Annotated in this window: 47 protein-coding genes (1 of these 47 running past the window's edge); 11 read left to right on the forward strand and 36 right to left on the reverse strand. The window is 64.9% G+C overall.

Going from position 1 to position 57671, the window contains the following annotated elements; all coding sequences use genetic code 11:
- Positions 1-121: 121 nt before the first annotated feature.
- The 5 genes from ABE456_RS09145 to ABE456_RS09165 all read right to left on the reverse strand — a co-directional run bounded on the left by ABE456_RS09145 (position 122) and on the right by ABE456_RS09165 (position 6942).
- Positions 122-1351 carry an NADH:flavin oxidoreductase gene (locus ABE456_RS09145; protein ID WP_346643607.1) on the reverse strand — a complete coding sequence of 410 codons (1230 nt, stop codon included), beginning with the start codon at positions 1349-1351 and terminating at the stop codon, positions 122-124.
- Between the two features lie 29 nt (positions 1352-1380).
- Positions 1381-3021, reverse strand: coding sequence for a DUF1302 family protein (locus ABE456_RS09150; RefSeq protein WP_346643608.1), 1641 nt, complete (start codon positions 3019-3021; stop codon positions 1381-1383).
- A 71-nt stretch (positions 3022-3092) separates the two neighbouring features.
- The gene (locus ABE456_RS09155; RefSeq protein ID WP_346643609.1) at positions 3093-4685 is read right to left on the reverse strand and encodes a FadD3 family acyl-CoA ligase; all 1593 of its coding nucleotides are present in this window, start codon (positions 4683-4685) and stop codon (positions 3093-3095) included.
- Between the two features lie 20 nt (positions 4686-4705).
- Entirely contained in the window at positions 4706-5728 is a 1023-nt protein-coding gene (locus tag ABE456_RS09160) for a ferredoxin--NADP reductase (protein WP_346643610.1), read from the reverse strand.
- A gap of 26 nt (positions 5729-5754) precedes the next feature.
- Positions 5755-6942 carry an acyl-CoA dehydrogenase family protein gene (locus ABE456_RS09165; protein WP_346643611.1) on the reverse strand — a complete coding sequence of 396 codons (1188 nt, stop codon included), beginning with the start codon at positions 6940-6942 and terminating at the stop codon, positions 5755-5757.
- A 207-nt stretch (positions 6943-7149) separates the two neighbouring features.
- On the opposite strand from ABE456_RS09165, the gene ABE456_RS09170 reads away from it, so the two are divergent.
- The 4 genes from ABE456_RS09170 (at position 7150) to dmpG (ending at position 10771) form a co-directional block, all read left to right on the forward strand.
- Positions 7150-7923 carry a glucose 1-dehydrogenase gene (locus ABE456_RS09170; RefSeq protein WP_346643612.1) on the forward strand — a complete coding sequence of 258 codons (774 nt, stop codon included), beginning with the start codon at positions 7150-7152 and terminating at the stop codon, positions 7921-7923.
- A 77-nt stretch (positions 7924-8000) separates the two neighbouring features.
- Positions 8001-8792, forward strand: a complete 792-nt coding sequence (locus ABE456_RS09175) for a fumarylacetoacetate hydrolase family protein (protein ID WP_346643613.1) — start codon at positions 8001-8003, stop codon at positions 8790-8792.
- A gap of 22 nt (positions 8793-8814) precedes the next feature.
- On the forward strand, positions 8815-9738 hold the full coding sequence (locus ABE456_RS09180; protein WP_346643614.1) for an acetaldehyde dehydrogenase (acetylating): 924 nt from the start codon (positions 8815-8817) through the stop codon (positions 9736-9738).
- Between the two features lie 10 nt (positions 9739-9748).
- A complete protein-coding gene (dmpG, locus tag ABE456_RS09185; protein WP_346643615.1) occupies positions 9749-10771 on the forward strand; it encodes a 4-hydroxy-2-oxovalerate aldolase in 1023 nt (340 codons plus the stop codon).
- Between the two features lie 316 nt (positions 10772-11087).
- Here dmpG and ABE456_RS09190 read toward each other — a convergent pair whose 3' ends face one another.
- The 11 genes from ABE456_RS09190 to ABE456_RS09240 form a co-directional block, all read right to left on the reverse strand.
- The gene (locus ABE456_RS09190; RefSeq protein ID WP_346643616.1) at positions 11088-11921 is read right to left on the reverse strand and encodes an SDR family oxidoreductase; all 834 of its coding nucleotides are present in this window, start codon (positions 11919-11921) and stop codon (positions 11088-11090) included.
- Positions 11922-11933: 12 nt separating this feature from the next.
- Positions 11934-12701: an SDR family oxidoreductase gene (locus ABE456_RS09195; RefSeq protein WP_346643617.1), complete on the reverse strand. Its 768-nt coding sequence runs from the start codon at positions 12699-12701 to the stop codon at positions 11934-11936.
- Between the two features lie 93 nt (positions 12702-12794).
- A complete protein-coding gene (locus ABE456_RS09200; RefSeq protein WP_346643618.1) occupies positions 12795-14030 on the reverse strand; it encodes a helix-turn-helix transcriptional regulator in 1236 nt (411 codons plus the stop codon).
- Positions 14031-14186: 156 nt separating this feature from the next.
- Positions 14187-16532 (reverse strand): MMPL family transporter, encoded by a 2346-nt coding sequence (locus ABE456_RS09205; protein WP_346643673.1) that lies wholly within the window; start codon positions 16530-16532, stop codon positions 14187-14189.
- 67 nt (positions 16533-16599) lie between these two features.
- Positions 16600-17568, reverse strand: coding sequence for a YCF48-related protein (locus ABE456_RS09210; protein ID WP_346643619.1), 969 nt, complete (start codon positions 17566-17568; stop codon positions 16600-16602).
- A 310-nt stretch (positions 17569-17878) separates the two neighbouring features.
- The gene (locus ABE456_RS09215) at positions 17879-18823 is read right to left on the reverse strand and encodes an OB-fold domain-containing protein (RefSeq protein ID WP_346643620.1); all 945 of its coding nucleotides are present in this window, start codon (positions 18821-18823) and stop codon (positions 17879-17881) included.
- A 5-nt stretch (positions 18824-18828) separates the two neighbouring features.
- A complete protein-coding gene (locus ABE456_RS09220; protein ID WP_346643621.1) occupies positions 18829-20040 on the reverse strand; it encodes a thiolase family protein in 1212 nt (403 codons plus the stop codon).
- 49 nt (positions 20041-20089) lie between these two features.
- On the reverse strand, positions 20090-21757 hold the full coding sequence (locus ABE456_RS09225; protein WP_346643622.1) for a DUF1302 family protein: 1668 nt from the start codon (positions 21755-21757) through the stop codon (positions 20090-20092).
- Positions 21735-22889, reverse strand: coding sequence for an MBL fold metallo-hydrolase (locus ABE456_RS09230; RefSeq protein ID WP_346643623.1), 1155 nt, complete (start codon positions 22887-22889; stop codon positions 21735-21737). The genes ABE456_RS09225 and ABE456_RS09230 overlap by 23 nt, the downstream gene beginning before the upstream one ends.
- Positions 22882-24735 (reverse strand): long-chain-acyl-CoA synthetase, encoded by a 1854-nt coding sequence (locus tag ABE456_RS09235; RefSeq protein ID WP_346643624.1) that lies wholly within the window; start codon positions 24733-24735, stop codon positions 22882-22884. The genes ABE456_RS09230 and ABE456_RS09235 overlap by 8 nt, the downstream gene beginning before the upstream one ends.
- Positions 24732-25814, reverse strand: a complete 1083-nt coding sequence (locus ABE456_RS09240) for an alkene reductase (RefSeq protein WP_346643625.1) — start codon at positions 25812-25814, stop codon at positions 24732-24734. Before ABE456_RS09240 ends, ABE456_RS09235 begins: the two co-directional genes overlap by 4 nt.
- 239 nt (positions 25815-26053) lie before the next feature.
- Between ABE456_RS09240 and ABE456_RS09245 the strand changes: the two genes are divergently transcribed.
- Positions 26054-27379 (forward strand): MFS transporter, encoded by a 1326-nt coding sequence (locus ABE456_RS09245; protein WP_346643626.1) that lies wholly within the window; start codon positions 26054-26056, stop codon positions 27377-27379.
- A gap of 348 nt (positions 27380-27727) precedes the next feature.
- Here ABE456_RS09245 and ABE456_RS09250 read toward each other — a convergent pair whose 3' ends face one another.
- From ABE456_RS09250 to ABE456_RS09295, 10 genes are all read right to left on the reverse strand, one after another.
- The gene (locus tag ABE456_RS09250) at positions 27728-29107 is read right to left on the reverse strand and encodes a DUF1329 domain-containing protein (RefSeq protein ID WP_346643627.1); all 1380 of its coding nucleotides are present in this window, start codon (positions 29105-29107) and stop codon (positions 27728-27730) included.
- Between the two features lie 87 nt (positions 29108-29194).
- Entirely contained in the window at positions 29195-30883 is a 1689-nt protein-coding gene (locus ABE456_RS09255) for a class I adenylate-forming enzyme family protein (protein WP_346643628.1), read from the reverse strand.
- Positions 30884-30905: 22 nt separating this feature from the next.
- Positions 30906-32060, reverse strand: a complete 1155-nt coding sequence (locus ABE456_RS09260; protein WP_346643629.1) for an acyl-CoA dehydrogenase family protein — start codon at positions 32058-32060, stop codon at positions 30906-30908.
- Positions 32057-33262, reverse strand: coding sequence for an acyl-CoA dehydrogenase family protein (locus ABE456_RS09265; protein WP_346643630.1), 1206 nt, complete (start codon positions 33260-33262; stop codon positions 32057-32059). The genes ABE456_RS09260 and ABE456_RS09265 overlap by 4 nt, the downstream gene beginning before the upstream one ends.
- An 86-nt stretch (positions 33263-33348) precedes the next feature.
- A complete protein-coding gene (locus ABE456_RS09270) occupies positions 33349-34518 on the reverse strand; it encodes an acyl-CoA dehydrogenase family protein (RefSeq protein WP_346643631.1) in 1170 nt (389 codons plus the stop codon).
- Between the two features lie 10 nt (positions 34519-34528).
- Entirely contained in the window at positions 34529-35707 is a 1179-nt protein-coding gene (locus tag ABE456_RS09275; RefSeq protein ID WP_346643632.1) for a lipid-transfer protein, read from the reverse strand.
- 14 nt (positions 35708-35721) lie between these two features.
- A complete protein-coding gene (locus ABE456_RS09280) occupies positions 35722-36141 on the reverse strand; it encodes a MaoC family dehydratase (protein WP_346643633.1) in 420 nt (139 codons plus the stop codon).
- Complete coding sequence (locus tag ABE456_RS09285; protein ID WP_346643634.1) at positions 36113-37246, reverse strand: acyl-CoA dehydrogenase family protein; 1134 nt, start codon at positions 37244-37246, stop codon at positions 36113-36115. The genes ABE456_RS09280 and ABE456_RS09285 overlap by 29 nt, the downstream gene beginning before the upstream one ends.
- A gap of 12 nt (positions 37247-37258) precedes the next feature.
- The gene (locus ABE456_RS09290; RefSeq protein ID WP_346643635.1) at positions 37259-38227 is read right to left on the reverse strand and encodes an OB-fold domain-containing protein; all 969 of its coding nucleotides are present in this window, start codon (positions 38225-38227) and stop codon (positions 37259-37261) included.
- A 57-nt stretch (positions 38228-38284) separates the two neighbouring features.
- Complete coding sequence (locus tag ABE456_RS09295; RefSeq protein ID WP_346643636.1) at positions 38285-39058, reverse strand: SDR family oxidoreductase; 774 nt, start codon at positions 39056-39058, stop codon at positions 38285-38287.
- A gap of 138 nt (positions 39059-39196) precedes the next feature.
- Between ABE456_RS09295 and ABE456_RS09300 the strand changes: the two genes are divergently transcribed.
- The gene (locus ABE456_RS09300) at positions 39197-39982 is read left to right on the forward strand and encodes an enoyl-CoA hydratase (protein ID WP_346643637.1); all 786 of its coding nucleotides are present in this window, start codon (positions 39197-39199) and stop codon (positions 39980-39982) included.
- Between the two features lie 115 nt (positions 39983-40097).
- Here ABE456_RS09300 and ABE456_RS09305 read toward each other — a convergent pair whose 3' ends face one another.
- The 5 genes from ABE456_RS09305 to ABE456_RS09325 form a co-directional block, all read right to left on the reverse strand.
- Positions 40098-40865 carry an SDR family oxidoreductase gene (locus ABE456_RS09305; RefSeq protein WP_346643638.1) on the reverse strand — a complete coding sequence of 256 codons (768 nt, stop codon included), beginning with the start codon at positions 40863-40865 and terminating at the stop codon, positions 40098-40100.
- Entirely contained in the window at positions 40862-42538 is a 1677-nt protein-coding gene (locus ABE456_RS09310) for an FAD-binding protein (protein WP_346643639.1), read from the reverse strand. Before ABE456_RS09310 ends, ABE456_RS09305 begins: the two co-directional genes overlap by 4 nt.
- The gene (locus ABE456_RS09315) at positions 42535-44256 is read right to left on the reverse strand and encodes an FAD-binding protein (RefSeq protein WP_346643640.1); all 1722 of its coding nucleotides are present in this window, start codon (positions 44254-44256) and stop codon (positions 42535-42537) included. The genes ABE456_RS09310 and ABE456_RS09315 overlap by 4 nt, the downstream gene beginning before the upstream one ends.
- 140 nt (positions 44257-44396) lie before the next feature.
- Entirely contained in the window at positions 44397-45977 is a 1581-nt protein-coding gene (locus tag ABE456_RS09320) for an amidase family protein (RefSeq protein ID WP_346643641.1), read from the reverse strand.
- Between the two features lie 32 nt (positions 45978-46009).
- Positions 46010-47446 (reverse strand): coniferyl aldehyde dehydrogenase, encoded by a 1437-nt coding sequence (locus tag ABE456_RS09325; protein ID WP_346643642.1) that lies wholly within the window; start codon positions 47444-47446, stop codon positions 46010-46012.
- 184 nt (positions 47447-47630) lie between these two features.
- Between ABE456_RS09325 and ABE456_RS09330 the strand changes: the two genes are divergently transcribed.
- Both ABE456_RS09330 and ABE456_RS09335 read left to right on the forward strand, forming a co-directional pair.
- A complete protein-coding gene (locus ABE456_RS09330) occupies positions 47631-48614 on the forward strand; it encodes a flavin reductase family protein (protein ID WP_346643643.1) in 984 nt (327 codons plus the stop codon).
- Positions 48611-49945: an MFS transporter gene (locus ABE456_RS09335; protein WP_346643644.1), complete on the forward strand. Its 1335-nt coding sequence runs from the start codon at positions 48611-48613 to the stop codon at positions 49943-49945. Before ABE456_RS09330 ends, ABE456_RS09335 begins: the two co-directional genes overlap by 4 nt.
- Positions 49946-49953: 8 nt before the next feature.
- Here ABE456_RS09335 and ABE456_RS09340 read toward each other — a convergent pair whose 3' ends face one another.
- The 3 genes from ABE456_RS09340 to ABE456_RS09350 form a co-directional block, all read right to left on the reverse strand.
- Positions 49954-50700 (reverse strand): enoyl-CoA hydratase, encoded by a 747-nt coding sequence (locus tag ABE456_RS09340; protein ID WP_346643645.1) that lies wholly within the window; start codon positions 50698-50700, stop codon positions 49954-49956.
- Between the two features lie 273 nt (positions 50701-50973).
- Positions 50974-51675, reverse strand: a complete 702-nt coding sequence (locus ABE456_RS09345; protein WP_346643646.1) for a type 1 glutamine amidotransferase domain-containing protein — start codon at positions 51673-51675, stop codon at positions 50974-50976.
- A gap of 94 nt (positions 51676-51769) precedes the next feature.
- Positions 51770-52390, reverse strand: a complete 621-nt coding sequence (locus ABE456_RS09350; protein ID WP_054884450.1) for a TetR/AcrR family transcriptional regulator — start codon at positions 52388-52390, stop codon at positions 51770-51772.
- A 102-nt stretch (positions 52391-52492) separates the two neighbouring features.
- Between ABE456_RS09350 and ABE456_RS09355 the strand changes: the two genes are divergently transcribed.
- Both ABE456_RS09355 and ABE456_RS09360 read left to right on the forward strand, forming a co-directional pair.
- Positions 52493-53929 carry a coniferyl aldehyde dehydrogenase gene (locus ABE456_RS09355; RefSeq protein ID WP_346643647.1) on the forward strand — a complete coding sequence of 479 codons (1437 nt, stop codon included), beginning with the start codon at positions 52493-52495 and terminating at the stop codon, positions 53927-53929.
- Positions 53930-54151: 222 nt separating this feature from the next.
- Positions 54152-55096 (forward strand): acetoacetate decarboxylase (ADC), encoded by a 945-nt coding sequence (locus tag ABE456_RS09360; protein ID WP_346643674.1) that lies wholly within the window; start codon positions 54152-54154, stop codon positions 55094-55096.
- 61 nt (positions 55097-55157) lie between these two features.
- Here the strand turns inward: ABE456_RS09360 and ABE456_RS09365 are convergent, their stop codons facing one another.
- Positions 55158-55598 carry a MerR family transcriptional regulator gene (locus tag ABE456_RS09365; RefSeq protein ID WP_224458716.1) on the reverse strand — a complete coding sequence of 147 codons (441 nt, stop codon included), beginning with the start codon at positions 55596-55598 and terminating at the stop codon, positions 55158-55160.
- 325 nt (positions 55599-55923) lie between these two features.
- Between ABE456_RS09365 and ABE456_RS09370 the strand changes: the two genes are divergently transcribed.
- On the forward strand, positions 55924-56856 hold the full coding sequence (locus ABE456_RS09370) for an NAD-dependent epimerase/dehydratase family protein (protein ID WP_346643648.1): 933 nt from the start codon (positions 55924-55926) through the stop codon (positions 56854-56856).
- Positions 56857-56894: 38 nt separating this feature from the next.
- On the opposite strand, the gene ABE456_RS09375 is transcribed toward ABE456_RS09370, so the two are convergent.
- Positions 56895-57671, reverse strand: partial view of a saccharopine dehydrogenase NADP-binding domain-containing protein gene (locus ABE456_RS09375; RefSeq protein WP_346643649.1) — the 3' portion only. 303 nt of this gene lie beyond the right edge of the window; only the last 777 of its 1080 coding nucleotides appear in the window; its start codon lies off the right edge, out of view; it ends in the stop codon at positions 56895-56897.

Below are 57671 nucleotides of genomic sequence, written 5' to 3' on the forward strand. Positions count from 1 at the left end.
TCGCGAAAGGGCCGCGAAGCAGCCCCAGGGTTTCAGCACAGATGCACAAATTGCTGGGGCTGCTTTGCAGCCCTTTCGCGACGCAAGGCCGCTCCCACACAAGCGATGCGGCGCTTTTCAGTCAGCCAGCAGCGCGCTGGCTATTGAGCTTCGCATCCCCCGGCTGCCCCAGTACACACGAGGTGCCACCCGGGGTATACATCATCGCCACGCAGCGGTTGCACGCGGTGCAGATCGAATTGCGGCTCGCGCCGCTGGCCAGCTTGTTCACGTAGTCGGGCTCGGCGATCAACACCCGCCCCATGGCCACCAGGTCAAAGCCCTCGGCCATCACCTGCTCGATACTCGCCAGGCTCTTGGCCCCGCCCAGGTACGCCAGTGGCATTTTCACCGCTGCACGCACCTTGCGCGCATGTTCCAGCAGGTACAGCTCGCGAAACTCCACCACCGGGTCCATGCGCCGCTGCAGCGCCATTGCCAGGGCAATCACCGGGTTTTTCTGCTGCACGCGGTTCTCCTTGGGGAACGACGAGCCGAACATGGTGGTGATCGACTCGGCGTTCATCCCGGCGCTGAGCACCAGCAGGTGCGCGCCCTCCTGCTCCAGCATGCGCGCGATCTGCGCGCCGTCCTCGGCGCTGTTACCCGCGCGCACGCCCTCGGTAATGCTGTACTTGCACACCACCGCCAGGTCCTGGCCAACCGCATCCAGCACGGCGCGCAGCACCCGGCGCGGGAAGCGCAGGCGGTTCTCCAGGCTACCGCCGTACTGGTCGCGGCGCTTGTTGTACAGCGGCGAGATGAACTGGCTGAGCAAATAGCCATGGCCCATGTGGATTTCCACCGCATCGAAACCGGCCTCGCGGGCCAGGCGCGCGCCCTGGGCAAAGTCGCGCACCACCTGCTGCATGTCGGCCTCGTTCATGGCCTGCTTGAGGAACATGCCGCTCATCATGCCGATCTTGTTGAAGCCGCCACTGGCCGACAGCGGCCTGGGGGTGGAACGCTCGCGAATGAAGGTAAAACAACCGCCGTGGGTGATCTGCGCACTGGCCAGGCCGCCTTCGCGGTGTACTGCGTCGGTCAGCGCCTTGAAATGCGGCAGGCTGTCGCGCTCCAGGATCAGCTGGTTGGGCAGCGTGCGGCCGTCGCGGCTGACCGCGCAGTAGGCCACCGTGGTCAGCGCCACGCCACCGCTGGCAAGGCCCGCATGCAGCTTGGCCAGTTGCCGGGAGGGTACGCCCTGGGCGCTCATGCCCTCGTTGGTGGCGGCCTTGATGAAGCGGTTTTTCAGGGTCAGCGGGCCGATGCTGACCGGGCTGAACGGCGATCGGTTGGAGGTGTGGTTCATGGCAGGCCTTGTCCTCGGTGCAATAGGGCTCAGAAGGTGTACTTGGCGTTGAACGACAGGTAGTCGCGGTCCGCCAGCAGGCGGCCCTGGGCAATGTCCGGCGAGCTCAGGTAGGCGACGTAGGTCAGGCCAACCTGGAAATTGCCCAGGTACTTGAAATCGCCACCCACGGTCAGGCGCTTCTCGTCACGGCCCAGGCCCTGGTAGGCGCTGCCGTCGACGTTCTGCTGCCAGATCACGCGGGTGGTCAGGTCCAGGCCATCGGCGATGGACGGGTAATCCATGTAGGCGCCAACGCCGAGCAAGGTTGAGCCACGGGTCTGGATGCTGGATTGGAATTCGTCAAAGCGGCCATCAACACCGGCACCGCCGCCGCTGATGACCAGGGTGTCGACCCCCTCGATGTACTGATGCACCACTTCGCCCATGAAGGTGGTCTGCTGGGCCAGCCAGCTCGGGCCGAGGATGTACGAGGCGTTGAGGTTGCCCTGCCAGATCTGCCCGGTGGTCGGCGCACCATTGTTCAAATACACCGAGGCACCGTCGCGGTAGCTGAGGTCGCCGGCGTACTGCACCGAATCACCCACCTTGGAACTGAAGCTGACCCCGGTCAGCTCGACATCCTCGAAATAACCCAGGCGATAGGCCGGCGCTGCGCCGGTATTGGCGCGCTGGCTGATGCGCGAATTCGACGAATAGTGGGTTTGCCCGGTGAAGTCGAAGTACAGCGAGCCAACCCGCTCGTGATAGCGGTAGTGGAACAGCCCCACCTCGGTGTTCTCGGTAACCCGGTTGCGCACGCCCATGCCCCATTGGCCGCTGTCGCGTGGCTTGACCTCGCCGGCATAGTTGACGCCGGTGAAGGTCTTGTCCGGCAGGCTGTTTATCACCCCCGCACCGAGCCGGAAGAACTCAGCGCCCGGGCCAAAGTAGTCGCTGCCGAAATAGTCGCCGACCGGGTTGAGCTCGGTTTTCTCCCACTCGTACTGGTAGAAGCCGACCAGCGCCAGGTCCTCGTTCAACGACCAGGAGGCCGAAACCTGGCCTACCGGCAAGTAGGCGTCCTTGGCCTCGGTGCCCGGCACGTTGAACTTGGTCGCGTCCACTGGCGCCTGGCCCTGGCTGATGTTGGCCCAGAACAGGCTCTCGCCCCAGGCCACCAGGTGGCGGCCAGCTTTCACCGACAGGTACTGGGTTTCGCCCAGCTCGTAGTTGCCATACACGTAGGCATCGAGCAACCGCGCCTTGCTGCCGCTCAGGCGCCGGGTGTCTTCGACAAAGCCATCCGGCCGGCCAACCTTGTTCACCGTCAGCGGCGAGTCGTTGGCGTTGCGCTCGTGGTAGACGTCGTCGTAGAAGTGGCTGCCGCGCACCACCGCACCCACGTTGTCATGACGCAGGCGCAGTTCACCGAACAGGCTGAGCCGGTTGGTAATCAACGACCCGCGCTTGAAATTGCGCGTGCCGTCGTCGTTGTTGATGTCGTCGAGGTACTGGTTGGCCTGTTTGGCGGTACGCATCGACGCGGTGTAGTTGACCGTGAGCGATGAGTCCAGGGTGGTGTCCTCCCCCAGTTCCAGGGTTGGCCCGGCGCTCGCGCCGCCACTGGCCAGGCCGATGGCCACGGCCAGCCAGCGGCGCCGGGCCAGGCCCGTGTTCGACGTAGACATGCTGCTCTCCTTTGTTGTTATTGTTTTGTTCGTCCGTTTGCTGCAGGTTCAGGCTTGGCCCACCGCGGCGCTCATGCCTGGGCCACGACGGCCCTCAAATCGTTCTTGGCGACCTTGTTCGACGGGTTCAGCGGCAGCGCCGGGAAGAACCGCACCTGGCGCGGCACCTTGTAGTTGGCCATGCGCTCGCGGCTCCAGCCGATCAGCGCCTGCTCGTCCAGTTGCTGCCCCTCGCGCAGCACCACGCAGGCACAACCGACTTCGCCCATGCGCGCATCGGCAATGCCGATTACCGCTACCTGGGCGATAGCCGGGTGCGCCAGCAGCGCGGCTTCGATCTCTGCCGGGTAGCAGTTGAAGCCACCGACGATGTACATGTCCTTGAGGCGGTCGGTGATTGCCAGGTTGCCCTGCGGGTCCAGGCGCCCGACGTCGCCGGTGTGCAACCAGCCCTCGGCATCGATGGCCTCGGCGGTGGCGGCCGGGTCCTGGAAGTACCCCTGCATGATGTGGAAGCCGCGCAGGCAGATTTCCCCGGTCTCGCCCCGGGGCAAGGCGCGGTTGGCCGCGTCGCGGATGCTCACTTCGGTGCCCGGCAACGGCTGTCCGCTGGTGCCGGCAATGACTTCGGCCGGTGCCTGCGGGTCGCACAGGGTGGCCAGGCCACCGCATTCGGTCAGGCCATAGGCAGTGGTGACCACGCTGAAACCCAGCTCGTTGCGCATGCGCTCGATCAGGCTGGGCGGGATGCTCGCCGAGCCGGTCACGGCAATGCGCAGGCTCGACAAATCGGTTTGCGCCAGGCGTGGGTGGGCCAGCAGCGACAGGTACAAGGTCGGCGCCCCCGGCAGTACGCTGATGCGCTCGCGGGCAATGCGCTGGAACACCGCCTCGGCATCGAACACCGCGTGCGGCAGGATGGTTGCCCCGGCAATCAGGCAGGTCAGCCAGCCGGCCTTGTAGCCAAAGGCATGGAAGAACGGGTTGACGATCAGGTAGCGGTCACCGGGCACCAGCCCCAGCACCCTCACGTACTCGGAGAATGCGCGCAGGTTCTGGCCATGGGCGCTCATCACCCCCTTGGGTTTGCCGGTGGTGCCCGAGGTGAACAGCAAGTCGCAGATGGCCTCGGGCTGGATGCTCAGGGCCCTGCGCTGGGCCGTGAGTTTTTCGATGGTCGCGGCGCCGACAAGAAACTGCGCGTAGCTCAGGTCCTGCGTGGTTGCCAGCTGCTCGCAGGCGAAGATCACCTGATGCTCCAGGGTGGCTGGGCGATGTGGCGCGAGCAATGCCGGGTAATCGACCTCCAGGAAGCGCTGCTGCACGAACAGTACCCGGCAACCACTGCGGCCCAGCACATCAGCGGCCTCGGCGCCCTTCATGCGGGTATTGACCGGCACCAGCACGGCGCCGGCGCAATGGATGCCCAGCGCCGCCAGGATCCACTCGCGGCCGTTGGGGGCCCACAGGCCGACCCGGTCACCCGGCTGGATGCCCAGCGCCATCAGGCCGCGGGTAACTTGCAGCACCTGTGCTGGCAGGTCGGCATAGTCCAGGCGCTCGCCATTCTCTTCGATGGCGGCATGGCCGGCAAAGCGTTGCGCGCTGGCAAACAGCAGTTGGGCAATGGTGGCAGGCGCAGCGGTGTTCAGGATCGGATTCATGCGAAATTCGCTCATCGGCATCACTCGGGAAAGCGGATACGCAGCACGGGGCTGGTGGGGACCGCCTGGCAGGCCAGGATCCAGCCTTCGGCCAGTTCGCCGGCATCCAGGGCATCGTTGTGCAGCAACTCGACTTCGCCGCTCTCCAGGGTGCACATGCACGAGGCGCAACCACCCACGCGGCAGGCACTGGGCGGGTTGAGGCCGGCGCGTTGCATGGCATCGAGCAGCGTCTCGCCACTGGCGCAGTCCAGGCTGTGGTCGGCGCCGTCCAGGCGTACGGCCAGCTGCGCGGCCATCGCTGCCTCGCTCTGGCTGGCCTGGGGCAGCTCGCCTTCACCCGGCAGCGACACGAAGCGTTCCACATGCACCCGGCCAGCGGGCATGCCGAGGCTGGCCAGCGCCTGCACGGCGGCATCCATGAACGGTGCCGGGCCGCAGATGAAGGCCTGGGCGTCCAGCATTGGCCGGGCCAGCTCGGCCAGTTGTGCCACGCTCGGTACGCCTTGCAGCGAGTCCAGCCAATGCACCACCTGCAGCCGCTGTGGGTGGACGGCGGCAAGCATGCGCAGCTCATCGCGGAAGATCACCGAGTGTTCGTCGCGGTTGGCATAGATCAGCAGCACCCGCCCCTGCCCGGCCAGCAGCGCCGAACGCAGGATCGACAGCACCGGCGTCACCCCGCTGCCGCCACCGAACAGCAGCAAGTCGCCTTGCAGGTCGCGCGGCACGAACACCCCGGCCGGCGGCAGGACCTCCAGGGTCTGGCCTTCCTGCAGTTGCTCACACAGCCAGTTCGAGGCGCGCCCGTCACGCACCCGCTTGATGGTCACCCGCAGTGGTTCATCGAGCAGCGGCGTGCTCGACAGCGAATAGCAGCGCGGCAGCCAGCCGCCGTCGAACGGTACGCGCAGGGTCAGGAACTGCCCCGGTTTGTAGTGAAAGCGCTCGGCCAGCGACGCGGGCACGTCGAACACCAGCGAACGGGCGTCGGCGGTTTCCTCGATCACCCGCGCCACGCGCAAGGCAAGATAGTCATTCATGGTTCAGGTACTCGCTGTCACCCGGCTCAGACGAATGGATCGGGGTTGGGCAGGCCCAGCTGCACCGCGCCGAAGCTGCGCCCGTAGGCCATGAAGTTGTTGGCGATATGCCCGCGCGCCTGGTGCAGGTCGCGGAACAGCCGCGCCACCGGGTTGCTGTTGTACAGCCCCGAAGCGGCCATGCTGCGCAGCAGGTCGCTGGCCCGCTCGGCACAAATGTTGGTGACGTAGGACGACTGGTAGCGGTACAGCAGGCGGGTTTCGGTGTCCGGGTACTCGCCGGCACGCGCCAGTTGCATCAGGTGCTCGTAGTTGCGTTCCAGTACCAGCTTGAGGCTGTCGACGGTAATCACGGCTTCGGCCACTGCCGTTTGCGCGACCGGGTCGTCGGCGGTGCGCGCGCCGTGCTTGCCGATGTGCTGGGCGGCGTTCTCGCGGAAGGTATTGATTGCCCCTTGCAAGGCGCCGATGGCCGACGTCGAGACCGCGCGGGAGAACACCTGGGCGAACGGGATGGCATAGATCGGGTTGGTGTTGACCAGGCGCCCCGGCGTCGCTTCGATCTGCCAGTTGTTGGTGCGTTGCACGCGGTGGGCAGGGACGAAGGCATCCTCGACCACGATGTCGTGGCTACCGGTGCCGCGCAGGCCCAGCACGTCCCAGTTGGGTTCGATACGGTAGTCGGCGCGTGGCAGCAGGAAGGTGCCATGCTCGCTGGCAAAGTCGCCATCGGCCGGCAGGATGCCGCCCAGCAACACCCATTGGCAATGTTCACTGCCGCTGGAGAAGCCCCAGCGCCCGCTGATGCGGTAGCCACCCGGCACCACGCTGACCTTGGCCGCCGGCATGTAGGTGGAGGAAATCAGCGCGCCATGGTCCTGCTCCCAGACCTCGCGCTGCGCCTCGATCGGGTAGCGCGCCACCTGCCAGGGGTGCACGCCCATCACGCCATAGACCCAGGCGGTCGACATGCAGCCTTCGGCAAGGATCATCTGGATTTCGAAGAAGGTCCGCGGGTCGACTTCGTAACCGCCGAAGGCGCGCGGCTGCAGGGCGCGCAGCAAGCCCGCCGCCTGCAGCTCGTCGATGGTCTGGTCGGGAATGCGCAGGTCGCGCTCGGCCTGTGCCGCGCGGGCCTTGAGCTGCGGCAGCAAGCGCCGCGCTCGTTCGATCAGTTCGACTTCTTCCTGGGTCTTTTCTCGCAAGCTGTGCATCACTGGTCTCTCCCGGTCTCGCTGCGCCACTGCGCGAGCTGGGATCGATCATCAGGGCGGCCAGGCGATCGTTCATCGTCAAAGCGGACTAGTGCTGGCGCGCCCTGGGCGCTAGTCCGTTGAGACGATGTACGCCCTCGCTGGCATGACCATAGTCAGCCCCATCCAGAGCCCTGAGACCCTGAGACCCTGAAAGGAGAAACCGCCATGAGCATCCTGCAACGATTCCGTATCGACGGCGGCGTCGCCATCGTCACCGGCAGTGGCCGTGGCATCGGCCGCGCCATTGCCCTGGCCTATGCCGAAGCCGGCGCCGATGTGGTATGCGCCGCGCGCTCGCTGGATGATGTCCAGGCAGTGGCCGAGGAAATCCGCGCGCTGGGCCGCAATGCACTGGCGTTCGCCTGTGATGTCAACGACAGCGAGCAGCGCCAGGCCCTGGTGCGCCAGAGCCATGAGCACCTCGGCCGCATCACCCACCTGGTCAACAATGTCGGCGGTGGCGGCCCCAACGACCCACTCAGCCTTAGCCCGGAGCTGTTCGACGAGATCCTGCGCTTCAACGTTTCCAGCGCCTACGCGTTCTGCCAGCTGTGCGTACCGCTGATGCGCGACGCCGGTGGCGGCAACATCGTCAACATCAGCTCGGTGGCGGCGCGTTACTCGCAGCGCCACTTCAGCGCCTACGGTACGGCCAAGGCGGCGCTCAGCCACCTGACCCGCCTGCTGGCCCAGGACTTCGCGCCACAGGTGCGGGTCAATGCAGTGGCCCCCGGCCCTACCCTGACGGCCGCGCTGAACAGCGTGATGCCGGCCGCCATGCGCCAGACCATGGAGGCCAACACCCCGCTGCAGTGCCTGGGCAGCCCGGAAGATATCGCCGCCGCTGCGCTGTACCTGGCCTCGCCTGCTTCCGCCTGGGTCACCGGCAAGATCATCGATGTCGACGGTGGCGCCGATTCCAGCGTCTGGGTTGGCTGATATCCCCGTTTTCTCAAGCCGGCCTCCCTTTTGCTCGGGCCGGCTTTTTTTATTCCCTCAAACAGAGAGCCCCCGCCATGGACGCCCATCTGATCCAAGCGCTCGGCGACGAGCTGTTCAACGCCCTGCGCGGCCGCCAGACCTTGCAACCGCTGACCCGCCGCTACCCGGCCCTGACCCTCGACCAGGCCTACCGCATCTCGCTGGCCTTCCTGCAGCGGCGCGAAGCCCTGGGCGAGCGCGTGGTTGGCAAGAAAATCGGGGTAACCAGCCGCGCCGTGCAGGAAATGCTCGACGTGCACCAGCCGGATTTCGGTTTTCTCACCGACGCCATGCAAGTGGAGGATGGCAGCGAGGTCAGCCTGGCCCGGCACCAGTTGATCCAGCCACGCGCCGAAGGTGAGATCGCCTTCATGCTCGGCGAAGACCTGCACGGCCCAGGCATTACCGCCGAGGACGTACTGGCCGCGACGCAGTGGGTGATGCCTTGCTTCGAGATCGTCGACTCGCGCATTGACAACTGGCAGATCCGCATCCAGGACACCGTGGCCGACAACGCCTCGTGCGGCGTGTTCGCCCTCGGCAAGCAACGCCTCGACCCACGCACGCTGGACCTGGCCAAGGTGCAGATGCAACTGCTGAAAAACGGCCAGCCGGCCGGCAGCGGCCTGGGCTCGGCAGTACAAGGCCACCCCTGCGCGGCGGTGGCCTGGCTGGCCAACACCCTCGGCGAACTGGGCATCCCGTTCCGCCGAGGCGAAATCATCCTTTCCGGCGCCTTGGCGCCGTTGGTGCCGGTCACTGCCGGCGACCGTATCAGCCTGAGCATGAGCGGGCTGGGCCAGTCCAGCCTGCGCTTCGTGCCCTGAACTTTTCCCTGGAGCCATGAACATGAGCAAGAAGATCCGATGTGCATTGATCGGGCCGGGCAATATCGGCACCGACCTGCTGTACAAACTCAAGCGCAGCGAGGTACTGGAGCCGGTCTGGATGGTGGGTATCGATGCCAGCTCCGAAGGCCTGGCACGCGCCCGCGAAATGGGCCTGAAAACCACCGCAGAGGGCGTCGACGGCCTGCTGCCGCATGTGCTCGAAGACAACATCCAGATCGCCTTCGATGCCACCTCGGCCTACGTGCATGCGCAGAACAGCCACAAGCTCAATGCCCTTGGCGTACTGATGATCGACCTCACGCCAGCGGCCATCGGCCCCTATTGCGTGCCACCGGTCAACCTCAAGGCCAACCTCGGCCTGGGGGTGATGAACGTGAACATGGTCACCTGCGGCGGCCAGGCGACCATCCCGCTGGTGGCGGCGGTATCCAGCGTGCAGCCGGTGGCCTATGCCGAGATCATCGCCACCGCCGCCTCGAAATCGGTAGGCCCGGGTACGCGCAAGAACATCGACGAGTTCACCCGCACCACCGCCAGCGCAGTGGAACAGGTGGGCGGTGCCAGGCAGGGCAAGGCAATCATCATCATCAACCCGGCCGAGCCGCCGCTGATCATGCGTGACACCGTGCACTGCCTGACCGACGACGAACCCGACCAGGACGCGATCCGCGCCGCCATCGAGGCAATGATCACGCAGGTGCAGCGCTATGTCCCGGGCTACCGGCTGGTCAACGGCCCGGTGTTCGACGGCAAGCGCGTGTCGATCTTCATGGAGGTGGAAGGCCTGGGCGACTACCTGCCGCGCTACGCCGGCAACCTCGACATCATGACGGCGGCAGCGGCGCGTACCGCCGAGCTGTTCGCCGAGGAAATCCTCAAGGGCGAGCTGGTGCTGCGCCCTGCCCCCACTGCCCTGGCCTAAGGAGCTCAGCATGGACCTCAACGGCAAACGCATTACCGTACATGACATGTGCCTGCGCGACGGCATGCACCCCAAGCGGCACCAGATCAGCCTCGACGAAATGCAGCGCATCGCCTGCGGCCTGGATGCCGCCGGGGTGCCGCTGATCGAGGTGACCCATGGCGATGGCCTGGGCGGCAGCTCGGTCAACTATGGCTTCCCGGCGCACAGTGACGAGGCCTACCTGTCGGCGGTGATCCCGCTGATGAAGCAGGCCAAGGTGTCGGCGTTGCTGCTGCCGGGCATCGGCACGGTGGAACACCTGAAAATGGCCCATGGCCTGGGCGTGAGCACCTTACGGGTGGCCACCCACTGTACCGAGGCCGATGTTAGCGAGCAGCACATCGCCCATGCCCGGCACCTGGGCATGGACACCGTGGGTTTCTTGATGATGGCGCACATGAACAGCCCCGAAGGCCTGGCCACCCAGGGCAAGCTGATGGAGAGCTACGGCGCCAACTGTATCTACCTGACCGATTCGGCGGGCTATCTGCTGCCGCACCAGGTCAGCGAGCGGGTGGCGGCAATGCGCGCCGCGCTGCGCCCGGAAACCGAGATCGGTTTCCATGGCCACCACAACCTGTCGATGGGCGTGGCCAACTCGATTGCCGCGATCGCGGCCGGTGCCAGCCGTATCGATGCGGCCTGCGCAGGGCTGGGCGCCGGGGCCGGGAACACGCCAATGGAAGTGCTGGTGGCGGTGTGCAAGCGCATGGGCATCGAAACCGGGGTGGATGTATTCGCCATCCAGGACGTGGCCGAGGACTTGGTGGTGCCGATCATGGACTTCCCCATCCGCAGTGACCGCGATGCACTGACCATGGGCTATGCCGGGGTGTATGGCTCGTTCCTGCTGTTCGCCAAGCGTGCCGAGCAGAAGTATGGCGTATCGGCGCGGGAAATCCTGGTGGAGATGGGCCGACGCGGGATGGTAGGTGGCCAGGAGGACATGATCGAAGATACGGCGATGACCCTGGCCAAGCGCCGGGCCTGAGGGCCCATTGGCGGCAGCGGCGTAGATGGCACCGGCTTTGCCGGTGTTCGCGGCTAAAGCCGCTCCCACAGGGCTGCATGGGCCTTGCGCAGTACCGGTGGGGGGCAACTGTCTTGCATTAATCTAGTGGCCTTGCGCTGCCCCTTGTAGGAGCGGCCTTGTGTAGCGAAAGGGCTGCAAAGCAGCCCCAGCAATTTGTGCATCTGTGCTGAAACCCTGGGGCTGCTTCGCAGCCCTTTCGCTACACAAGGCCGCTCCCACAGGGATCGCGCAAGATCTTGGATTTTGAGCAAGACCTGTGGGTGCTGCTTGCCCTTCAACGCCAGTCGGCGACTATCCCATGCTCCAGGGCCAACGCCTGCGCCGCCAAGGTGCGCCGCTGATACTGCTCAGCCTGGGGGTCCGTGGCCAGCCACAACATCACTGCCGCCGGCACCTCGGGCGGGGCACTGCCAGCTCGCAAGGCGATGACGCCGCGCTCGCCGATGGTCACCTTCAACGCCTCGGTGGTCACCACGCCTGGGTTCAAGGTATAGGCACGGATGCCCCGCTCGCCCAGCTCCGTCGACAAAATCCCCGACAACCGCGATACCGCCGCCTTGCCGGCACCGTAGGCATAGCCCCAGCCACCTTTGTCCGCTGCCACCGGCGGGTCGCTCTCGCCGGCACCGGAGGTGACGTTGATCACCACGCCACTGCCCTGCCCCAGCATCCGCTGCACCACCGCCTGGGTCAGCAGGAACGGCGTAAGGATATACCCCGTGAACATCCGCTCCAGGGTCTGCGGCTGCAGCGCCAGGAAGGTCGAATTGAGGTCGTTGCCCTGGTAAATGGCGTTGTTCACCAGCACATCGATACGCCCGTACTCCGCCAGCACCGCTGCACAGGCGTGCTCGGCCGAGCTGCTGTCCAGCAGGTCCATCGGCACTACCAGCACCCGCCCGCCCAGCGCGCGGATTGCCTCGGCCGTGCCGTTGAGGCTGCCCGACAACGGCGCCCCCGTGGCGTCGCGCAAGGCATGCGGGTGCTGTTCGCCTTCTTCGAGCGTGCGTGCGCTGATCGCCAGGTCGTAACCGGCACGGGCAAACGCCAGCGCCGCCGCCCGGCCGATGCCACGGCTGGCACCGGTAATGAAAGCCACTTTATTCATGCTCGATCCTTGTCAGAAACGCGGCGCACGCACCATCGCGTCCATGCCGCCATCGATGAAAACCACGCTACCATGCACGAACGAAGCCTGCTCGGACTGCAGGAACGCCACCAGTGCAGCGATTTCCTCCGGGCGCCCGGCACGCCCCAGCGGCGCGACAAACTCACGTACGGCCTTGCCAAAACGCGCATCATCCAGCGACGCCTGGTGCAACGGCGTTTGCACCGCACCAGGCGCCACCACATTCAAGCGGATGCCCTGTTGGCCCCAGGTTTTTGCCAGGCGCCGGGCGTAATGGGCAATGGCGTATTTGGAGCAGGCATAGGCCACGTGCGGCTGGCCCAGGCCGTTGGCCAGGTCCAGCGCGCGGGCCTCGGCGCCTTCGAGCATCGCCGCAGTCATCGCCTGCTGCTCAGCCCCCGGCTGGGTGGCGGCCACCGAGCCGATCACCAGTGCAGCCGGGTTGCGCCCCTGCGCCAGGGCGCCTTGCAAGCCTTCGAGCAACTGGCTCACGCCAAAGTAGTTGACCGCCAGGATCAAGCCGCAGGACGGTGCCGTCACACCAATCCCGGCGCAGCACACCAGGCCATCGAGCACCCCGCCGCTGCGCTCAAGCACCTCGGCAATGGCCGCCGCACGCCCTTGCGCGGTAGACAGGTCGGCCACCACCTCGGCATTGGCGCGGTCGATGCCGATCACTTCATGGCCTGCCGCACGCAGCGCGGCAGCAACCGCCGCGCCAATGCCCGAGGCACTGCCACTGATAGCTGTAACAGACATAATCAATCTCCAGGATAGGTCTGCCCAGTATCGGCAGAAGCAAAACGCGCCGGCATCGTCCTTGCGGACTAAAACCGGCGCCTCGGCTGCGCCTCAGGCGCTGCGCGCATTGGCCACGGCCAGCTGTGGTGGCGGCACCTTGAGGCGTTCGACCGCCTTCAGTGCAACCTTGGGCTTGCCCAGGGCGACCACACTGTTGAGCAGGATGCGCACCAGTTCGGTCTGCCGGCGCACCCCGGTCTTGGAGAAAATCGAGCGCAAATGCGCACGCGCCGTGTTGCGGCGAATATTCAACTCTTCGGCAGCTTCTTCCAGCGACAAGCCGTTGGCCAGCTCCATGGCCAGTGCGGTTTCGGCACGGGTCAGGTTGAACAGCTGCTTGGTTACCACCTCACTGGCCAGCGACTTGCTCGCGGCATCCCGGATGTACACCAGCGCTGCCGGTTTGCCGCGTTCATCGGCCCAGTCCAGCGACGGGATCGATTCCACCACCAGGCCCAGGTTGACCAACCCCGACGGGCGGGTCACCGACATGGCTTCGGCGCCCTTTGGCGCATCGGCGGAAAACGCCGCTTTGATCAAGCGCTGCAGTTCGCGGTTGTCGCTCGGGTAAGTCGCCTCCAGGCGCCCGCCCACCAGCTTCAGCCCGTCGGCACTGGCCAGGATCTCCTGGGCCACCGGGTTGACCTGCAGCACGCTGCCGCTCTCATCCAGCACCAGCGTGGCCACCGAAAGGCGGCTGATGGCCTGGGAATAGAGTTCGCTGAGCGACTCGCTGCGGTCGAGCAGATTGTGCATCTGCAAGGCCCGGCGCAAGTGCGGCAGGAACATGCCGCACAGGGCGCGCTCATCGGCCGAGAAGTTGGGTTCGCGCTTGGGCCGGGTGATGCGAAAACGCAGTTTGCCGCCATCGGGCGTGGAGATGTCAGCCCCCATCACGTGGTACACGTCCTGTTGGCTGCAGAACATCTTGAAGTAGGCGCTGCGCTCCCACTCGGGGTAGGTCATGACGTCGTCGACCGCGAACACCTGGTCCGGCGGCTGGTTGGCAAAGGGGGTGTTGGTTTGCGGGTAGGTCATGTAGGTAACATCACCAGCCCCTTCAATGTCGCCGGAAATGATCATCACGCCCATGTCCGGCTGGTCTGGCACGCGCAAGATCAAGGTCACGTAGTTGGCGGCGTAGAGGGTGCGGAAGCTGGTCAGCGCGCCGGCCATCAGCTTAGGGTCGAGGGCGCCTTCGTAGACTTCACCAACCAGGCGATCGAAGGTCGCCAGGTCGCAGCCAAGCCTGGCCAGTGCATCATGGGTCAAGACAGCTTTTTCCACAGTCTTCTCCTCGCTCGGGTAAGGCGTGGGCCTTCCCTTGTTATTTTTATAATTTCGGCGCCGGGGCATTGGCCCCATGCAGCTGTCGATGCTCGCGGCACAGTCTCGCCGCCCCGCCCTGGCGCCGACAATAGGGGCGCCAGGGTTTATTTTGTATTACCGGTTATGTCCTCCCGCGCCGCCCACCAACACCGCGTGCTGCGCCGTTTGTCGGGCCACCAATGGGCGCCCGCGGTTGAACCAGGCCGCCAGTGCCGGCAGCAGGAAAATCGCCCCGAGCACGTTGACCAGGAACATGAACGACAGCAGCACGCCCATGTCGGCCTGGAACTTGAGCGGCGCGAACGCCCAGGTGCAAACGCCGATGGACATGGTCAAGGCGGTGAACACGGCGGCGGTACCGCGCTGACACATGGCCAGGTAGAACGCCTCGCGCAGCGCGGCGCCCGCGGCCATCTCGTGCTGAATGCGCTCGTACAGGTAGATGCCGTAGTCCACACCGACCCCGACCCCGAGGGCCATTACCGGCAAGGTGGCAACCTTCAGGCCGATGCCGAGCATGGCCATCAGCGCATTGCACAGGATGGCGACGATGGCCAGCGGTACCAGGATGCACAGCACCGCACGCAGCGACATGAAGGTCAGCCAGCAGAACAGCGCCACCGAGCCGAACAGCGCCGCCAGCATGGTCACTTCGGCGCGCTTGACCGCTTCGTTGGAGGCGGCCATGACGCCGACGTTGCCGCCGGCAAGCAGGAAGTCCACCTTCGGGGTGCGCACGTCGGCAATGATGCGCCGTGCCTCGCCGATGGCATGGCTGATGGTGGCGCCCTCATGGTCGGCAAGGAACACCAGGATCTGCATCTGCTGGCAGCCCTCGGTGACCAGGCCGTCGTCCGGCATGTAGGCCCGTGCGCCTTGGCTCAGGCCACGGGCCGAGCCGGGGATGGCAGCCCAGCGCGGGTTGCCTTCGTTATTGCCGGCGATGACCCGCTTGCCCATGCCGGCCACGCTCTGCACCGACTGCACGCCACTGACTGCACGCATGCGGAAGTCGAAGGCCTCGACCGCGCGCATGACCTCGGGCGACAGGCACCCCTCTTCGATCCCCTTGACCTCGACGAATACCGACAGCACGTCGAGGCCGATCGAGTAGCTGCCGATGATCCGTGCATTGTCCTGGTTGTAGCGCGAATCGCTGCGCAGCTCCGGTGCCCCGGCGCCGATATCGCCCACCGCCAGCTCGCGTGCCTTCCAGGCACCGGCCACCAGCAGCGCCAGGCTCACAGCGAACACCGCCAGCGCCGGGCCCGGCTCGGCCAGCGCCGACAGCCGCCACCACAGGCGGTGGCGCCCGGCTTCACGGGCCTGGGCGCGTTGCAGCGTAGCGGGCTCCAGGTGCAGCCAGGAGAGGATGATCGGCAGCATCAGCTTGTTGGTGATGATCATCAGCATCACACCGATGCAGGCAGTCACCCCCAACTCATGCACGATCGGGATGTCGATCAGCATGATCACGGCAAAACCCAGGGCGTTCATCAGCAACGCCAGCGAGCCGGGGATGAAGATTTTGCAGAAGGCCGAGCGCGCCGCCTGCTGGGCGCTGGCCCCGGCCACCACGTCCTGCTTCCAGGCATTGGTCATCTGTACCGCGTGGGACACGCCAATGGAGAAGATCAGGAACGGCACCAGGATCGACATCGGGTCGATGCCCAGCCCCAGCAGCGGCAACAGGCCCAGCAACCACACCACTGGCAGCAGCGCCACCACCAGGGCGACCAGGGTCAGGCGCCAGGAGCGTGCATACAGCCACAGCAGCAGCGCGGTGATGACGAAGGCGATCACGAAGAAGCCGATCACCGTGTTCAGCCCCTCGACCACATCGCCCACCAGCTTGGCGAAGCCGACGATGCTGATTTCGATGTCGGCGCTGGCGTACTTGTCGCGCAGCGCCTCCAGGCGCTTGGCGACTTCGACATAGTCCACCGGTTTGCCGGTCTGCGGGTCGGTATCCTGCAGGTCGGCACGTACCATCGCCGACTTCAGGTCGTTGGCGACCAACCGGCCGATCTGCCCGGATGCCGCGGCGTTGCTGCGCACCTGGGCGAGGTCGGCAGCACTGCCGTTGAAGCGTGGTGGCACTACCACGTCGCCATAGAAACCTTCCTCGGTGATTTCGATGTAGCGCACGTTGGCGGTGAACAGCGAGGTGACACTGGCGCGATTGACCCCGGAAATGAAGAACACGTCGTCAGTGACCTTGCGCAGGGTGTCGAGGAACTCTGGGTTGTACAGATCGCCCTCGCCTTTCCAGCGCACGCTGACAAGGAAGCGGTTGGCACCGGTGAAGTACTGGCTGAAGCGCAGGAAGTTCACCATGTAGTCATGGCGCACCGGGATCTGCTTGTTGAAACCTGGGTCCAGCTGGGTATGGGTGGCGCTGTAGCCCAGGCCCAAGGTCAGCAGCACGAACAGCAACAGCAGGCCTTTGCGCCCTTTCATCAAGGCGCTGGCAGTGGCCTGGACGCAGCGCGCGGCACGAGTGTCTGGTTTTTTCATGGTATGCCTCTCATTGGCTCAGCGCGGCAAGGCTGCCCGCACTGGCGTCGAAAACCCCTTGTTCACCGCCCAACAACAGCCGTGAACCCACCATTGCCGCCGAGGTCAAGGTACCGTGCCCGACCAGGCGCGTAGCGCTCTGCAACTCACCGCGCGGGCCCAGGCGCACCAACGAGCCGCCCGCACCGACGATCACCAGCCCACCGCCTGGCAAGCGGGTGTGCCCATAAAGCGGCAGCGTGTTGCCGACTTCGACCTGGCGCCAGTGCTCGCCGAAATCATGACTGACGAACACATGCCCGCGCATGCCGTAGGCCACCCAGTCGTCTTGGCTCAGGCGCACGATGCCGAACAGCGAGCCGCTGTAGAACGCCGGCAGCGTCTGCCACTGCATGCCGCCGTCATGGCTGCGCAGTACCAGGCCCTGCTCGCCGACCAGCATGCGCCGGCCATCGGCGCCACCGTCCATGCCGTTGAGATGGGCGCTGTCGATATCTAGCGTCAAGGCCTGCCAGGTCGCCCCGGCGTTGTCGGACTGGTAGAACTTGCCAAAGCTGCCATAGGCCAGGACGCGCTCACCGCCGGCCGCCCACACGCCCAGCAGCGGTTCGCCTAGCTTGTTGTCGTGGCGCACCTCACGCCAATGCCGGCCGCCATCGTCGGAGCGCAGGATCCAGCCGTCATGGCCGACCGCCAGCAGGCGCTGTGCGTCGAGCGCCACCACGGCGGTCAGGGCCACCTGACGTTGCGGTTCGACCACCGCCTGTTGCCAGCTGATGCCTTGGTCATCGCTGAACAGAATGCTGCCGCGCTCGCCTACCGCCAGCACGCGCGGGCCAAGGTCGAGCAAGGCGTTGACCTGCACCCGGTCGGCACGCAGCGGTTCATCGGCGGGTGCGGCCTCAGGGCGAGGCAGGAAGGTAAAGACGATGGTCAGCCCGACGATCAGGCAGACCAGGTAGCCGATCACCGAGCGCATGGGCGTCGCTCCTGATCGAGGTGCACGTACAACGCAGCCATGGAGCCATTCCTCTTGTTCTTGTCAGGCGGGGGGGCATAGGGATAGTCCGTCGCGGGCGATCGGGAAACATCGTCCAAATGGCTTAAGGTTTGTCTGAATCAGCCTGTCGCTTGCAGGCGCGGGCAAGCCCTCTCCCACAGGTTCTATGCAGCCTTCAAGCCTTGCGCAGTACCTGTGGGAGCGGCTTCAGCCGCGAACACCGGCGCAGCCGGTGCCATACACCGCGTTGAATGCTGCGCGGGTGTGCCCGCCCCCACAGTTACGCCCCTCAACGCTGGTACAGGATCACCAGGTCATTGATCACCGACGGCCGTTCCTGGCCGACCACATGGGTGTTTATCTCCAGGGTCAGCTGAGTACCGCGCTGGTTCAGCTCGACCGCCTTGACCCTGGCCCGGGCATGAATGCGCGAACCGGCCGGCACCGGCGCCGGGAAGCGCAAACGGTCGGAGCCGTAGTTGATCTGCGTGGTAAAGCCGGTGATCTCGAAGCCTAGCGCCAGCTTCAACCGCGACTGCAGCACCTGCACCAGTGCACCATGGGCGATGGTGCCGCCAAATGGGCTGCTGCGCCGGGCACGCTCAGGGTCGGTGTGAATCCAATAGTCGTCACCCGACAGCTGGGCGAAGGCATCGATCAGCGCCTGGTCCACCAGCAGGCTGTTGCTCCAGTCACTGTAATGCTCGCTGACTAGGGCCTGCAGGGCCGCCTGGTCCTGGCAGTCAACCTGCAGGCGCGCCCCAGGGGCCTCGGCTGGTGGCACGTCGTCGACCACAGCCAAAGCTTCCAGGCGGCCGGCATCCTGCTCAAGGCCAGTGAAGCGCAACAGCCGGTTGCCCTTGGCATCGACCTGCGCAAATACCGGCTGCAACGGCATGCCGATGCGGATCTGCCCCTCTTCCAGCCCCACCAGGGTGGTATTGATACGTACCCCTTCGGCCAGCTCCACCACTGCCAGTTTCTGCGGCATTTCATCGATGAAGTCAGGCAGGGTCGGAATGCGCGTCAAGGTGAAGCTGTACAGCGTCGCCTGGCCGCTCACTTCGCGCCACGCCGGGTCCGGTGCCAGGCAGGCCGGGCAGTGCCGACGGGGGTAGAACAGCCATTGTTCACAGGCACCACACTGCTGCACCAGCAGGCGGCGGGCCTTGAGCCCCTCCCAGAACGGTGCCGAGATCTCGGTGGCGACAGGCATCGGTTTGTTGTTCGACATAATCGTTATGCTCCCTGAAGGATCAATGCGCCCTGCTCGCTCATCACGCCGCCGGTACCGGAGACATAGACGCTGTCGCAACGCTGCAGCTGGCGCTCGCCGGCGGCCCCGGCGATCTGCGTGACCGCCTCGATGACCTGCGACATGCCGCCGGCCGAACCGGCCTGGCCGAAGCTGAGTTGGCCGCCGTGGGTGTTCATGGGGAAATCGCCGCGCCAGGTCAGGTCGTGCTCGCGGACGAATGCCATGCCCTCGCCCTTGCCGCAGAAGCCGGCGTCTTCCAGGGTCAGCAAGGCGGTGATGGTGTAGCAGTCGTAGATCTGTGCGGCATCGACATCGCTGGGTTTCAGCCCAGCCATGGCGAAGGCGCGGCGCGAGGCCGGGCCGATTGGCGTATGCACCATGTCCTGGGCGTAGGTCGGCGACTTAAACGCCAGGTGTTCACCAAAACCAGTGATGAACGCCGGGCGCTTGCGGGCACGGGCAGCCAGTTCCTTGTTGGTGATGATCAGTGCCGCACCGCCGGCCACCGGCATGACGATCTCCAGCACATGCAACGGGTCGGCGACCATGCGGCTGGCCAGCACCTGCTCCACGCTCAGCGGCTGGCCGAAGAACATCGCCTGCGGGTTGGCCTGGGCGTTGCTGCGCTGGTCCACGGCGATTTTCGCCAGCGCGCGCGGGTCGTAGCCGTACTGGGCGGCGTAGCGCTGGGCGATCATCGCATAGCCGGTATTCTGGCCCATGTGCCCATAGGGCAGGTCGAATTCCGCCTCTGGCGCACCAAATGCCGTGCTGTGGCCACCAAAGCGCATGGCCCGTGCCATCCAGCCTGGGTCCTCGTCCGGCCCCAAGGGCGCCATGCGCGCCGGCAGTACGCACAGCACCGCCTGGCACAGGCCCAACTCGATGGCCGCGGCGGCGCGCCAGACCATGCCGACCGAGGTGCAACCACCCAGGTCGACCACTTCGGCGAAGTTCAGCCGCAGCCCCAGGTATTCGGCGGCCATGGCCGGGACGAACACCGACGCTTCATGGAACTGCGGCCCGTTGATTACCAGGCCGTCCAGGTCCGAGGCTTGCAGGCCGGCATCGCGCAGGGCCTGGGCGGCCAGGTCGGCGACCTGTTCAAGGTGGAACATCTTCGGTGCCGTGGCGTACTTTTCCGGCTTGTACTGCGCGGTACCGACTATTGCTGCGTGGCCTTTGAGCCCCATGATGCCTCCGAGCCGGCGCCTACCGGCGCCAGCGTTGTCAGGTGATTGGTCAGAAGGTGTATTTCAGCGAGAAGGTGGCGTAGTCACGGTCGGCATACGGGCGCTTGATCGCATCCGGCGAGCCGAGGTAACCGACATAGGTCAGCGCGGCTTCCAGGTTGCCCAGGTACTTGAAGGTGGTGCCTATGCTGATACGGCGGTCGCCCTGCACCCCGGAGATGCTCCCGGACATGGGCGTCGAGCCACTGAACACGTTGGAGAAGCGCACCGGGACTTCCAGATCCCAGCCTTGGAAAACGCCCGGATAACTGAACGATGCGCCGACGGTGTAGGCGCTGGCATCGCGGGAGCGCCAGCCCGTCGCGGTTTTGTAGGTGAAGTCATCGGAAGCTCCAACCAAAGGTCGCAGGCTCGGCAGCAGCGCCACGCCCTGCAGGTTGCCGGCTGGCGAAGTGGCGTCGACGCTGTCGACGCGTACGTGAATGATCTCCCCGGTAAGGGTGGTCTGGCTGGCCCAGGGGCGGTCGCCCAGCACGCGCATGGCCGATATCTGGAACTGCTGACCCTTGCCGCGCGCCGGGGTAGGCCCCAGGCCGGTGCTGACCATCACCGGCGCACCGTCGCGGTACGACCATTCAGCGCCGACCTGGGTGTCGCCGAGCTTGGTCGACGCGCTGATGCCGGTGAGCTTGATGTCTTCGAAGTACTTCACCCGATAGCCGTTGGCGGCGAAGGCGAACAGGCCACCGCCTACCGGCACCGGGCTATAGCCGACCAGGGCGGTGGCCGGGTTCTTGTCGTGGTAGTTGACGTGGAACAGCGACAGCTCCAGCGCCGGTACCGGCCGGTAGCGCAACTGCACACCCCATTGGCCACTGTCGCGCGGCTCGTCGGTGCCACGGTAGGGCACGTTGCCGGTCGGCGTGATGAGGAATTCACGGCCTGGACCGATCACGTCGGTGCCCGACAAATAGCTACCCACCGGAGCCAGCTCGGTGCCCTTCCATTCGTACTGCACGTAGCCGCCGAGGGTGAACTGCGGGTTGAAGCGGTACGACGCCGACACCTGGCCGACCGGCAGCAGTACTTCCTTGACCTCGACGCCAGGTTGCGCCGCCTTGACCGCATCCGAAGGGTTCTGCACCCCGTTGACCCCGGGGTAATACAAGCTTTCGCCCCACGATTCGATATGGCGCCCGGCCTTGACGTCGAGCATCGAGTCGTTGTCGAAGCGCCAGCCACCAAACACATAGGCATCCAGCAGGCGGGAGCGGCCACCGCTGTAGTATTTCGCATCACTGGTGAATTCGTCGTTGTCGCCGGCCTTGTTGACCGTGGCCGGCGAGTTGTTGTCGTTCTTGCGGTGGTAGACGTCGTCGTAGAAGGTACTGGCGCGCACCACGGCGCCGTAGTTGTCCATGCGCATGATCATCTCGCCCAGTGCACCCAGGCGGTTGGTGGTCAGGCTGCCCTGGTTGAAGTTGCGGTCACCGTCGTCGGCGTTCACCCCCATCAGGCGGTCACTGGGCTTGGCCAGGCGCACGCCGATGCCGTAGCTGGTGGTCACCGACCAGTCGATGGTGGCGCCATTGTCGAACTCGATGGTCTCCCCTGCCCAGGCCGATGCCGAGGCCAGGGCAATTGCCGCCGTCAGGCTGGCCAGCGGCAAACCGCGGCAAGCAAGGCCAGTACCGTTATTGTTGTTCTTGTCGATCACACGGACTCTCCTGATGGGCAACCAGTTGGCTGCCAGGAATGTTCAACGTTGCCGTCGAGCCGGGCGCGGCCGCAATTTTCCCCTGCGGGCCACGGCGGTAGCGGTAATGCGCCTGATGGAGTTCGCGCACCAGCAGCCCTTCGGCCATGAGGTAGTTGGCATGGGCCAACGTTTCGCCAAGCGCCATCAGTTCGTCGAAACGACCTGACAGCCTGGGGAACAGCACGGCCATCAGTTCGAGCGCGCTGCGCGGCTCGTCACAGCTGGCCAACATCCGCGACAACTGGGCCTGGTGATGCGCATGCAACTGGTCCAGGCGCGCGTGCAGGTTGTAGAACGGCCGCTCGTGGGCGGGCAGCACCAGTACGCTGTCCGGCAAGCCGCGCAGGTGGTCGAGCGAGGCCAGCCAGTCACGCAGCGGGTCGGCTTCGGGCTCGGTGGCATGCACGCCCACGGTCGGGGTAATGCGTGGCAACACCTGGTCGCCGGCGATCAGCACGCTGCCATCCTCGGCATACAGGCAGGCGTGCTCGGGGGAATGGCCACGGCCGATCACCACGCGCCACTGGCGGCTACCGATGGCCAAACGGTCGCCGTCGCGCAAGCGCCGGTAGCTGTTGAAATGCAACGGGCGGAAGTGGCCGTTCTGGATCAACCGGTACAGCTCGTCGACCTGCTGGTCGGTAAAGCCTGCCTTGAGGTGGAAGTCGCAGAAGTCCCAACCTGGCGCCTGCTCGGGCGGCACCGTCAGGTACAGCGAGCGGTACTCGCTGGCGGTCATGTACACCGGGCAGCGATAGCGCTCGGCGAGCCAGGCTGCCACCCCGGCATGGTCGGAATGGTAGTGGGTGCAGATCACCGCCAGCACCGGCTGGCAGGCGAACAACCCGGCAAATACCCGCTCCCACACTTCACGGGTTTGCGCGGTGTTCATGCCGCTGTCCACCACCACCCAGCCGTCGCCATGGCGCAGCAGGTACAGGTTGATGTGGTCGAGGCGGAACGGCAGCGGCATGCGCAGCCACCACACCCCGTCCAGCACCTCCCGCCACTCGCCGCTGCCTTGCGCCTGCGGCCAGGGGTAGCGCAGGCCGCCCTCCAGCGCGTGGCCGTTGCCGTCGAGTTCAACCATGCTGGCCACCGATGAATGCTGGCAGGCCCACCTGCGCCAGCACCTCCACGGAATAGGGCTGGTAGCTGCGGCTGTTTTCGTCGCGGATGAACAGCGGGTCGGCGCAGGCCTGCGGGCAATAACCCTGGCGCTGCAAGTCGACCTTGCGCAACTTGAAGGTGCTGGTCAGGTCCGCCGCCGCACTCACCCGCACGAACATTGGCGCGGCATAGCGCGGCAGGCGTGCCTCGGTCAGCTGGTACAACGCCTGCGGGTCGAACACCTGGCCTGGCTGCATCAGCACTGCGGCCATGCCCGCCCTGCCCTCGTGCTCCGGCACCTGCACGCCGTAGACGTTGATCAGCTCAAGGCCCGGCAGGTCGCTGAGGGCGTCGGCCACCTCCTGGGTGGAGACGTTCTCGCTTTTCCAGCGGAAGGTATCGCCGATGCGGTCGACAAAGTAGCAGTAGCCGTCGGCATCCTGGCGCAGCAGGTCGCCCGAGCTCCACCAGGCATCGCCTGCCTGCAGGACATCGCGGCGGATCTTGCTTTCGGTGGCGGCAGCGCAGGTGTAGCCCTCGAAGCGACCACCGCCGATGTCCGGGTGGTCGACGATAAAGCCCATTGCCTCGCCCACTTCGCCAACCTCGCACAGCTGGTAGAAGCCGTTTTCGTCGCGCGGGTGGCAATCGTTCTCTACGTCGTAGCGCACCAGGCGCAGGTTGGTGCGGCTCCAGTCTGGTACCCGACCGCACGAGCCGAGGTAGTTGTCGACGTTGATCAGATTGGTATTGGCCTCGGTGGCCCCCCAACCTTCGAACACCTGGATAGGCCCGAAACGCTCGACCCAACGCTGCCAGGCGTCACCCGACAGGCCGGCACCGAGCATGCAGCGCAGGCTGTGCTCACGTTCGCCGGGCTGCTCCGGGCGGTTGAGCAGGTAGCGGCAGATTTCGCCGATGTACTGGAATACGCTGATGCGATGGCGGGCAACATCGCTCCAGAACTCGCGCACGCTGAACTTGCGCCGCACCACGATGCTTGCACCGACGCGCAGGGCGGTGGACGTGACCGACGTGGCAGCGGCGCCGTGATACAGCGGCAGGCAGCAATAAAAGACGTCATCGGCCGTAGCCTGCAAGGTCACTTCCATCACATCACCCGACGACATCCAGCGCATGTGGCTGTAGCGTGCGGCCTTGGGCAGGCCGGTGGTGCCCGAGGTGAAGATCAGCAGCGTCGGTGCCTGCGCTTCGATATTCGCACGCAGCTCACGCGGGAAGCGGCTGTGCGGGGCTGCAGCCAGGTCGCCGGCGAAGGCCGTGTCGATACCGCTCGGCAGCGGGCCGGACCACGGCTGCTCGGCGTCGTTGACCAGCCACACGGGCAGTTGCGGCAAGTCTGCAGTGGCCTGCAGGCTGCCCAGGCACTCTTCGCCCACCACCAAGGCCTTGGCGCCGGTGGTTTGCAAAGCGTGCAGCAAGGGTTTGCCAGATACCTGGGTGTTGATGAAGGCCACTACGACCCCAAGCTTGACCAAGCCGAACCAGCAAGCAAAGAACGCCGGGCGGTTTTCCATCAGCAAGGCACACACATCACCGGGGCGCAGGCCCCGGGCCTGGCAGGCATGGGCCATCTGGTCGGCCAGGCTGTCGACTTCGGCGTAGCTCAGTACCTGCTCGCCATAGATCAGGAACGGCCGCTCGGCGTGGGTATCGGCCTGCGCCTCCAGGCGATCGGCCAAGGTATGGAGGTCGCGAGGTTTGATCAGCGCACTGGCAGCGCTGCGCAGGTCGAGCAATGCCTGGGTCTGCTCGCGGCTGACCGGCTGCTGGGCCACGGCAGTCAGATTTTGCGGCAGGTTCATGGCGTCACCTCCGCGCTGGCCTGCCAGCTGGGGTAATCGCTGTAGCCCCTTGCCCCTGAGGTGTAGAGGGTCTTGCGGTCAAAGCCGGCCAGCGGCCGACCGTGGCGCAACCGCTCGACCAAGTCCGGGTTGCCGATGAAGTGCCGGCCAAAGGACACCGCCGCGCCCTCGCCCGCCTGCAGTGCCGCACACGCCGAAGCGCCGTCGAAGCCATCGTTGAGGATCAGTGCCTGGCGGCTGTGCTGGCGCGCCAGGGCGAAGGCATCGAGGTCGGCCAGGGGCGAACGCATGACGTGCAGGTAGGCCAGGTTCAATGGCGCTACCGCCGCGCACAGTGCCGCACTGGTCACGGCTGGCTCGCTGTCGTCGATGTCGTTGTAAGGGTTGCCGGGGCACAGGCGCAGGCCCACTCGCCCGGCGCCAATCGCCGCAGCCATGGCTTCGAGCACCTCCTTGGCGAAGCGCACCCGGTTGCCGGCATCGCCGCCATATTCATCGCTGCGCTGGTTGCTGCTGGCAGCCATGAACTGCATCGGCAGGTAGCCGCTGGTGCAATGCAGCTCGACGCCATCGAAGCCGGCTTCACGGGCATTCAGCGCGGCCTGGCGGTAGTCGTCGATCACGCCAGCGATACCTTCGACAGTCAGCGCCTCGGGCAGCTCGGTGTCGACCATGCCGGCAGCATCGCTGAACAGCTGGGTACGCGCGCGAATCGCCGAGGGCGCCACCGTCGCTGCGCCCTGCGGCTTGTTATGACGGCTGGCGGCACGCCCCACATGCATCAGTTGCAGTACCATGCGCCCGCCCTCGGCGTGCACGGCGCGGGTCACCTGGCGCCAGGCGACAATCTGTTCGGCGGAGTAGATCGCCGGGGTGCGGCAGTAGCCCAGGCCACTGGCCGAAGGCGCGGTGCCCTCGGCCACGATCAGCCCGGCACTGGCACGCTGGCGGTAGTAGGCAACCATGTCGCTGCCCGGTACGCCTTGGCTGTCGGCACGGCTGCGGGTCATCGGGGCCATGACGATGCGGTTGGCCAACTGCAGTTCGCCCAGCCGCACAGGCTCGAACAAGATGCTCATTTCAGCTCCTTCACTCTTCTTGTTACCGGTGTGCAAGGGGCGCGAAACACCGGGCATGGGCTGAATGATTCACCCTGGGCAGGTGCGAAACATCGTCCGTCGAGACTAGTCTTGCGCTGCCTGGCCAACGCCCGGCGAGGCGCACGCCGGCGCGGCGAAACTGGTCTGAACAGACGATGAAATCGCGCCAGGATGCGTCGAGCATCGTGCGCACCTAAAACAAGAAGCGGAGCCGTACAGTGAACCCATCCCCTCCCGTGACCTGGCGTACCCACTACGCCTTGCTGGTGCTGGCCAGCATCTACGTGTTCAACTACATTGACCGCCAGCTGATGGCGATCCTGATCGAACCGGTAAAACTCGAGTTCGGCATTTCCGACACGGGTATCGGGCTACTCTCGGGCGTGACCTTCGCCGTGTTCTACACCGTGTTCGGCCTACCCCTGGGGCGGCTGTCGGACCGCATCGGGCGCAAGCCGGTTATTGCCTTCAGTTGCATGGCCTGGAGCCTGATGACCATGCTCTGCGGCATGGCCAGCAACTTCTTTACCCTGGTCCTGGCGCGCATTGGCGTGGCCATTGGCGAGGCTGGCGGCACCGCGCCGTCGGTGGCGATGGTCTCCGACCTTTACCCGCCACAGCGCCGCTCCACGGCCCTGGCAGTACTGATGCTTGGCTCAAGCCTGGGCGCCATCGTCGGCCTGGGCCTGGGTGGCTGGATTGCCCAGCAGCATGGCTGGCGTTATGCGTTCCTGCTGATCGGTGCGCCTGGCATCTTCCTTGGCTTGTTGCTGTTGCTGACCGTGCGCACACCGGCGCCCGTCAGGTTGCAGCAGGCCAGTGCCGTGGCGAGCGAAGGCTGGCTGCAGACCCTGGTCGAGCTGCTGCGTATGCCATCGTTCCCGTGGCTGGTGATGACTGGCGGCGCAGCGGCGATCGCCGGCTACGCCATCGGCACCTGGAGCCCGAGCTTCCTGATTCGCTCCCACGGCCTGAACATGCAGCAAGCGGGCTTCCTGGTGGGCGTGATCGGTGGTACCGGCTCGACCATCGGCACCCTGGTGTGCGGCATACTCACCGACCGCCTGGCCCGGCGTGATGTTGGCTGGCAGATTGGCGTGCCGTTGCTGGGCACATTGCTGAGCATTCCGTTTGCCCTGGCCTACTTCCTGTGGCCGCAGGGTATTGCCTTTTACATTGGCGACACGCCGGTGCCACAGGCGTTCCTGTTCTACAGTGCGTTCGGCTTCTTTGGGGTGTGGTGGGCGACGCCGTGCCTGGGGGCGATCACTCATTTGTTCCCGGCGAATCGACTGGCACAGGCCACGGCGATCTTTGTCATGGCCATGACCTTGCTGGGGGTTGGACTGGGGCCGTTGTTGATCGGGATGCTGAGTGACCTGTTCCTGCCGAGGTTGCAGGGGGAGTCGCTGCGGTATGCGTTGGCAGCTTCGGTGGTGTTGCTGGTGTTGGCGGCGGTGTTCTTGGCTATTGCGTTGCCGCGGTATCGGGCGCAGATCAAGGGGTTGGCGGGCGGCAAGGTGGTTGGCGCGGTGGCGGTGTAGGGGCCGGGGGCCTGCCTCGAGACATTCAGCGCCTGTGAGATCGAGCGCCATCGCGGGCAAGCCCGCTCCTACATTTGTTGCAGCGTGCCGAACCTGTAATGCCATGGTTGCCAGCTCTGGCGCATGACTTGAGCCGTGCAAACCGGCTGACAACCATGGCCTCACAGGCATGGCCACGTTGCAACAAATGTAGGAGTGGGCTTGCCCGCGATGCGCCGCGCGGGCGGCGCTCGATTTATGCCCCCCCTGCAAATCCCAAGACAGGCACCCAACATCACACAAACATGAAAAAGGCCTGGCGGGGTAACCCTGCCAGGCCTCATTCACTTCCGAGCAACTATCAGCCCATCAACGCCCAATCGCCCGTGCGGCATCGGCGGTGTACATGTCCGGCGTAAACTTGCTCTCGTTCAGAATCGGCCCCTTCTTCGCCTCGTTGGTCATCCCGTAGCCGGTGTACTGCCCCGAGTTCAGGTCCATGAAGAACTGCGAACCGGCCTGCCAGCCACTCATGTCCGGGTGGTAGTAGTAGTTGATCATGGCGTGCTTCCACAGCTGCCCACGGGCATCGTAGTTGTCGGCCATCACCGCGTTCCAGGTGTCTTCGTCGATGAACAACACACGCTTGCCGTACACATGGCGGTAGCCTTCCTTGAGGTCGGCCTCCACCACCCACACCCGGCGCAGCTCATAACGCATGAACTCGGGGTTGGGATGGTTGGGCGTCAGCAGCTCGGCATACTTGACGGTACCGGCGTTGGCCTTGAAGGCGTTGGCCGGGCTGTAGATCTCGCGCTTGCCCAGCAGCTTCCAGGTGTAACGCTCCGGCGCGCCATTGAACAGGCGGTCCTCGTCCACCGTCATGGTGCCGTTGGTGCCGATCATCGGTTGGTCGTAGCCATACCCTGGCATCTGCCGCACGCGCCGGGTCGACGGGCTGTAGGCCCAGGCCTGGCGCGCAGAGGTGACGAAGTTGTAGGGCTCGTGGGCAATGCTGATCACACCGTTGTCACGGGCCGGCTTGAGCGTGGTGTTGTAGCTCATCGCCTGGATCATGTCGGAGGTTTTCGGCTCCACGGTCGGTGAGTTGGCCTGCGACAAGTTGCGCGCATGGGCGCGGCCCCAGCCAATGCTGCCGTTGGGCAGTACCGAGGCGAGGTCGGAGATTTTCTCCTCGGTGTAGGCGCGTGCCGGCAACTGGTGGTTCCACAGCACTTCCATGCCGTTCTTGGGAATCGGGAACGGCACCTGGCCCAGGCCCTCGACGCCTAGCCCGTCGTTCACCAGCTGCGCATGCAGGGCATTGTCGGCCACCCGGCGGCACACGTAGTCGGGGTAACGGAAGTCACGGTGCCCCGGGTAGATGTTCATCTTGTAGCTGGCCGGGTATTTCTTCAGCAGCGCCTTCTGCCCTTCGGTCAGATGCTCGGCGTACTGGTCCATGTTCTGCGCAGTGATCACAAGGATCGGCTTTTCATCGGCATACGGGTCCACCGGCTGGTCACCGGAGAACTTGACGTGGTTCCAACCCGGCACCTGGCCCAGGTACTTGCCGGTGTACGGCGGGATGGTGCCCGCCGCATTGCCGGCCTGCTCGGCGCCGACGCAGGTCAGGTCCTTGCCAAGCCGGGCGGCTTCTTCCGGCGACACGGCGGCGTAGGCCCCGGTTATAAGACCTGTGTTGAGGGACAGAGCGGCTGCGAGTATCACACCTGTTGTTGTTTTCATGTACTGCCTCCTTCGCTGATAAGGCTTGTGGTATGGCTTCATTGTTCCGGTTCCAGCCGGCACGGCATCGTCCGGAGGGACTAACAATCACGCGCTGCCCAGGCGTGCCTTGAGTTCGGCCTTGAGCACCTTGCCGGTGGCATTGCGTGGTAGTGGCTGATCGACGCGGTAGACCTGGGCCGGCACCTTGTAGGCCGCCAGCCGTTCGGCGATGAACGTGCGCACCTGCTCGTCCGCCGGCAGGCTGGCCGCCGCGCCATGGATCGCCAGCGCCACCACTTCACCGAACAACGGGTGGTCGACGGCGAACGCCGCCGCTTCCAGCACCCCGGGCATGTCGCTGACGCAGGTTTCGATCTCCACCGCCGAGATCTTCTCGCCACCGCGGTTGATCAAGTCCTTGACCCGCCCGCTGATGCACAGGAAGCCCTGTTCGTCGAGGTAGCCGAGGTCGCCGGTGTCCAGCCAGCCGTAGCGCAGGGTTTGCTGGCTGGCCTCGGCGAGGTTCCAGTAGCCCTCCATCAAGGTCGGCGAGCGCAGCCAGATCAACCCTTCGCGGCCGGCAGGCAGTGGTTGCGACGGGTCGTCACCGATACACACGTCAACGATCGGCAACGGCCAGCCCGCTGCCGCCGGCCGGTAGGCGAACAGATCGCCGCCAATCGCCGCGCCGATGCCATTGCTTTCGGTCAGGCCGTAGCCACTGCCGGCGATCACCTGTGGCTTGCGCCCGAGCATTTCGTCCAGCAGGCCGGCCGAGGATGCACCGCCGCCCAGGCCGAGGCCGAACAGGCTGGCGGTGTCACTGCCGCCATAACGTGGCGATGCCAGCAGCTGCTGCATCATCAGTGGCGCACCATTGAACTGGGTGCAGCGCTCGTCACGGATCAGGTCCAGCGCTTGCTCGGCGTCCCACTTGTACATCAGCAGCAAGCGCCGGCCGCCGCGCAAGGCCGAGAGGAACTGCGCGTGCAGGCCACTGACGTGGAACAGCGGCACCGCCATCAAGGTGCTCGAGGCAAAGCCACTGCCGAGCATGCCGGCGATCCTTTCGGGCGATGTCAGCGCACAGAACGCGCCCTGGAACTCCAGCGCGGTCAACGCCTGGCAAATCGCCCGGTGGCTGGACAACACGCCCTTGGCCCGGCTGGTGGTACCGGAGGTATAGAGAATCAGCGCGGGCGCCTGCGGCTCGATGTCCAAGGCCGCCAGCGGCAGCGGCTCGGCCGCCAGCAGGTCCTCGTAGCGCAGGCAATGCGCGGGCAGCCCTGCGTCGGCGGCACGCCCGACCACGATAAAGGTGCGCCCACTCGCCGCCAGGTCGCCTTGCAGCAAAGCCAGGCGCGGCTCGTCGCCGATCAACAGGCGCGCACCGCTGTCCTCCACGCCATGCAGCAATTCATCATGCAGGCCCCAGCTGTTGAGCGGCACGCACACCGCCCCGCAACGCTGGATGGCGGCGAATGCCACCAGCCAGGCCGGCTGGTTGCGCATGGCAATCGCCACCCGCTCGCCGGGGCGCAGGCCCAGCGGGCCAGCCAACTGCCCGGCCAGCCGGTCGACAGCGTCGAAATAGGCGGCGAAGCTCAGGCGCTGCTGTTGCCAGACGACAAACTCCTTGTCGCCATGCACCCGTGCAGCGTCGATCACCTGCAACAGGTTGCGCGGCGCCTGGCGGAAGTAACGCGGGCCACCATCGGCCGGGGTCATCATTTCGAAAGGCGAGCCAGGGGCAAGCAGCTGCTCCCAGGCCTGTCGCCAACGGTCAATGCTCATCAGGGTTCTCCAGCCGCTGCGCTCAGGCGCAGGCCTCGTCAAGGGCCGCATAACGTTCGCAATGGAAGTCGCGATCACCCAGGCAGGCCTGGGCCACCCGCACCCGCTTGAGGTACAGGCCGACATCCAGCTCGTCGGTCACGCCAATGCCGCCATGCATCTGCACCGCTTCGTTGGCGACTTTCAGCGCGGTATCGCCGGCCTTCCACTTGGCCAGGCTGACCAGCCGCCCACGTTGGGCCGGGGCCAGTTGCGCTTCATCCAGTGCTGCCAACCCAGCCATCACCGCACTGCGCGCCAGGGCCAGGTCGGTGTACAGTTTTGCGGCGCGGTGCTGCAGGGCCTGGAACGAGCCGATCGGCACGTCGAACTGCACGCGGGTCTTGAGGTACTCCACGGTGGTTTCGAACAGTTGCTGCGCAGCGCCCAGCAGTTCCGCCGCCAGGCACGCCCGGCCACGGTCCAGCACAGCGTCCAGCACTGCCCAGGCACCGCCGGCCACACCCAACAGCGCCTCGCGGCCCAGGCGTACCTGGTCGAGTTGCAAGCGCCCGCTGTTGCGCGAGTCGATCATCGGCAGCACGCTGCACTGCACGCCTGGGGTATCGGCCGGCACCAGGAACAAGCTGATGCCCTGCTCCTCACCCGGCTGGCCGGCGGTACGCGCCGCCACCACGTAGGCATCGGCAGCCACGCCGTCGATAACCCAGAACTTTTCCCCCGTGAGGCGGAAGCCGTCGCCGTCGGCCACCGCCGCAAGGGCGACGTCGCGGGGGCGATGGCGGCCACTCTCCTCCAGTGCCAGGGCCAGGCGCCGCTCACCGCGAATCGCTGGCTGCAACCATTGCTCCTGCTGCGGGGCCGAACCGGCAAGCGCCAGCAGCGAGCCGGCCAGCACCACGCTGGACAACAGTGGCGTCGCCGACAGGTGCTGGCCCTTGGCTTCGAAGATCGGCCCCAGGCCCATGCATCCAAAATCCAGCCCGCCGAGGTGCGGCGCAAACGGGATCGCGCTCCAGCCCAGCTCCACCGCCTCGCGCCACAGCTGGGTGTCGAAGCCTTGCGCCACGCCCTGGTCACGCAGGCGCCGTTGTGCCGCGACCGGGCTGCGCGCGGCCAGGAAGTCGCGGGCACTGTCGGCCAGCAGGCGTTGCTCGTTGTTGTAACGCAGGTTCATGCCGATACTCCTTTCTTGCCGTCGGGCAGGCCCAGCACGCGCTTGGCGATGACATTGAGCTGCACCTCCGAAGCCCCGCCGGAAATGGTCAGGGCATAGCTGTTGAGCCAGGCGCGGGTCACCGCCAGTTCGCACTCGCTGAAGCCCGGCTGCTGCCAGCCAAGGCCATGGCCGCCCATGGCATCGAGCAGCACCTCGAACTTGTCGCGCTCCTGCTCGGTGTGCAGCAGTTTCATGATCGCCATCAGGCCACTGATGTCGTCGCCACTACGCCCCTCCTCGGCCATGCGCTGCACCGTCAGGCCATAGGCGTGCTCGTCCATCGCGCGGGCCACCGCCCGCGCCTGCAAGGCCAGTTCGCCCTGGCTGGCTGGCCGTGGCAGGTATTCGCGCAGCAGCGCCAGCAGGTCGAAGTGCGAAGGCAGGCTGAACTCGCCGAACTTGGACATGGCCTTGCGTTCGTGCTGCAGCAGGTATTTGCCGAGGTTCCAACCGCCATTGAGCGGGCCGATCAGCTGGCTCTTGGGCACTTTCACCGCGTCGAAGAAGACTTGGCAGAACGCCGACTTGCCACTGATCAGGTCGATTGGCACCGGCTTTACCCCGGGGCTGCGCATGTCCAGCACGATCAGGCTGATGCCCTCGTGCTTGGGCGCCTGGTTGTCGGTGCGCACCAGCGCATACATCCAGTCGGACTTGTCGCCGTAGGACGTCCAGATCTTGCTGCCATCGACCACGAAGTGGTCGCCTGCGTCACGCGCGGCCATCTTCAGGCTGGCGAGGTCGGAGCCGGCGTTGGGCTCGGAAAAGCCCTGGCACCAGCGCACTTCACCGCGCGCCATGGGCGGCAGCAGGCTGCGCTTCTGCTCCTCGCTGCCGTAGGCCAGCAGCACTGGCCCGAGCATCCAGATGCCGAGGTTGATCTGCGGTGGCCGGCACTTGAGGCGGCGCATTTCACTTTCCAGCACCGCCACGTGCTCGGCATCCAGGCCAGCACCGCCGTAGGCTTCAGGCCATTCGGGACAGAACCAGCGCTTGTCGCGCATGCGCTCGAACCACAGGCGCGCATCGTCATTGGGGAACTGCGGCTGGCTGGCGCCCCAGACCACATCGCCTTCGCCCATGGCGGTACGCATCGATTGCGGGCAGTTGGCCTCCAGCCAGGCACGGGTGTCGTGCCGGAATTGCTCTATCGTGCTCATCGGATGCAACCCTCGGCCTGGCCCCGGTCAGCGCCGGGGCGGGGCCTTTCGTTGTCGTTGTTGTGGGTGAACCGAGCGCTACTGGCTCAGCGCTGGGTGCGCGGCATGCCCAGGCCAAACTGGGCAATCAGCTCGCGCTGGATTTCATTGGTGCCGCCGCCGAAGGTCACGGTGACCGAGGCACGCAGCTCATACTCCAGGTCGCCGTGCAGCGCCGCCGCGGCGGAACCGCCGCGAACCACGCCATTGGCGCCGACGATGGCCGATAGCCGGCGCAGGATCTCGATGGCCGACTCCGAGCCGTAGACCTTGGTGGTGGAGCTCAACGCCACGTCCATGTGCTCGCGCTCCAGGTTGGCGGCAATGCGCAGGTTGATCAGGCGCATGGCCTCCAGGCGGGCGTAGCACTCGGCCAGCGAGCTGCGCACCCAGGCCTTGTCCATCGCCCGACGCCCCTGCTCGTCACGCGCCTTGGCCCACAGGTAGACGCGGCTGAACAGCCCGGCGACCTTGTCCGACCAGGAGCCCAGGCCCAGGCGCTCGTGGTTGAGTTGCGCGGTGATCAGCTTCCAGCCGCCATGCAGCTCGCCGACCAGCATGTCCTTGGGCACCCGCACGTTGTCGTAGTAGGTGGCGGCGGTCGGGTTGCTGGTGGTCGGGATCACCGTGCTGGCGAACCCCGGCAGGCGGGTGTCGAGGATCAGGATCGACACGCCTTTGTGCCGCGCCTGGCTCGGGTCGGTGCGTGCGGCCAGCCAGATGAAGTCTGCCGATTCGGCGCCCGAGGTCCACAGCTTGTTGCCGTTGACCACGAAGTGCTCGCCATCCAGGCGTGCGCTGGTTCTCAGCACCGCCAGGTCGCTGCCGGCATCGGGTTCGGAATAGCCGATGGCGAACATGATTTCGCCAGCGGCAATGCCCGGCAGAAAACGCTCCTTCTGCGCCGCGCTGCCGTGCTCCATCAATGCCGGGCCCACCGTGCTGATGGTCACGAACGGCAGCGGTGCCCCGGCGATGTTGGCCTCCTCGAAGAAGATCAACTGCTCGGTGGCGGCATAGCCCTGGCCGCCATGGGCCTTGGGCCAACCCACCGCCAGCCAGCCATCGCGGCCCATCTGGCGCACAGTCTGGCGGTACAGCTCGCCGCCTTCCTGGCCGCGCAGGCGCTCGCGCAGCTCGGGGGTCATCAGGGCCTGGAAGTAGTCGCGCACCTGGCGGCGCAGCGCATGTTGCTCGGGGGTGAGATCGACGAACATGCTGCGCTCCTCAGGCCGCGCCAAGAATCAGGCCGCTGGTGGGCACGCCAGTACCGGCGGTGACCAGCACGTTCTCAACGTCCGCCACCTGGTTGACCGCCGTACCACGTACCTGGCGCACCGCCTCGGCCACGCCGTTCATGCCGTGGATGTAGGCCTCGCCCAGCTGCCCGCCGTGGGTGTTGATCGGCAGCTTGCCGCCGCGGGCATGGTGCCCGGCGCGGATGAATTCCTTGGCCTCGCCACGGCGGGCAAAGCCGAACTCCTCCAGCTGCGGCAACACGAACGGGGTGAAGTGGTCGTAGATAACGGCCGTTTGCAACGCCTCGGGGCCGAGCCCGGACTGGCGATACAGCTCCTTGGCGACCACGCCCATTTCCGGCAGGCCGGTGATGTCGTCGCGGTAGAACGAGGTCATACTCTGCTGGCCCTGGGTGATGCCCTGGGAGCCGGCCTTGATGGTTACTGGCTTCTGCCGCAGGTCGCGGGCACGTTCGGCCGAGGTGATGACCATGGCCACCGCGCCATCGGACTCCTGGCAGCAATCGAGCAGGTGCAGCGGCTCGCAGATCCAACGCGAGGCCTGATGCTCTTCCAGGGTAATCGGCTTGCCATGGAAGAACGCCTTCGGGTTGCTTGCAGCGAAGTCCCGCGCGGCCACCGCCACCCGGCCAAAGTCCTCGGAGGTGGCGCCATAGGTGTGCATGTAGCGCTGGGCGAACATGCCGACCCAGGCGGCCGGGGTATGGAAGCCGTGCGGCATGTACCAGCCGTAGTTGACGTTGTCGAAGATCGGCGTGGCGGCAAAGCCGTAGCTACCGCTGCCAAAGCGGTACCAGGAGCGTTCGTTCATTGCCCGGTACACCACCACCACCTTGGCCACGCCGGTGGCCACCGCCATTGCCGCATGCATGATCGGGGCGCAGGCAGCGCCACCGCCGTGGGGCACCTGGGAGAAGAACTTGACGTCCTTGCAGCCCAGCAGGCGGGCGATTTCGTACTCCGGGACCTTGTCCACCGAATAGGAGCTGAAGCCCTCTACTTCCGACGGGTCGATGCCGGCGTCACGCAGCGCCTCCAGGGTGGCTTCAAGGGCCAGGCGCAGCTCGGTGCGCCCGGAGTTCTTGGAAAACTCGGTGGCGCCCAGCCCGACAATGGCGGCGCGCCCGGAAATAGAAAGGTTGTTCATGCTGCCTCCGCTGGTCATGGCAGCACCAGCGCGACCGTGCCGGTCACGTGGTTGCCCATTGAATTCTTGCCGCTCAGGGTCACTTCCACCGTGCGGGTCTCAGGGTCCTGGCGGGTCACGCTGCCGCTGAAGGTCATGCAGTCGCCGGGGTAGTTGGGCACGCCCAGCTTGATCTTCAGCGACGTGAAGCGCGCCAGCGGCCCTGCCCAGGCTTCGACGAAGCGCTGCACCAGGCCGTTGGTGGTGAGGATGTTCATGAACACATGGGGCGAGCCCAGTTCACGGGCGGCATCCAGGTCGTGGTGGCCGGGGAAGTAGTCACGCGTGGCAATCGCCCCGCCAGCGATCAACGCCACGGTGATCGGCACCTCCAGGGGCGGCAAGGTTTCGCCGGGGTGCACATCGTCAAAGCGCTTGGTGTTCTTCGAGGTCATATTTCCATCCCAGCTTGTCGTTGTCGCTCAGCCAGTCGCCGAGCCGTTCCAGGCATGCCGCCGAACCGCCCAGGGCAATCCCGAGGGCGCGGCTCCAGTAGAGAAAGCGATGAATCGGGTAGGTCAGGTCCACGCCAATGCCGCCGTGCACGTGCTGGGCGACATGGCCGATGCGGTGGCCCGCCTCGCAGGCCAGGTAGGCGGTGGCTTGCGCCTCGGAGGGTGCCGGCAGGCCGGCGTCGAGGCGGTAGCACAATTGCCACAGGGCGCTGCGCAAGGCCTCCAGGGCGATATGGGCATCGGCCATGCTCATCTGCACGGCCTGGAAGCTGCCGATGCGCCGGTCGAACTGCTGGCGCTCACCCACATACGCCACGGTGCGCTGGATATGTTCGGCGCTGACGCCCAACTGCAGGGCCGCCAGGGCGGCAATCGCGCGTGGTTCAAGCCAAGCCAGCGCGGCAGCCGGCAGCACGCGGTCGGCGCTGACCCGCAGGCCCTCTACCTGCAGGTCGGTGATGGCTTCGCCATGGGTCAGCACGCCCGGCACGCGGTGCACGGCCGGGTTGGCCAGGTCGAGCAGCAACAGCCGTGGCTGGTCATTGGCAAGTACCGGCAGCAGCGCCGCCTGGGCTTGCCCACCCAGGGCCAGTGCCGGCACCTGGCCCGACACCTGCCAGCCCTCGGCGCAGGCACTGGCGGTCAAGGCGATGCCGCCTGCAGCATGCAAGCCCTCCAGCGACAGGCTCAGCAACAGCTCGCCAGACGCGGCCTTGGCGGCCAGTTGCAGTGCATCGCCCAGCCCGAAGGTGGCCAGCGTCGCGGCCGCCAGTTGGTGGCGCCAAAGCGGCACCTGGCCCAGGCTACGCCCCTGCGCCTGCAGCACCAGCATCAGCTCGGTCATGCCCAGGCCGCTACCGCCCTGGGCTTCCGGGATCGCCAGGGCGTGCAGGCCGGTTTCCTGGCACAGCGCCCACAGCTGCGCCATCAACGGCTCGCCGCTGCTGTCCCATTGGCGCAGGTAGTCGTCATGGCAATGGTCGCTAAACAGGCTATCGGCCATCTGCTCGATGGCGCGCTGGTCTTCACTCAGTTGAAAATCCATGCGTGCGCCCTCCTACTCGGCCACGGGCCGGAACAACGGCAAGGTCTGCTGCTCGTCGAAGGTGTGGAACTCGACCTGCAGGCGCTGGCCGATCTGCAACTGCTCGCGCTGTACGCCGACAAGCCCGGCGACCAGGCGCACGCCTTCGTCCAGTTCGATCAGGCCGATCGGGTTGGGGTGGTCGAACGGCGGTACTTCCGGGTAATGCATGACCACGAACGAATACAGGCTGCCACGGCCACTGGCCTGGACGCTGTCCCACTCGAAGCTGTGGCACTGCATGCACACCGGTGCCGGTGGGTGGCGCAAGGTGGCGCAGGCGCTGCAACGCTGGATCAACAACCGGCCCTCGGCGCAGCCCTCCCAGAAGAACCGGGTGTCATCGCTTACCCCCGGCAACGGGCGCTTGGCCTTGGCCACTGCGGCCTCAGGCTTGGCCGCAGGCTGCGGGTTGGCCGGGCGGAACTTGAACACCCGGAACAGCAGCTCGCCTACCGGTTCGTCGCCCTCGGGCTTTTCGACGAAATGGCTCATCACCAGGGTGACGAAGAAGCCGGTGCCCAGGGCGGTGGTCTTCTCGTCGCCCACCGCGTCCAGGCGGGTGGTGTAGTACAGCCGCTCGCCCAGGTGCACAGGGCGGGTGAAGCTCAGCTCGGAGTTCACCGCCACCACCGAGGCGTAGCCGTATTCCTCGATCAGCTTGAGCACTTCATAGGGGTTCTGGTCGGTGGAGCCCGGCGGGTAGTTGTTGGCGTGCAGCCCCTCCATGGTCCACACCTGGAGCATGGCCGGCGGCGCGACGATGGCCTGGTGCGGGCTGCTTTGGGCAAAGTCGCTGTCGCTGTAAAGCGGGTTGTCGATGCCCATGATCTCGCACCACTGGCGGATCATCGGCGCATTCACCGCATCCCAGGCATAAACCCGGCCATATTCGCGGCCCACGAGGGCGCGCACGCTGGATAGCAATTGTGGATCAGCCAAAGTCGTCTCCTGCAACGTGAGGGCGGCAAGCCGATGCGGCCGCCGCCAGGTGGTCGATCAAGTGGGTAAGGTTTGTGCCGCGCCAAGAAACGCCGGGCGCTCGCCACCGCCGTGCAGCAGCAGGTTGCAACCGCTGGCATAGCTGGCTAGCGGTGAGGCGATGTACAGGCAGGCGTTGGCGATGTCGCAGGCAGAGGCCATGCGCCCGGCAGGTATGCCGGCGCTGACGGCGGCAATGCCATGCTCGTTGCCGTAGTGCAGGTGGGCCTGGTCGGTCAGCACCAGGCCGGGGCTGACCGCGACCACGCGCACCTTGGGCGCCCACTCCACGGCCAGCGACTGCACCAGCGCCAGCACCCCGGCCTTGGCCGCACCATAGGCTGCGGTGCCGGGTGATGCGCGCAAGGCACTGATGCTGCCGATGAAGACGATGCAGCCACCCTCGGCCTGGCCCTGCATCAGGCGGTTGGCATGCTGGGCAGCGTTGAGCGGCGCGATCAGGTTCAGCCGCAGGATGCTCTCGTGAAAGCGTGGCGAGGCCGTGGCGGCGACCGCCGACGGGCTGCCACCGGCGTTGTTGACCAACACGTCGAGGCGGCCGAAGTCACGCTCGACGGTGTCGAACAATGCCTGCAGCGAATCACCCTCACGTACATCGGCGGCGATGAACTCCGCGCTGCGCCCATCGGCGCTCGGCAGTTGCTCGGGCTGGCTGCGGGCGCAGACGATCACCTGCGCCCCGGCCGCGAGAAACCCCTCGGCGATACCGGCACCAATGCCCTTGCTGCCGCCGGTGACGAGCACCACCTTGCCACTGAAATCAAGCCCCATTGCATGCTCCTCGTTCTGCTGTGCAAACCGACTCTAGAGGCTCGCTGCCGGCTGTACTTCGTCTGAACGGACGATGAATGGGCCAGGGCCAGGGGCAACACTGGCGGCTATCGCGCGCCCCTGCACATGAGGAAAACCATGCCTGATACCGCCGCACCACCGGTCCTGCTCGAACGCCCGCTACCCGGCGTGGCCCTGTTGCGACTGAACCGCCCACACGCCACCAATGCCCTGAGCCTGGAGCTGCAAGCCCTGCTATCGCAGCATTTCGCCGAACTGGGCGCCGACCCGCAGGTGCGCTGCATCCTGCTGACCGGCGGCGACAAGGTGTTCGCCGCCGGGGGTGACATCGGCAGCATGGCCGGGGTGGGCCCGATCGATATCTACCAGCGCCACACCGAACGGGTCTGGGGGCCGATCCAGCACTGCCCGAAACCGGTGATCGCTGCCGTGTGTGGCTATGCCTACGGCGGGGGCTGCGAGCTGGCGATGCTGGCCGACCTGATCGTGGCCGGGCGCGGCGCGCGCTTCTGCCAGCCGGAAATCCGTATCGGCATCATGCCCGGCATCGGTGGCACCCAGCGCCTGCTGCGGGCGGTGGGCAAGGTCAAGGCCATGCGCATGGCCCTGACCGGGCAGCCGATCAGTGCCGAGGAAGCCTGGGTGGCGGGGCTGGTCAGCGACTTGGTCGACGATGACCAGGTGCAGGCCCATGCACTGGAACTGGCGCGGGTGATCGCGGCCATGCCAGCGCTGGCGGCCGAGCAGATCAAGGAAGTGATTCTGGCGGGGATGGATGCGCCGCTGGACGCGGCCTTGGCGCTGGAGCGCAAGGCCAATGCGTTGCTGTTTGCCTCGCGGGACCAGAAGGAAGGGATGCAGGCGTTCATCGAGAAGCGGCCGGCTCGGTTTGAGGGCTGTTGAGATTTTTTGTGGCCATCGTGTGCCCGCCGTGACATTTTCAGCGTTTGTGAGATCGAGCGCCGCGCGGGCGGCGCTCGATTTCCGCAACACCACAAAACCAACGCCAGGCCACCCTTCAGATCGACATCACCAACTGCCCGCTGTCGATCCGCAACTCCACCCCATTCACCGCCCGCGCCTCGTCACTGGCCAGGTACAGCACACTGGCCGCCACATCCTCGGGCAGGCACATGCGGTTCATCGGGTCGCTGTCGATGGTCAGGCGCGCCGGGTCGACACCCTCGGGATAACCACCACGGGTCATGTCGGTCAGCACGCCATCCGGATGCAGCGAGTTGCAGCGGATGCGATAGCGCCGCCGCCGGCAGAACGCCGCCACCGAGCGGGTCAATGCCGCCACCGCGCCTTTCGAAGCGCTGTAGGCCAGGTAATCATCACGGCCGGCCAAGGCCGCCACCGACGACAGGTTGATGATCGAGCCACCGTACTGCTTCATCAGCGCGATGCCCGCACGGCAGCCGAGGAACACGCTGGCGGCATTGACCCGCATCAGCCGGTCCCAGTCGCGCAGCTCGGTATCCTCGATGTTGCCCGGCTGCAGCATGCCGGCATTGTTGAGCAGGATATCCAGGCGGCCATGGCGCTCGGCAATGACCTCCATCACCCGCTGCCACTGGCCTTCATCACTCGCATCGTGAAGGATGAAGCTGGCCGCCTGGCCGAGTGCTTGGGCCAGGGCCAGCCCAGCCTGTTCGTCTATATCGCTGATCAGCACCTGGGCACCCTGCTCCACCAGCAGCCGTGCACTGGCCGCACCAATACCCTTGGCGCCCCCCGTGACCAGGGCAACCCTGCCCTGCACCCGCCCGTTTCGTTCACTCATGACGCCACCTCGCAGTCCGTATTCAAGCGCGCCCCGGCTGCCACGGCTGCTCCGGCACGCCGCCCGGAGAACACGCAGTCGGCCAGGGACAGGCCACTGATGTAAAGATGAGAAGGAATACCAAGCGCCGTGCGCCCGGCCGCGAACAGCCCGGCGATTGCCTGGCCTGCGTGGTCCAGCACAGCGCCGCTATGCTCGTCCACGCGCAGGCCGCCCAGGGTCAGGGCCCCCAGCGGGAAGATCGGGTTACCCACGGAAATGTCGCAGGCATAGAACGGCCCCTGTTCCAGCACCTGGCGCCCGCCCGGCGACTTGCCGAACGGGTCCGCTGCCTGGCCACGGGCGGCGGCATTGTTGGCCAGCAACGCCTGACGCAAGTTCTCGGCCTGCATGCCGGTGCTTTGCGCCAACTGCTGCACGGACTTGCCCTTGCGTGCCCCCAACAGCATCAACACCAACGCCGGCAACGCCTGGAACCACCAGTAGCCGCCGAACAACGCCTCGTGCAGGGCACGTTTGCGCAGCGGCGCATCGAGCACCAGCCAGGCTTGCCCGCCCTGCTCCTCCATCAACGGCTGGCCGAGGGTGGCGCCATACACTTCTTCGTTGCAAAAGCGCTCACCAGCACGGTTGACCACGATACCCTTGTGCCAACTGTACGGTGGGTTGATGAAGCGCCAGGCCGACACCCGCTGCAGGCGGTCGCTGGCAGCGCCGACGCTGTGGCCCAGACGCAGGCCGCTACCGTCGCAGCCGGTGGTGCCGACCTTGAAGTTGCGCCGGAAGGCTGGCGCATGGGCCTTGATCAGTTCGCGGTTGAAGATGAAACCGCCTGTGCTGAGGATCACCCCGTGCAGTGCCCGCACCAGCCAGGGCTTGGCATGCTTGTGCTCAAGCGCGCTCAGCCGCTGGCGCAAGCGGTCGCAGTAGCCCGGCGCGAAGTTCTGCAGGCGTTCGGCGCGCGCCGCCAGCCGCGCATGCTCGCGTGCCACTTTGCTGCCCGGTGGCAGGCGCCACAACTCGGCGCCAATCACCCGCCCCGCACCGTCCACCACCAGGCGCCTGGCCGCCGACTGCGGCAACGGCCGCACACCGGCACGCAGGCAGGCCGCCTGCAGGTGGCCGTACAGCACCGCGCCGCACTGGCCTTTGCCAACCGTACGATGACCACGCGGCGCCGGTGCCTGTGCACCGCCATAGGCTGGCACCAGTTCGTTGCCCGAGTAGTACAGGAAGGCACCATCGGGTGGGTATGAGGTTTTGCCGCCAGGTGGCATCTGGTGGGCGAATGGCGCGCCATGGCTTTCCAGCCATTGCAGGTTGGCGACACTCTCGGCGCAGAAGCGCCGCAACGTGGTGTCGCTGACCACGCCCTGGGTTTCGTGGCGCAGGTAGTCGAACATCGCCTCGGGCGTGTCGGCGAAGCCCGCCGCCTGCTGTTGCCGTGTGCCTCCACCGGCGTACACCACGCCACCACTGCGGGCGCTGGCGCCACCGCCATTGAAGCGGTCGGCAACCAGCACATCGGCACCCTCGGCGCGGGCTTGCAGCGCCGCGCAGGCCCCAGCGGCGCCCCAGCCGATCACCAGCACCTCGCATTGCCCGTGCCAGTGCAACGCTGCCGCGTCATCCACCTGCAAGGGTTCGAGAATCGGCGTGACAGGTGTGTTCATGCCACCTCCCGGCGCTGTGCAGCGAGGTGGTTGGCGGCCACATAGGCAAAGGTCATGGCCGGGCCCAGGGTGCCGCCGGCACCGGGGTAGCTGGTGCCCATCACCGAGGCGGAACAGTTGCCGATGGCATACAGGCCGGCGATTGGCGAACCGTCTTCACGCACCACCTGGGCCTGGGCATTGGTCAGCAGGCCGCCCTTGGTGCCGATATCACCCGCATCCAGGCGCATGGCGTAGTACGGCCCCTTGCGTAGCGCTGCCAGGCACGGGTTGGGCTTGATGTTGCAGTCGCCGTAGTAACGATCGAAGACATTGCCGCCACGGCCGAAGTCCTGGTCGATACCGCTGTGCGCATAGTCATTGACCTTGCCTACGGTACTGGCCAGGCCCTGTGCATCGATGCCGATCTTGCCGGCCAGCGCCTCCAGGGTGTCGGCCTTCCAGTACAGGGTTTCGTGCCACTCCTTGCGCAGGCGGCTGTCGGGCATGACCTGGGCCGGCATCAGCGGGCCCATGGCGTAGTTGAAACGGAAGTGTGCGTCGAAAATCACCCAGGCCGGCACCGAGCGCCCTCCCGTGCGCGCATTGTCACGGTGCATGGCATCGACGAATTCCAGGTACGGAGCGGCCTCGTTGACAAAGCGCTGGCCCTGGCCATTGACCACGATGGCGCCAGGGAAAGCGCGCTCGGCAAAGATGCCGCGCGGTTTGTCTTCACCGGGCACGGCGATGGTCGGTGCCCACCAGGCCCAGTCCATCAAGGCGGTGGCCGCGCCCTGGGCCAGGCCGGCCTGCAGTGCGGCGCCGGTGTTGTTGCCCGGTGGCGTGGCACTCCAGGCCATGCGCGTGGGCTTGGGCAGGTATTGCTCGCGCAGTGCCTGGTTCTGTTCGAAGCCGCCAGAAGCCAGGATCACCCCATGGCGAGCCTGCAGGTCGATGTCGCGGCCATCGCGGCAGATCCGCACGCCACTGACCCGGCCGTGCGCCACGATCAGCTCGCGGAAGTCGCTGTTCAGCCACAGCGGTATGTTGCGGTCCATCAGCGAGCGGCGCAGCGAGCACACCAGCGAACTGCCCAGCGCGGCGCGGCGGTCGAAGCGGCTTTTGCGTCGCCACTTGAAGTCGAGCTTGTAGCGCAGCATCAGGCGCAGGATCAGCAGGCGCCAGCCGAAGCCACGGGCCATGGCCTTGTGCGCATCGCGCGCCGTCCAGGCGATGCGCCCCATCAGCAGGGTCGATGGCGACGGCTTGCGCAGGTTGTCCAGCTCAGCGCCGAGCAGGCTGCTGTCGAACAGCTCCGGGTCAAGGGTGCGCCCGCCGGGCAAGGCACCAGGCAGGTGCGGGTAGTAGTCCGGGTACTTCGCCGCGACGGCATAACGCACCCGGCTGCAGCGGGTCAGCGCTTCAATCATCTTCGGTGCGTTGTCCAGGTAGGCCTGCAGGCGGGCCGGGTCGACCTGGTCGCCCGCGGCAGCGTCAAGGTAGCGCCGCGCCTGCTCGATGCTGTCGTTGCCGCCCTGGCGTGCGAAGTAGTGATTGTTGGGGATCCAGATGCCGCCCCCGGAAATAGCCGAGGTGCCGCCGAACTTGTCGCTCTTTTCCAGGACCAGCACGCTGAAACCCTGGTCGGCAAGGAACACCGCCGAGGTCATCGCACCGGCCCCCGAGCCGACCACTATCACATCGTACTGGGTTTGAGACTGATCTTGAGCCGTCATTGTTGTTGTGCCATTCGCTAAGGTCAGGGAGAAGCCGCCAGCACCCTGGTGGCGCTGCTGGCGGCGTACATCCCATGATCGGCGCTGGCCGACGGGCTCTCATCGTCAAAGCGGACTAGGCGCCCGCCTGCCTGTTGGTACTACAGCACTGCCCTGCGCCCGGCCCATGGGCGGTCCTGCTCCAGCTGGCTGGCCAGGCGCAACAGCATGTCCTCGCCACCCAGCCGGGCGGTGAACAACATGCCCACTGGCAGGCCGTTGTCGCTCTGCCCCAATGGCAGGGAAATCGCTGGCTGGCCACTGACGTTGGCCAGCACGGTGAAGCCGGCGCTGCCCATCGCCCGCTGGGCGTAGCTGTCCCACGGCTGGTCGAGGCTGAGCTGGCCCAGGGCTGGGGTAAGGTTGGCCGTGACCGGCGACAGGATCACATCGAAACGGGCGAACGGTTGCTCCATGGCCGCGCCAATCCGCTCGAAGCTGTGCCGCGCGCGGTACATTGCCTCGCCATTGGTGGCGCGGGCGCGTTCCAGCACTACCTGGGTGATCTGCTCCAGGTCGGCCGGGCCTGCTGCGCGCCCCAGCACCTGCTCGCGCTCGTGGACCAGGCTCGACAGCGCCGTGCCAATCACCATGCCGTGGGCACCGAACAGTTCACGCGGGTCCACGTTCAGTTGCAGCTCTTCAAGCTCATGACCAAGGCCGAGCAACTGCTTGATCGTCTGCTCGAGGGTGGCAGCCACCGCCGCATCGAGTGGCGCCCCGGTCAGCGACTGGCGCACCACGGCCACCCGCAGCTTGCCAGGGGCACGCTGCAGTTCGTCCACGTAGGGGCGCTCCAGCGGGGCGCTCCAGTAGGCGCTGCCGGCCTCGTGCCCCTGCCCTGCATCGAGGAACAAGGCGGTGTCACGCAGGGTGCGCGATACCACGTTACCAACGCTGGCACCGAACCAGCCCTCGTAGTGCAGCGGGCCACTGGGGGTGCGATAGCGGCTGGGCTTGAGCCCGACCAGGCCGCAGTACGACGCCGGGATACGGATAGAGCCGCCGCCGTCGGTGGCATGCGCCACCGGTACGATCCCGGCTGCCACCGCCGCAGCCGCACCGCCCGATGAACCACCGGCGCTCATGGCCAGGTTCCACGGGTTGCGGGTCTGCCCCCAGAGCAACGATTCGGTGGTGGTGGTCAGGCCGAACTCCGGGCAGGTGGTCTTGCCGAACGGCACCGCGCCGGCCTGCTCGTAGCGGGCGATCAGGGTGCTGGTGACGCTGGCCGGCGGCGCATCGCGGAACAGCCGGCAACCGTTGCTGGTGGGCGTACCTTGCAGGTAGGTGTTGAGGTCCTTGAGCAGCAGCGGCACCCCGGCAAGCGCGCCCTTGGCGCTGTCGCCGGCACTGCGCCGGCGGGCCAGCAAGGCCCGCGCATATTCTTCGTGCAGCATGTTCACCGCCCCTACCCGAGGGTTGACGGCGGCATGCCGGGCCAACGCGGCGGCCAGCAGCTCCTCGCCACTGAGGCTGCCAGCGCGCACGGCCTGGGCCATCGCCCAGGCATCGAGGCCTTGATAGTCGGCGGATGACAGGCCGGTGCTGGCAGCGTCAGCAAAACGGCCCAGCAGGCCGACGCCCACGCCGACTGCGCCGGCCTTGAGCACGCTGCGCCGTGACCAGCTGGCCGTGGTGTCGCAAGGGGTGGATTGTGGGTCTTGGGTCTGGGTACTCATGGCGTCCTGTTCTTTATTGTTGTGATTACGCATCAGTCGGCAGTGACCTGGGCCAGCATGGCGGCGAGGTAGTGCTCGCCATAGGGCGGCAACAGCCCCCACTCGCGGCGTGGGTCGTGCCCCGGCGCCTGGAACACGCTGCGCTGGTGGCTGAATTCAAGGAAGCCCTCGCGGCCGTGATAATGCCCCATGCCCGAAGCGCCGACACCGCCAAACGGTGCGTCGTGCAGTGCAGCATGCATCATCACGTCATTGAGCGTGACGCCGCCAGACAGGGTGTGGTCGAGTACGCGCTGCTGCTCCTGCAGGTCCTCGCCAAAGTAGTAAAGCGCCAGCGGCCTGGGCCGGCTGTTGATCTGGGCGATGACCTCGTCCAAGGCGTCATACGCCAGCAGCACCAGTGCCGGCCCGAAAATCTCCTCGTGCATGATCTGCGCATGCTCAGGCGGGTTGACCACCACCTGCAACGGCCGGCGGCGCTCAGCGGCGGCCCCGGGGGCGGTTTCGGGCATCGATTCGATGCGCGCGCCGAGTGCCCGCGCGTCCTGCACCAGCGCGTCGACCCGCGCCAGGTGCCGGGCATTGACCACGGCGACCACATCCGGGTTGCCCGCCACTGTCGGGTTGAGCGCACAGTAGGCGCTGCGTAATTCGGCGACAAAGCCTTCCAGCGCGGCACGGGGCACGTAGACCAGGTCCGGGTTGATGCAGATCTGCCCGGCGTTAGTGGCCTTGGCCGCCGCAATGCTGAACGCCGCCTTGGCCAGGTCGGCAGTGGGCGACACGATCACTGGCGACTTGCCGCCCAGCTCCAGGGTCACTGGCACCAGGTTTTTTGCGGCATTGCTCATCACCAGGCGGCCCACCGCAGTGCTGCCGGTGAACACCAGGTGGTCGAACGGCTGGGCGGTGAAGGCCTCGGCAAGGTCAGGCCCGCCCGTCACCACCGCCACCTGCAGCGGGTCGAGGTGCGCGGCGCACAGTTCGGCAACCAGCGCAGCCGTGCGCGGCAGCACCTCCGAAGGCTTGAGGATGGCCCGGTTACCGGCGGCCAGGGCCGACGCCAGCGGGCTGAACAAGGTGTACAGCGGCGCATTCCAGGTGCCAATGATGCCTACCGAGCCCTTGGGCTGGTAACGCACCCAGGCCTTGGCGCCCAACTGGTCGTAGGGCGCGAATGGCTGGCGATGGTCATCTGCCATCCACTGCTGCAGGTGGTCCCTGGCGTGCTTGAGGCTGGCCAGGGCGCCGATCACGTCGTTCATCAGGGTGAAGCCGGCAGGCCGGCCACCGAAGTCTTCATCGATGGCCTGGGTGAGGCTTTGATGGTGGCGCACCAGCAGGTCGATCACCTGCTGCAGGCGCTGGCGACGGCACTCGGCACTGACCGCGCCCTCGGCAGCGAAGGCGCTTTTCTGCCGCGTTAACAGGGCGCCGAGCGCCTGGACCGATGACGGAGCGGGTTGCATAGGTGTCTCCTCTGGCTGTGTTGCGCCCGATGCGCACGGCGCCACACTAGCCATGGCGCCGGGGTTGGCGCCTCGTCCAATCGGACCAGAATCGAGCAAAAGCGTTAGTCCGTTGAGACGATGCCTGGCAAGGCCTGGCGGCCAATACTGGCACCACGAAAAAGCCACCCGCAAGAGGCCAGCCATGGCAACACAACAGATCGGTTTCGACCCGCAGGCCTTCCGTGCCGCACTCGGCACCTTCACCACCGGTGTCACCATCATTACTTCCCAGGCCGATGATGGCTCGCCGGTTGGCATTACCGCCAACAGCTTCAACTCGGTGTCGCTGAACCCGCCGCTGGTGCTGTGGAGCCTGTCCAAGCAGGCCCGCAGCCTGCCGGTATTCAGCAGCGGCAAGCACTGGAACGTGCATGTGCTGTCGATCGAGCAGGAAAAGCTGTCTGGCCGTTTCGCCACCCAGGGCGAGGACAAGTTTGCCGAAATCGAACTTGATAACGGCATCAGCGATGCCCCGCTGCTGCAGGACTGCACCGCCCGCTTCCAGTGCCGCACGGCCTTCCAGTACGAAGGCGGCGACCATGTGATCTTCGTTGGCGAGGTGCTGGCCTTCGACCACAGCGACCGCGCGCCGCTGGCCTTCCAGAGCGGCCAGTACGCCCTGGCCACGCGCAAACCGCGCAGCGAGCTGCGCCTGGCCACCACGCCACCGCCGCCGGAATGCAGCTACACCGAAGACCTGCTCGGTTACCTGCTGGGCCGCAGCCATTACCAGGTGCTCAACCAGTTGCGCCACCTGCTCAGCAACCGGCAGCTGGATGAGCAGGCCTTCTTCGTTCTGGCCGTGTTGTCGATCCGTGACAACCTGAGCCTCGAAGAACTCAACACCTTCGTCAGCTACACCGGGCACGTAGTCACCCTGGCCGGCATGCGCTTCCTCGAACGCCAGGGCCTGGTGGCCATCGAAGGCACTGCCGATTACCCGTGCTTCGTACTGACGGCCGATGGCCGCGAGCTGTCGTTGCAGCAGGTGGCGCTGGCCAAGGTGGTGGAAGAAGGGCTGATCGCCAAGCTGGGCGAAGCCGATGCGCAGATGCTCAAGGTGCTGCTCAAGCGCCTGATCGTGGTCAGCGACCCCGGCCTGCCAGACCTGTGGGCGCCGCGGTGAGCAGCGCCGCGCCTACTCTGCCGGCGACTGCGGTCGGCTGGCGCAGCCATGGCCTGTTGTTGCTGCTGGCGGCGGTGTTTGCCGACAACTTCGTTGGCCGGCAGATCCTGGCGGTGATGTTCGAGCCGATCAAGGCCGAGTTCGGCGTTGGCGACAGCGCATTGGGGCTGATCTCTGGCCTGGCTTTCGCCGCCGTCTATGCACTGCTCGGCCTGCCTGCAGGGCGCCTGGTCGACCGCCTGCCGCGGGTGCGCCTGCTGGCTGTGGCCTGCCTGCTGTGGGCGCTGGCGACGATGATCTGCGGGCTTGCTGGCAGCTTTCTGGTGCTGGCCCTGGCGCGCATGCTGGTGGCAGTGAGCGAGGCACCGACCACCTCGGCGTCCCTGTCGCTGATCGCAGACCTGTATCCACCACAACGCCGCTCGTTCGCCATCAGTTGCTTCACCGCTGCGCCGACGTTCTCGTCGATCATCGGCCTGAGCATCGGCGCCTGGGTGGTCGAGCAATATGGCTGGCGCACGGCGTTCATCGCCTTGGGCCTGCCTGCCCTGGTGTTTGCGGCCACGCTCGGGCTGCTGGTGCGAGAACCGGCACGGGGCCGCTGGGACCTGAGCGCCCACCCTGCCCCTGCGGTGCGCCTTGGGCTAGGCGCCGAAGCCTCCGCACTGTGGGCGTTGGCACCGTATCGCTGGCTGATACTTGCCGGTGGGCTGACCACGCTGGGCTCCTATGCCGTGGCCATGTGGAATACCAGCTTCCTGGTACGCTCCCACGGCCTGTCGTTGCAGGACGCCGGCATTCTCGCGGGCGTCGTCTGCGGCAGCGCTGCCGGGGTTGGCGGGCTGTTCAGCGGCTGGCTGAGCGACCGCCTGGTGCGCCGGGCCGCGCACTGGCAACTGTCGCTGCCCATGCTCGGCCACCTGGCGGCGCTCTCGGCACTGGCCAGCTACCTGCTGTGGCCCAGTGACCTGCTACTGAACCTCGGCGCCCTGCCGGTACCGGCTGCCATGCTCTGGTGTGCGCTGTACAGCTTCTTTGCCGTGTGGTGGGTAGCGCCGTCATACAACCTGGTAACGCAACTGGTTGCGCCACAGCGGCGCGGTACGGCAATGGCCCTGCAGACCATCGTCAGCACCCTGCTGGGCGTGGGCGTGGGCCCGTTGCTGACTGGCCTGCTCAGCGACCTGCTGCAACCACTGTTCGGCGTGCAATCGCTGCGTTATGCGTTGCTGCTGGTCAGCCTGCCGGTACTGGGTGCGGTGCTGCTGTTGCTGCGCACTTCGCTGCACCTCACCGGGCAAAGCCGGCAAGCGGCCTTGCCTGCGGAGTGAGGGCGGGTTCAGCGCGGGCGCTTGGCAAAGGCGGCAATAGCGGTTTGCGCCGCCTCTTGCTGCAACAGCATGGCAAAGGCCTGTGCCTCGGCGTCGATACGGGCATTAGCTTCGCCCTGCAGGCCCTGCTTGAGCAGGCGCTTGGTGTGGATGACTGCGGCGGATGGCTTTTGCGCGATCTTCTGCGCCTGGGCCAGTGCCCAACCCTGCACTTCGGCCGCCGGCAACAGGCGGTTGACCAACCCCGCCCGTAGCGCGAAATCGGCATCGAAGGCCTCGCCGGTCAGCAACGCTTCGGCCGCCACCTGGTAGCCCAGCAGCCTGGGCAGCAGCAGAGTCGATGCGCCCTCCGGGCACACCCCCAGGTTGACGAACGGCAAACTGAAACGTGCGTCAGTGGCCGCGTAGACCAGGTCGCAGTGCAACAGCAAGGTGCTGCCGATGCCCACTGCCAATCCACAGACTGCCGCCAGCAGTGGCTTGGGGAAGTTGTTCAAGGCATGCAGGAACTGCCAGACCGGGGCTTGTGCCTGCAGGGGCGGATACTCGATGAAATCGTTGAGGTCGTTGCCTGCCGAAAACACCGAGGCACTGCCTTGCAGCACTACAGCCTGGATGTCGTCGGCGAGCGCGGCGCTGTTGAGGATTTGTGTGAGCGCCTGATACATCGGGGCGGTGAAGGCGTTCTTGCGGGCTGGGCGGTTGAAGGTGACGACGAGTACGCCTGCGGTTTGCTGGGTGAGGATCTCGCTCATGCTGTGCTCGGGTTAGCCGGGGCCGGGATTGGTGGGCTAGCTATAGGCTGTTCGGGTTTGGCTTGAAACGTCCGAATTGAGTAGGTGCTGGCACCTTTGGTGGTACGGTGTTCAGCATCAATCGGGAGTGTGTGGCTGGCCAGATTGAGCGATGCACTGCAATCCTTGGTCCGCCTGTGTCGCCGCTGACCAGCTACAGGTCACAGGTAGCTGATCGCGACCGACCGCTTTCGACCCAAAGCAGTCACATGGGTACGCGGCTACTATCCGGTCCTACGAAACAAGGGGCGATTCAAGCAATGCTACTATCTGTCCAGCAGTCGCTTTGGCAGATTGTGGATTCTGGCCTGTCACCAAGCGGCCATCGACGACCACATTCGAAGTGAATGGCAAGAGTGCTTTTTCGTAGCGCGCCCCACGACGTTTCATTTCTTGCTCAGAGTTATACGGGACCTTGCTCGCAACGCCCGCCAGCACTTCTTCGATCCAGGCATAGCCAGTCAGACGACGCCCCTCTACCAGAAGACGACCATCAGACAGGCGAGTATTGAGCAGCCCGCAATACCCATGGCAAACCGAAGAAACGACGCCACCTTGCTCGTAGATCTCGCGAGTCAGTCGCTGCAAACCCTCGTCCTCAGGGAAGTCCCACATCACCGCATGACCGCCGGTAAAATAGATGGCGTCGAAGTCAGATGACACTAATCCTTGCGGACTTGAGGTGTTGGCAAGACGTGCCATTGCTGCTGGGTTGTTCAACCAGGCTTTGCCGGTACTATCGAGCAATGGCCACTTGAGCGAGCGAGGTTCGAGGGGGGATTTCCCACCCAGCGGGCTCACCAGCTGCTGTTCATACCCTCTGTCAGCGAACACATGCCAGGCATGCGTCAACTCACTCAACCACAGCCCTGTGGGATGACTTGGGTCACTGTAATGAGCAACGTTGGTAACGACGTGCAAGATGCGTTTGGTCATACCTGAATACCTGATCGTAGGTGGATGGGCCAAGCATCGCCTTCATGCGGGCGAGAAGTACTTTGTCATGAGCGCCGAATCCAGCGGCAGGCCATCAGGCCGCCGGATCGCATACCAAACCATCAAGCAAGGTCGTTAAGGCATCTTCAATGGCGTGGTCGCCGACCTTCGCCGGCACCAACCGGCTATCGATCGAAAGCAGGGTCAATCCATGAAGGTGCGCCCAGCTTGCGGTTGCCTGTCCCAAGGCAGAGCGGGCGCGAATGGTACCTTCCTCCTGACCTCGCTCCAGCACCTCGATCACCAAGTAGAAAGGTGCCTGAGCGCGGGGATCGACATGTATTTGCGCGGGGTCTCCCGCCTGTGTCGAGAACATCAGCCGGTACAAATCCGGATTATCCTCACCAAACGCCAAGTAGGCATAGGCCATTGCCTGCAAGCGCTCCGGTGCCGACATCGTTGCTCCCATCGAGTCTTGCATGGCCGCGTTCAATCGCTCGAAGCCTAGTAGCGCCAACTCGTACAGCAGCGCCCCCTTGTCTGGAAAATGACGATACGGAGCCGAGTGACTCACTTGGGCTCGCCGGGCTATTTCGCGCAGGGTGAATTGCCAGCCTTGCTGTTCCTTCAGGGTCGCCAAAGCAGTATCGATGATGGTGCGACGCAAATCGCCATGGTGGTAGGGCTTTGCTTCGCAAATTCCATCGGATGACATACGGCTGCTCCACTCATGTTGACAGTGAACACATTGTCTTCCTAAGATCCGCACAAATCAAGTTTACAGTGTCTACATTGCAATGACCTTGAGAGGTGCAAGATGACCATCGCCGCAACATCCATCCCTGCTGTCGACGCCGCAACCACGCTGGAGCAACAACGTCATGCGTTTATCAATGACGGGCCACCCAGCGTTGCGCTGCGCAAAGCCAACCTGATCAAGTTGCGCGCGGCGGTGCTTGCCTACCGTCGCGAAATGGAGGAAGCGATCAGCGCCGATTTTGGCAACCGCTCAAGGCATGAGACAGACATCATGGAGCTGCTTGGCGTGGTCCAGTCCATCGATTACCTAGTGCGGCACCTGCGCCGCTTCATGAAATCCGAGCGGCGCCACGTCGCGGCGTTTCACCGTAATGGCCGTGCTTATGTGGAGTACCAGCCTAAAGGCGTCATCGGCGTCATGGCTCCTTGGAACTACCCAATTGCTTTGACCTTCATTCCCCTGGCCACCGCACTAGCTGCTGGCAATCGGGTGATGATCAAACCCTCTGAACTGACGCCACGCACCAGTGAGCTGATTCAGCGCATTTTGGCGAGTAGTTTCGCCCCCGATGAGGTCGCGGTAATACTCGGCGGCCCTGAGATAGGCGCAAGCTTTAGCGCTCTACCCTTCGACCACCTATTGTTCACCGGTAGTACGCAGGTTGGCCGAATGGTAATGCGGGCGGCTAGCGACAATCTGGTGCCGCTGACGCTTGAACTGGGCGGCAAAAGCCCTGTGGTTGTGGCCCTGGGGCATGCCGGACGCAACACCCTCGACAGCATCGTCTTTGGCAAACTCGCCAACGCTGGCCAGACGTGCGTGGCGCCGGACTATGCCTTGGTCCACGAGGATGATCTGGGTGAGTTCATCTCCCAGTATCGCGCTGCTGTCGCACGTAGTTATCCGCAAGGCCCAACCAGCCCAGACTACACCTCCATCGTCAGTGACAAGCATTACACGCGTTTGCAGTCACTGATCGAAGACGCCCGCACCAGGGGGGCCAAGGTTGTTGAGGCTGGCGTGACGCCGGAACGCGCGGTAGAGCGACCGCGGACACTTGCTCCGGTGCTGATCGTGGGGGCTGGTGACGATGCACTGGTCATGCGCGAAGAAATCTTCGGGCCCTTGCTACCCGTGCGTACCTACCGCTCCCTCGACGAAGCTATCGGCTTTATCAATGCCAGGCCACGTCCGCTAGCGCTCTACTACTTCGGCAATGTGGGGGCCGACAGCGAAGCGCTGCTCAAGTGCACAACCTCCGGCAACGTCGGCATCAACAACACCCTGATGCACGTCGCTGTGGACGACCTGCCGTTCGGCGGCGTGGGTCCCAGTGGAATGGGTGCTTACCACGGAATTGAGGGTTTTCGCTCTATGAGTCATGCCAAGGGCGTGTTCGTACAAGGTCGTTGGAACTTGCCAAGGCTGCTTCGGGCACCGTTCGGAAAATTGGCTGATTTTGCCCTTGCCTTCACCCTTCGACCCCGCCCTTAACAGCACGCTCAGTAGCTCGAAAAGTAGTGATTGATACCTTGACATTAAAGTTAAGTTTAAAGTTAAGGTGCGTGTGTAAGGTCCACCTAGTTCGGCGCCAAGCGAGATGCCTGGTCGCATTCATCAATGCGTGATGCAATTCACCGGAGAGACTGAAAAGTGAAACTCGGAACCGTCGCCGCAGTGGCAGGTGCACTCCTGACGCCCTTAGCCAACTCCACCATGGCGGACACTACCGGCATCCCAAAGCATGCCGAAACCACGATGATAGATATCGCAGGCCACCAGGTACCCGTCGTCAAAGGCGGCTTGTATGACCGATACCGCTCCAACCCTCCCCTGTCGGTGATCCAGGCCGAAGCGCCAGGCATGGACCTCAGTTGGTTCAAAGGCCTGAAAAAAACCAAGGTCGACATAGGCTTTGAGTCGTACTCGCCTAATTTCTACTATATGAACAGCCGGGTTACTGCCGTTTACACGGCAGACATCGACCGCCTGCGCGCCTTGATGCCCGCTGAAGTGCTCAAACACGTGCAACCACTGCAGGTATGGCCAGGCCGCGGCTTGATAGCTTTCACGGCTTACACATACGATTATTGCGACAACGACAGCTACAACGAAATTGCTTTGTCGATCATCACCAACAAACCAGGTAAGTCCAATCTCGGGCCATTCAGCTTGATCGGACAATCCATGTCCAAGGACTTCTGGGGTTACGTGCTCAAATTGCCGGTGAACACCGAGCTTGCCCGTGTCCGCGGTGTAGTGGGCTACAACCTGCCGAAATGGCTGACAGAGATTAACCGCCGAGAGGATGCCGCGACCGTGTCCTATGACATCGTCGACGCGCAGACTGGCAATATCGATGTCGTCTTTAAGGCAAAAAAGCTCGACGACGTTTCCAGTAAAGCCGGCTTGGTGACCAACAGCTTTACCAATCTCGACCATGCCGGCCAGTTGAGCTATGGCTATGCGACGTCTCGGCAGACCCGTCATGGATCGAGCATGAGCGCTGACTCAGCGCGTCTGGTGCTCGGCGATGGTAGCCTGTCGACTTACATCCGCTCTTTGAAGCTGGGCAAGATGGTGAAATACGAATATGTGCCAGAGTTCCAGAGCGCCCTCTATGCTCCGAAGCCGCTGGCAGCATTGAATAGCGGTGACTGAACGCTATATCCGCGCCGGCCATTGAGCCGGCGCTCTACTTCCCAACAGACGTTGGCATGCTTCATTTGGTTGGTGAAGCGCTCACCCTGTTCAAAGCGATCTCCTCGCGCAGACGGCCAAGCACACGTTGGGTGTTATCCACGCACGGCATTCCGTCCGGCTTGCTTTCAATGCCGTCGATCACCATCAGCAACTGCTCCTTGTTGCGAGCCAAGCGCTGCTGTAACACCTCGATCTCGTCGACCTTGCGCTTCAATCCGGAAAGTAGTTCGTCATGACGCCAACCTTGCGAACTCACCGGCAACAGGTGCCGGATTTCATCCAAGGTAAACCCTGCTGCCTGGGCGCTGGTAATCATCTCCAGTATCCAGACTGCATCATCTGAATAGTCGCGGTAGCCATTGGCCTTGCGCTCAACTGATTGAATCAGTCCGCTTGCCTCGTAAAAACGGATGCGCGAAGGGGCAAGGCCCGTGATTTTCGCAAGCTCTCCAATTCTCATACCACACCTTCACGAAAGTTCTGACCTTAAAGCTCACTTTAACCCCGTGATCACTAAAGAGCCAACTTGATTACGGATCTACGATCCTAGGCCTCATCAAATCGGCCCAACCTATCATCCTGCGCCTACTCTGATCGGGTATACGTACGATAAGGACTTGACCTTAAGGTTTACTTTAAGCTTAAGGTCAGTGCCTGGGCTACGAGAACCTTGCCCTATTGCGCTCAAGGGCGGCAGCCACAGCGTCGCGGCCGGCACAAGCATCGGGCCATCATCATCGCAGTTAGTAGAGAGAAGCCTTCTACTGAGGTTTCCAGGAGACCAAATGCAAACCGTTTTAGGCGCAACTGGCCAGATTGCCATAGAGCTGGCACGGGAACTGAACCGGACATTTACCGAAGATATCAGGCTGGTCAGTCGTAATCCGCGCAAAGTCAGCGACTCTGACACGCTGGTTGCAGCTGACTTACTCGACGCTAGCCAGGCAGCCAAGGCCGTCAAGGGTAGCAGCATCGTTTATTTCACAGCCGGACTTCCGCCAGATACACAGCTCTGGGAAACACAGTTTCCAGTGATGCTGCGGAACGCTCTTGATGCGGCTCGCGCATCCGATGCCAGCTTCGTCTATTTCGACAACACGTATATGTATCCGCAGGATGATCGTCTACTGACGGAGAGCACGCCCTTCGAACCGGTCGGTCGTAAAGGGCAGGTTCGTGCGCAAATGGCATCGATGGTGTTGCAGGAGATGGAGCGAGGCGACATTCCTGTCGTCATAGGGCGAGCTCCGGAATTTTATGGGCCAGGCAAGACGCAAAGCATTACTAACACCTTGGTTATCGACAACCTAAAGGCCGGCAAGACACCTCGGGTCCCCGTGCGGGACGATACTCAGCGAACCCTCATCTGGACTCCGGATGCAAGTCGGGCACTGGCAGCTCTGGGGAATACAACGGATGCATACGGGCAAACCTGGCACCTTCCGTGTGACGACGAACGGCCCACCTACAAGCAATTTGTCACGCTCGCTTCTCAGATTTTCGGTAAGGACGCTACTTATAAAGTTCTAGGTAAATTGACCCTGACAGCTGTAGGCCTGATATCCAAGCAAGTTCGTGAGCTGCGGGAGCTGTTGCCACGGTACGAGCACGACAACCTGTTCGACTCCTCGAAGTACAAGCAGCGTTTTCCAGATTTCAAAGTCACGACCTACCGTCAAGGACTGACTCAAATCTTGAATGAGCTTGGTAGCCGCTGAGACGGACTTCTGGCCCGCCTTGGCTGTGGCATTCTGAGCTAGCTGATCTGGAGAGGACTCGATTCCGGCAGCTGGCTTACCAACATTGAGCCAACCAGTTTGGCGGGTGTATAGGTGCCAGGCACGGGTTTAGACTTCATCAGATACTCCACGACCGCCAGTGAGCCAGTAATCGTCAAACTGTAGCCATTTGCAGTGCGGATTCTGGCGGTCTTCTTTTGTCCGCGCGCGTTCACAACCTCACCCCAGACGAAAGTAGGCTGAAGGGCACGCTTTTCCTCGCTAGGCCCTTTCACTGTTCTGGCGATACGCGCCTTGATCAACCTTTGCACCCAGGCTAATCCAAGCAGCGGCCGGAAATAGTTAGCGCGTTTGGCGTTGGTGATCATGCTTGGTGAGCCCGGAATGAAGACTTCAATGTTGGGAATTCCGGTGGTGTGGTAAGCGGTGGATACATCGCCCCAGGGGATAGTCATGGCATCTTTCTCACCGTCGCCAAAGTCTATCCTGCGCACCTTGTAGGCTAGTGGCACACTTACGATTCTGCCGTCGCGGCGCACTTTACCGCCTTGCGCCAAGCCTTCGACCGAGGTCTTCGCAGTTCCTGGAGAAAATCCCGATCGAGAGTCAAAGCCTAGCGATAGGTGCGTAGCGTCGGGAAGCGCAGCTTTTAACGCGGCTGCGACGCAGTCGGTCGGGATCACGTCAAAGCCCACGCCAGGACAAAGTATGACACCGGCTTGCTCGGCTCGCTTGCTTAACGATTGTGCCAACTCGAATACGGCAATCTCTCCTGTAATGTCGAGATAGTGGGC

The organism is Pseudomonas sp. TWI929, from assembly GCF_039673335.1.
GTDB lineage: Bacteria > Pseudomonadota > Gammaproteobacteria > Pseudomonadales > Pseudomonadaceae > Aquipseudomonas.

Excerpts from the sequence above, each read along its gene's own strand:
- ABE456_RS09370 (WP_346643648.1), top strand. The coding sequence starts at position 55,924 with ATGCAAACCGTTTTAGGCGCAACTGGCCAGATTGCCATAGAGCTGGCA.
- ABE456_RS09235 (WP_346643624.1), bottom strand. The coding sequence starts at position 24,735 with ATGAACCTGCCGCAAAATCTGACTGCCGTGGCCCAGCAGCCGGTCAGC.
- dmpG (WP_346643615.1), top strand. The coding sequence starts at position 9,749 with ATGGACCTCAACGGCAAACGCATTACCGTACATGACATGTGCCTGCGC.
- ABE456_RS09280 (WP_346643633.1), bottom strand. The coding sequence starts at position 36,141 with ATGACCTCGAAGAACACCAAGCGCTTTGACGATGTGCACCCCGGCGAA.
- ABE456_RS09215 (WP_346643620.1), bottom strand. The coding sequence starts at position 18,823 with ATGTCGAACAACAAACCGATGCCTGTCGCCACCGAGATCTCGGCACCG.
- ABE456_RS09325 (WP_346643642.1), bottom strand. The coding sequence starts at position 47,446 with ATGCAACCCGCTCCGTCATCGGTCCAGGCGCTCGGCGCCCTGTTAACG.
- ABE456_RS09145 (WP_346643607.1), bottom strand. The coding sequence starts at position 1,351 with ATGAACCACACCTCCAACCGATCGCCGTTCAGCCCGGTCAGCATCGGC.
- ABE456_RS09160 (WP_346643610.1), bottom strand. The coding sequence starts at position 5,728 with ATGAATGACTATCTTGCCTTGCGCGTGGCGCGGGTGATCGAGGAAACC.
- ABE456_RS09360 (WP_346643674.1), top strand. The coding sequence starts at position 54,152 with ATGGCGGACACTACCGGCATCCCAAAGCATGCCGAAACCACGATGATA.
- ABE456_RS09265 (WP_346643630.1), bottom strand. The coding sequence starts at position 33,262 with ATGAGCACGATAGAGCAATTCCGGCACGACACCCGTGCCTGGCTGGAG.
- ABE456_RS09170 (WP_346643612.1), top strand. The coding sequence starts at position 7,150 with ATGAGCATCCTGCAACGATTCCGTATCGACGGCGGCGTCGCCATCGTC.
- ABE456_RS09285 (WP_346643634.1), bottom strand. The coding sequence starts at position 37,246 with ATGGATTTTCAACTGAGTGAAGACCAGCGCGCCATCGAGCAGATGGCC.
- ABE456_RS09350 (WP_054884450.1), bottom strand. The coding sequence starts at position 52,390 with ATGTCATCCGATGGAATTTGCGAAGCAAAGCCCTACCACCATGGCGAT.
- ABE456_RS09320 (WP_346643641.1), bottom strand. The coding sequence starts at position 45,977 with ATGAGTACCCAGACCCAAGACCCACAATCCACCCCTTGCGACACCACG.
- ABE456_RS09190 (WP_346643616.1), bottom strand. The coding sequence starts at position 11,921 with ATGAATAAAGTGGCTTTCATTACCGGTGCCAGCCGTGGCATCGGCCGG.
- ABE456_RS09255 (WP_346643628.1), bottom strand. The coding sequence starts at position 30,883 with ATGAGCATTGACCGTTGGCGACAGGCCTGGGAGCAGCTGCTTGCCCCT.
- ABE456_RS09155 (WP_346643609.1), bottom strand. The coding sequence starts at position 4,685 with ATGAATCCGATCCTGAACACCGCTGCGCCTGCCACCATTGCCCAACTG.
- ABE456_RS09150 (WP_346643608.1), bottom strand. The coding sequence starts at position 3,021 with ATGTCTACGTCGAACACGGGCCTGGCCCGGCGCCGCTGGCTGGCCGTG.
- ABE456_RS09345 (WP_346643646.1), bottom strand. The coding sequence starts at position 51,675 with ATGACCAAACGCATCTTGCACGTCGTTACCAACGTTGCTCATTACAGT.
- ABE456_RS09230 (WP_346643623.1), bottom strand. The coding sequence starts at position 22,889 with ATGGTTGAACTCGACGGCAACGGCCACGCGCTGGAGGGCGGCCTGCGC.
- ABE456_RS09355 (WP_346643647.1), top strand. The coding sequence starts at position 52,493 with ATGACCATCGCCGCAACATCCATCCCTGCTGTCGACGCCGCAACCACG.
- ABE456_RS09270 (WP_346643631.1), bottom strand. The coding sequence starts at position 34,518 with ATGTTCGTCGATCTCACCCCCGAGCAACATGCGCTGCGCCGCCAGGTG.
- ABE456_RS09365 (WP_224458716.1), bottom strand. The coding sequence starts at position 55,598 with ATGAGAATTGGAGAGCTTGCGAAAATCACGGGCCTTGCCCCTTCGCGC.
- ABE456_RS09330 (WP_346643643.1), top strand. The coding sequence starts at position 47,631 with ATGGCAACACAACAGATCGGTTTCGACCCGCAGGCCTTCCGTGCCGCA.
- ABE456_RS09205 (WP_346643673.1), bottom strand. The coding sequence starts at position 16,532 with ATGAAAGGGCGCAAAGGCCTGCTGTTGCTGTTCGTGCTGCTGACCTTG.
- ABE456_RS09275 (WP_346643632.1), bottom strand. The coding sequence starts at position 35,707 with ATGAACAACCTTTCTATTTCCGGGCGCGCCGCCATTGTCGGGCTGGGC.
- ABE456_RS09220 (WP_346643621.1), bottom strand. The coding sequence starts at position 20,040 with ATGGGGCTCAAAGGCCACGCAGCAATAGTCGGTACCGCGCAGTACAAG.
- ABE456_RS09195 (WP_346643617.1), bottom strand. The coding sequence starts at position 12,701 with ATGTCTGTTACAGCTATCAGTGGCAGTGCCTCGGGCATTGGCGCGGCG.
- ABE456_RS09240 (WP_346643625.1), bottom strand. The coding sequence starts at position 25,814 with ATGAGCATCTTGTTCGAGCCTGTGCGGCTGGGCGAACTGCAGTTGGCC.
- ABE456_RS09300 (WP_346643637.1), top strand. The coding sequence starts at position 39,197 with ATGCCTGATACCGCCGCACCACCGGTCCTGCTCGAACGCCCGCTACCC.
- ABE456_RS09210 (WP_346643619.1), bottom strand. The coding sequence starts at position 17,568 with ATGCGCTCGGTGATCGGCTACCTGGTCTGCCTGATCGTCGGGCTGACC.
- ABE456_RS09250 (WP_346643627.1), bottom strand. The coding sequence starts at position 29,107 with ATGAAAACAACAACAGGTGTGATACTCGCAGCCGCTCTGTCCCTCAAC.
- ABE456_RS09310 (WP_346643639.1), bottom strand. The coding sequence starts at position 42,538 with ATGAACACACCTGTCACGCCGATTCTCGAACCCTTGCAGGTGGATGAC.
- ABE456_RS09305 (WP_346643638.1), bottom strand. The coding sequence starts at position 40,865 with ATGAGTGAACGAAACGGGCGGGTGCAGGGCAGGGTTGCCCTGGTCACG.
- ABE456_RS09260 (WP_346643629.1), bottom strand. The coding sequence starts at position 32,060 with ATGAACCTGCGTTACAACAACGAGCAACGCCTGCTGGCCGACAGTGCC.
- ABE456_RS09315 (WP_346643640.1), bottom strand. The coding sequence starts at position 44,256 with ATGACGGCTCAAGATCAGTCTCAAACCCAGTACGATGTGATAGTGGTC.
- ABE456_RS09165 (WP_346643611.1), bottom strand. The coding sequence starts at position 6,942 with ATGCACAGCTTGCGAGAAAAGACCCAGGAAGAAGTCGAACTGATCGAA.
- ABE456_RS09340 (WP_346643645.1), bottom strand. The coding sequence starts at position 50,700 with ATGAGCGAGATCCTCACCCAGCAAACCGCAGGCGTACTCGTCGTCACC.
- ABE456_RS09180 (WP_346643614.1), top strand. The coding sequence starts at position 8,815 with ATGAGCAAGAAGATCCGATGTGCATTGATCGGGCCGGGCAATATCGGC.
- ABE456_RS09175 (WP_346643613.1), top strand. The coding sequence starts at position 8,001 with ATGGACGCCCATCTGATCCAAGCGCTCGGCGACGAGCTGTTCAACGCC.
- ABE456_RS09295 (WP_346643636.1), bottom strand. The coding sequence starts at position 39,058 with ATGGGGCTTGATTTCAGTGGCAAGGTGGTGCTCGTCACCGGCGGCAGC.